The sequence below is a fragment of the Paraburkholderia sp. RL17-373-BIF-A genome (genome assembly GCF_046030175.1).
Classification (GTDB): Bacteria; Pseudomonadota; Gammaproteobacteria; order Burkholderiales; family Burkholderiaceae; genus Paraburkholderia.
The window spans coordinates 57,672-114,417 of the sequence record NZ_JARESO010000023.1; the positions used below are offsets into that span (position 1 = coordinate 57,672).

At 63.6% G+C, this 56,746-nt stretch carries 54 protein-coding genes, 1 tRNA gene and 1 riboswitch (1 of these 56 running past the window's edge); of the genes, 33 read left to right on the forward strand and 22 right to left on the reverse strand.

The window, feature by feature from the left end; all coding sequences use genetic code 11:
• The 4 genes from waaF to P0D80_RS26440 form a co-directional block, all read left to right on the forward strand.
• Positions 1-757, forward strand: partial view of a lipopolysaccharide heptosyltransferase II gene (gene waaF, locus P0D80_RS26425; protein WP_012434242.1) — the 3' portion only. Its footprint begins 269 nt before the window's first position; the window shows 757 of its 1,026 coding nt (coding positions 270-1,026); its start codon lies beyond the left edge, outside the window; the stop codon is at positions 755-757.
• Between the two features lie 169 nt (positions 758-926).
• On the forward strand, positions 927-1,373 hold the full coding sequence (locus P0D80_RS26430; RefSeq protein WP_408181847.1) for a nuclear transport factor 2 family protein: 447 nt from the start codon (positions 927-929) through the stop codon (positions 1,371-1,373).
• 39 nt (positions 1,374-1,412) lie between these two features.
• Entirely contained in the window at positions 1,413-2,537 is a 1,125-nt protein-coding gene (locus P0D80_RS26435) for a YheT family hydrolase (protein WP_408287693.1), read from the forward strand.
• On the forward strand, positions 2,530-3,111 hold the full coding sequence (locus tag P0D80_RS26440) for a DUF2946 family protein (RefSeq protein WP_408287696.1): 582 nt from the start codon (positions 2,530-2,532) through the stop codon (positions 3,109-3,111). Before P0D80_RS26435 ends, P0D80_RS26440 begins: the two co-directional genes overlap by 8 nt.
• A 20-nt stretch (positions 3,112-3,131) precedes the next feature.
• Here P0D80_RS26440 and P0D80_RS26445 read toward each other — a convergent pair whose 3' ends face one another.
• On the reverse strand, positions 3,132-4,841 hold the full coding sequence (locus P0D80_RS26445; protein ID WP_408287698.1) for a M48 family metalloprotease: 1,710 nt from the start codon (positions 4,839-4,841) through the stop codon (positions 3,132-3,134).
• A gap of 258 nt (positions 4,842-5,099) precedes the next feature.
• Here P0D80_RS26445 and moaC point away from each other — a divergent pair, with 258 nt between their 5' ends.
• Complete coding sequence (gene moaC, locus P0D80_RS26450; protein WP_132373228.1) at positions 5,100-5,576, forward strand: cyclic pyranopterin monophosphate synthase MoaC; 477 nt, start codon at positions 5,100-5,102, stop codon at positions 5,574-5,576.
• 58 nt (positions 5,577-5,634) lie between these two features.
• Here moaC and P0D80_RS26455 read toward each other — a convergent pair whose 3' ends face one another.
• From P0D80_RS26455 to recA, 8 genes are all read right to left on the reverse strand, one after another.
• Positions 5,635-7,419 (reverse strand): PglL family O-oligosaccharyltransferase, encoded by a 1,785-nt coding sequence (locus P0D80_RS26455; RefSeq protein ID WP_408181824.1) that lies wholly within the window; start codon positions 7,417-7,419, stop codon positions 5,635-5,637.
• A 159-nt stretch (positions 7,420-7,578) separates the two neighbouring features.
• The gene (locus P0D80_RS26460; protein WP_408181823.1) at positions 7,579-8,202 is read right to left on the reverse strand and encodes a pilin; all 624 of its coding nucleotides are present in this window, start codon (positions 8,200-8,202) and stop codon (positions 7,579-7,581) included.
• A 144-nt stretch (positions 8,203-8,346) separates the two neighbouring features.
• Complete coding sequence (locus P0D80_RS26465; RefSeq protein WP_408287703.1) at positions 8,347-9,051, reverse strand: TerC family protein; 705 nt, start codon at positions 9,049-9,051, stop codon at positions 8,347-8,349.
• Positions 9,052-9,196: 145 nt separating this feature from the next.
• The gene (sucD, locus tag P0D80_RS26470) at positions 9,197-10,078 is read right to left on the reverse strand and encodes a succinate--CoA ligase subunit alpha (RefSeq protein ID WP_085487621.1); all 882 of its coding nucleotides are present in this window, start codon (positions 10,076-10,078) and stop codon (positions 9,197-9,199) included.
• 126 nt (positions 10,079-10,204) lie between these two features.
• On the reverse strand, positions 10,205-11,374 hold the full coding sequence (gene sucC, locus P0D80_RS26475; RefSeq protein ID WP_020069250.1) for an ADP-forming succinate--CoA ligase subunit beta: 1,170 nt from the start codon (positions 11,372-11,374) through the stop codon (positions 10,205-10,207).
• A complete protein-coding gene (locus tag P0D80_RS26480; protein ID WP_408287706.1) occupies positions 11,371-12,111 on the reverse strand; it encodes a DUF2889 domain-containing protein in 741 nt (246 codons plus the stop codon). The genes sucC and P0D80_RS26480 overlap by 4 nt, the downstream gene beginning before the upstream one ends.
• A gap of 148 nt (positions 12,112-12,259) precedes the next feature.
• Positions 12,260-12,967, reverse strand: coding sequence for a recombination regulator RecX (recX, locus tag P0D80_RS26485; RefSeq protein WP_408287709.1), 708 nt, complete (start codon positions 12,965-12,967; stop codon positions 12,260-12,262).
• Between the two features lie 7 nt (positions 12,968-12,974).
• Positions 12,975-14,051 (reverse strand): recombinase RecA, encoded by a 1,077-nt coding sequence (gene recA / locus P0D80_RS26490; protein WP_132373216.1) that lies wholly within the window; start codon positions 14,049-14,051, stop codon positions 12,975-12,977.
• 245 nt (positions 14,052-14,296) lie between these two features.
• Between recA and P0D80_RS26495 the strand changes: the two genes are divergently transcribed.
• The 5 genes from P0D80_RS26495 (at position 14,297) to P0D80_RS26515 (ending at position 19,117) form a co-directional block, all read left to right on the forward strand.
• Positions 14,297-15,073 carry a response regulator gene (locus P0D80_RS26495; RefSeq protein ID WP_408181820.1) on the forward strand — a complete coding sequence of 259 codons (777 nt, stop codon included), beginning with the start codon at positions 14,297-14,299 and terminating at the stop codon, positions 15,071-15,073.
• Positions 15,074-15,082: 9 nt separating this feature from the next.
• A complete protein-coding gene (locus tag P0D80_RS26500; protein WP_408287713.1) occupies positions 15,083-16,630 on the forward strand; it encodes a sensor histidine kinase in 1,548 nt (515 codons plus the stop codon).
• Between the two features lie 217 nt (positions 16,631-16,847).
• Positions 16,848-18,506 carry an MFS transporter gene (locus tag P0D80_RS26505; RefSeq protein WP_132373210.1) on the forward strand — a complete coding sequence of 553 codons (1,659 nt, stop codon included), beginning with the start codon at positions 16,848-16,850 and terminating at the stop codon, positions 18,504-18,506.
• An 89-nt stretch (positions 18,507-18,595) separates the two neighbouring features.
• Positions 18,596-18,672 (forward strand) — tRNA-Met (locus tag P0D80_RS26510).
• 94 nt (positions 18,673-18,766) lie between these two features.
• Positions 18,767-19,117, forward strand: coding sequence for a hypothetical protein (locus tag P0D80_RS26515; protein WP_408287717.1), 351 nt, complete (start codon positions 18,767-18,769; stop codon positions 19,115-19,117).
• Positions 19,118-19,180: 63 nt separating this feature from the next.
• Here the strand turns inward: P0D80_RS26515 and P0D80_RS26520 are convergent, their stop codons facing one another.
• Entirely contained in the window at positions 19,181-19,624 is a 444-nt protein-coding gene (locus P0D80_RS26520; protein WP_132373206.1) for a MarR family winged helix-turn-helix transcriptional regulator, read from the reverse strand.
• Between the two features lie 136 nt (positions 19,625-19,760).
• On the opposite strand from P0D80_RS26520, the gene P0D80_RS26525 reads away from it, so the two are divergent.
• Entirely contained in the window at positions 19,761-21,299 is a 1,539-nt protein-coding gene (locus tag P0D80_RS26525) for a DHA2 family efflux MFS transporter permease subunit (protein ID WP_132373204.1), read from the forward strand.
• Positions 21,300-21,361: 62 nt separating this feature from the next.
• Here the strand turns inward: P0D80_RS26525 and P0D80_RS26530 are convergent, their stop codons facing one another.
• Positions 21,362-22,039, reverse strand: a complete 678-nt coding sequence (locus P0D80_RS26530) for a FadR/GntR family transcriptional regulator (protein ID WP_408287823.1) — start codon at positions 22,037-22,039, stop codon at positions 21,362-21,364.
• Between the two features lie 283 nt (positions 22,040-22,322).
• On the opposite strand from P0D80_RS26530, the gene dgoD reads away from it, so the two are divergent.
• From dgoD to P0D80_RS26550, 4 genes are all read left to right on the forward strand, one after another.
• The gene (dgoD, locus tag P0D80_RS26535) at positions 22,323-23,471 is read left to right on the forward strand and encodes a galactonate dehydratase (RefSeq protein WP_408287725.1); all 1,149 of its coding nucleotides are present in this window, start codon (positions 22,323-22,325) and stop codon (positions 23,469-23,471) included.
• Positions 23,472-23,642: 171 nt separating this feature from the next.
• Positions 23,643-24,875 carry an MFS transporter gene (locus P0D80_RS26540; RefSeq protein WP_408287826.1) on the forward strand — a complete coding sequence of 411 codons (1,233 nt, stop codon included), beginning with the start codon at positions 23,643-23,645 and terminating at the stop codon, positions 24,873-24,875.
• Positions 24,876-25,125: 250 nt separating this feature from the next.
• A complete protein-coding gene (locus P0D80_RS26545; RefSeq protein WP_408181813.1) occupies positions 25,126-25,428 on the forward strand; it encodes a hypothetical protein in 303 nt (100 codons plus the stop codon).
• Positions 25,429-25,461: 33 nt separating this feature from the next.
• Complete coding sequence (locus P0D80_RS26550) at positions 25,462-25,671, forward strand: YodC family protein (protein WP_408181811.1); 210 nt, start codon at positions 25,462-25,464, stop codon at positions 25,669-25,671.
• A gap of 197 nt (positions 25,672-25,868) precedes the next feature.
• Here P0D80_RS26550 and P0D80_RS26555 read toward each other — a convergent pair whose 3' ends face one another.
• Positions 25,869-26,798, reverse strand: a complete 930-nt coding sequence (locus P0D80_RS26555) for a CopD family protein (RefSeq protein ID WP_408181809.1) — start codon at positions 26,796-26,798, stop codon at positions 25,869-25,871.
• Positions 26,795-27,172, reverse strand: a complete 378-nt coding sequence (gene copC / locus P0D80_RS26560) for a copper homeostasis periplasmic binding protein CopC (protein WP_408287829.1) — start codon at positions 27,170-27,172, stop codon at positions 26,795-26,797. The genes P0D80_RS26555 and copC overlap by 4 nt, the downstream gene beginning before the upstream one ends.
• Positions 27,173-27,541: 369 nt before the next feature.
• On the opposite strand from copC, the gene P0D80_RS26565 reads away from it, so the two are divergent.
• The 4 genes from P0D80_RS26565 (at position 27,542) to P0D80_RS26580 (ending at position 32,112) form a co-directional block, all read left to right on the forward strand.
• A complete protein-coding gene (locus P0D80_RS26565; RefSeq protein ID WP_408287730.1) occupies positions 27,542-28,273 on the forward strand; it encodes a c-type cytochrome in 732 nt (243 codons plus the stop codon).
• Positions 28,274-28,294: 21 nt separating this feature from the next.
• Positions 28,295-29,593, forward strand: a complete 1,299-nt coding sequence (locus P0D80_RS26570) for a c-type cytochrome (RefSeq protein WP_132373192.1) — start codon at positions 28,295-28,297, stop codon at positions 29,591-29,593.
• 120 nt (positions 29,594-29,713) lie between these two features.
• Positions 29,714-30,334 (forward strand): PAQR family membrane homeostasis protein TrhA, encoded by a 621-nt coding sequence (gene trhA / locus P0D80_RS26575; RefSeq protein ID WP_093635539.1) that lies wholly within the window; start codon positions 29,714-29,716, stop codon positions 30,332-30,334.
• Positions 30,335-30,546: 212 nt separating this feature from the next.
• On the forward strand, positions 30,547-32,112 hold the full coding sequence (locus P0D80_RS26580; RefSeq protein WP_132373190.1) for a DEAD/DEAH box helicase: 1,566 nt from the start codon (positions 30,547-30,549) through the stop codon (positions 32,110-32,112).
• Between the two features lie 46 nt (positions 32,113-32,158).
• Here P0D80_RS26580 and P0D80_RS26585 read toward each other — a convergent pair whose 3' ends face one another.
• From P0D80_RS26585 to ggt, 4 genes are all read right to left on the reverse strand, one after another.
• Positions 32,159-32,683 carry a hypothetical protein gene (locus P0D80_RS26585; protein ID WP_408287733.1) on the reverse strand — a complete coding sequence of 175 codons (525 nt, stop codon included), beginning with the start codon at positions 32,681-32,683 and terminating at the stop codon, positions 32,159-32,161.
• Between the two features lie 102 nt (positions 32,684-32,785).
• A complete protein-coding gene (locus P0D80_RS26590) occupies positions 32,786-33,613 on the reverse strand; it encodes a ferritin-like domain-containing protein (RefSeq protein ID WP_408287735.1) in 828 nt (275 codons plus the stop codon).
• 348 nt (positions 33,614-33,961) lie between these two features.
• On the reverse strand, positions 33,962-35,326 hold the full coding sequence (locus tag P0D80_RS26595) for an MFS transporter (protein WP_408287738.1): 1,365 nt from the start codon (positions 35,324-35,326) through the stop codon (positions 33,962-33,964).
• Between the two features lie 201 nt (positions 35,327-35,527).
• Positions 35,528-37,165 (reverse strand): gamma-glutamyltransferase, encoded by a 1,638-nt coding sequence (gene ggt, locus P0D80_RS26600; protein ID WP_408287740.1) that lies wholly within the window; start codon positions 37,163-37,165, stop codon positions 35,528-35,530.
• Positions 37,166-37,519: 354 nt separating this feature from the next.
• On the opposite strand from ggt, the gene P0D80_RS26605 reads away from it, so the two are divergent.
• The 3 genes from P0D80_RS26605 to P0D80_RS26615 all read left to right on the forward strand — a co-directional run bounded on the left by P0D80_RS26605 (position 37,520) and on the right by P0D80_RS26615 (position 39,623).
• Positions 37,520-38,299, forward strand: a complete 780-nt coding sequence (locus P0D80_RS26605; protein WP_408181102.1) for a DeoR/GlpR family DNA-binding transcription regulator — start codon at positions 37,520-37,522, stop codon at positions 38,297-38,299.
• 308 nt (positions 38,300-38,607) lie between these two features.
• Positions 38,608-38,805, forward strand: a complete 198-nt coding sequence (locus tag P0D80_RS26610; protein WP_132373180.1) for a hypothetical protein — start codon at positions 38,608-38,610, stop codon at positions 38,803-38,805.
• A gap of 188 nt (positions 38,806-38,993) precedes the next feature.
• Positions 38,994-39,623, forward strand: coding sequence for a TetR/AcrR family transcriptional regulator (locus P0D80_RS26615; protein WP_408287743.1), 630 nt, complete (start codon positions 38,994-38,996; stop codon positions 39,621-39,623).
• A gap of 76 nt (positions 39,624-39,699) precedes the next feature.
• Here P0D80_RS26615 and P0D80_RS26620 read toward each other — a convergent pair whose 3' ends face one another.
• Positions 39,700-40,074 (reverse strand): hypothetical protein, encoded by a 375-nt coding sequence (locus P0D80_RS26620; protein WP_408181104.1) that lies wholly within the window; start codon positions 40,072-40,074, stop codon positions 39,700-39,702.
• Positions 40,075-40,275: 201 nt separating this feature from the next.
• On the opposite strand from P0D80_RS26620, the gene glpD reads away from it, so the two are divergent.
• The 4 genes from glpD (at position 40,276) to P0D80_RS26640 (ending at position 45,115) form a co-directional block, all read left to right on the forward strand.
• Positions 40,276-41,805, forward strand: coding sequence for a glycerol-3-phosphate dehydrogenase (gene glpD / locus P0D80_RS26625; protein ID WP_408287746.1), 1,530 nt, complete (start codon positions 40,276-40,278; stop codon positions 41,803-41,805).
• A 174-nt stretch (positions 41,806-41,979) separates the two neighbouring features.
• Positions 41,980-43,479, forward strand: a complete 1,500-nt coding sequence (gene glpK / locus P0D80_RS26630; protein ID WP_408287749.1) for a glycerol kinase GlpK — start codon at positions 41,980-41,982, stop codon at positions 43,477-43,479.
• 86 nt (positions 43,480-43,565) lie between these two features.
• Positions 43,566-44,279, forward strand: a complete 714-nt coding sequence (locus tag P0D80_RS26635) for an MIP/aquaporin family protein (protein ID WP_132373170.1) — start codon at positions 43,566-43,568, stop codon at positions 44,277-44,279.
• 149 nt (positions 44,280-44,428) lie between these two features.
• Positions 44,429-45,115 carry an HAD family hydrolase gene (locus P0D80_RS26640; protein WP_408287752.1) on the forward strand — a complete coding sequence of 229 codons (687 nt, stop codon included), beginning with the start codon at positions 44,429-44,431 and terminating at the stop codon, positions 45,113-45,115.
• Between the two features lie 116 nt (positions 45,116-45,231).
• On the opposite strand, the gene ribB is transcribed toward P0D80_RS26640, so the two are convergent.
• The 4 genes from ribB to P0D80_RS26660 form a co-directional block, all read right to left on the reverse strand.
• Positions 45,232-45,951, reverse strand: a complete 720-nt coding sequence (gene ribB, locus P0D80_RS26645) for a 3,4-dihydroxy-2-butanone-4-phosphate synthase (RefSeq protein WP_134457854.1) — start codon at positions 45,949-45,951, stop codon at positions 45,232-45,234.
• Positions 45,952-46,098: 147 nt separating this feature from the next.
• A riboswitch (FMN riboswitch) is annotated at positions 46,099-46,282 on the reverse strand.
• A gap of 119 nt (positions 46,283-46,401) precedes the next feature.
• Positions 46,402-47,091, reverse strand: a complete 690-nt coding sequence (locus P0D80_RS26650; protein ID WP_132373166.1) for a helix-turn-helix domain-containing protein — start codon at positions 47,089-47,091, stop codon at positions 46,402-46,404.
• 188 nt (positions 47,092-47,279) lie between these two features.
• A complete protein-coding gene (locus P0D80_RS26655) occupies positions 47,280-48,446 on the reverse strand; it encodes an MFS transporter (RefSeq protein WP_408287757.1) in 1,167 nt (388 codons plus the stop codon).
• 16 nt (positions 48,447-48,462) lie between these two features.
• Positions 48,463-48,861 (reverse strand): VOC family protein, encoded by a 399-nt coding sequence (locus P0D80_RS26660; protein ID WP_408287833.1) that lies wholly within the window; start codon positions 48,859-48,861, stop codon positions 48,463-48,465.
• Positions 48,862-48,972: 111 nt separating this feature from the next.
• On the opposite strand from P0D80_RS26660, the gene P0D80_RS26665 reads away from it, so the two are divergent.
• The 7 genes from P0D80_RS26665 (at position 48,973) to lnt (ending at position 56,735) form a co-directional block, all read left to right on the forward strand.
• On the forward strand, positions 48,973-49,956 hold the full coding sequence (locus tag P0D80_RS26665; RefSeq protein WP_132373162.1) for a LysR family transcriptional regulator: 984 nt from the start codon (positions 48,973-48,975) through the stop codon (positions 49,954-49,956).
• Positions 49,957-50,095: 139 nt separating this feature from the next.
• On the forward strand, positions 50,096-51,469 hold the full coding sequence (gene miaB / locus P0D80_RS26670) for a tRNA (N6-isopentenyl adenosine(37)-C2)-methylthiotransferase MiaB (RefSeq protein WP_132373160.1): 1,374 nt from the start codon (positions 50,096-50,098) through the stop codon (positions 51,467-51,469).
• Between the two features lie 47 nt (positions 51,470-51,516).
• The gene (locus tag P0D80_RS26675; protein WP_132373158.1) at positions 51,517-52,596 is read left to right on the forward strand and encodes a PhoH family protein; all 1,080 of its coding nucleotides are present in this window, start codon (positions 51,517-51,519) and stop codon (positions 52,594-52,596) included.
• Between the two features lie 39 nt (positions 52,597-52,635).
• A complete protein-coding gene (gene ybeY / locus P0D80_RS26680; RefSeq protein ID WP_408287762.1) occupies positions 52,636-53,097 on the forward strand; it encodes an rRNA maturation RNase YbeY in 462 nt (153 codons plus the stop codon).
• A gap of 49 nt (positions 53,098-53,146) precedes the next feature.
• Positions 53,147-53,848, forward strand: coding sequence for a gamma-glutamylcyclotransferase (locus P0D80_RS26685; protein ID WP_132373155.1), 702 nt, complete (start codon positions 53,147-53,149; stop codon positions 53,846-53,848).
• A gap of 201 nt (positions 53,849-54,049) precedes the next feature.
• The gene (locus tag P0D80_RS26690; RefSeq protein ID WP_091799238.1) at positions 54,050-54,943 is read left to right on the forward strand and encodes a CorC family transporter; all 894 of its coding nucleotides are present in this window, start codon (positions 54,050-54,052) and stop codon (positions 54,941-54,943) included.
• An 82-nt stretch (positions 54,944-55,025) separates the two neighbouring features.
• Complete coding sequence (lnt, locus tag P0D80_RS26695; RefSeq protein WP_408287766.1) at positions 55,026-56,735, forward strand: apolipoprotein N-acyltransferase; 1,710 nt, start codon at positions 55,026-55,028, stop codon at positions 56,733-56,735.
• Positions 56,736-56,746 lie beyond the last annotated feature (11 nt).

Here is a 56,746-nt window from a genome sequence, read left to right on the forward strand (position 1 = left end):
CTCGCTCAAGTCGGCGCTGATTCCGTGGATGGCGGGCATTCCGTTGCGCATCGGCTATACCGGCGAAAGCCGCTACGGTCTGTTGAACGTGCGTCACGCGAATCCGCGCAAGGACGAGCGCCCGCCGATGGTTGGCCAATACGCCGCCCTCGCCTACGCGCCCGGCGCCAAGTTGCCCGACGACCTGCCGATGCCGCGCCTCGACGCGGACCTGAACGAAGCGTCGCGCGTCTCCGCGCGCTTCAATCTCGACACGCGCGTGCCGCTGCTGGTGTTCTGTCCCGGCGCCGAATACGGCCCGGCCAAGCGCTGGCCGCCCGAGCACTTCGCGTCGCTCGCGCAAATGGTCGGCCAGTCGTTCCCGTACACGCAGATCGTCGCGCTCGGTTCGCCGAAAGACGCACCGCTCGCGCAGGCCATCGCCGAACGAGCGCCGAACGTGCGCAACCTGTGCGGCCAGACCGCGCTGGGCGAGGCGTGCGCGCTGATCTCGCGCGCCAACGCGGTCGTGACCAACGATTCCGGTCTGATGCACGTGGCCGCCGCGCTGCGCCGGCCGCTGGTAGCCGTGTACGGTTCGACCGATCCGCGCCACACGCCGCCCTTGTCCGAGCTTGCGAAGGTACAATGGCTTCATCTCGAATGCAGCCCCTGTTTTGAGCGCGAGTGTCCGCTCGGCCATCTGAACTGCCTGAAGCAGTTGAGCGCCGAGCAGGTATTCGGCGATTTGCGCGGCATGTTGCTCGCGCAACGCTAACAGCCGCTGACACTTGCACGCAACACCGCACGCCCCTGAGCGCGTCGCGTCATGTTCGCGCCTTGCGGCGCGGGCATTCTGGCGCTCGGGTGCGATTGTCCGGTGCCCCGGACTGTCCCGCTGACCGCTGTCCCGCAACCGCGCGCCGCGCACAAGAGACTGACGAGCCATGCCACGTTTTGCCCATATCTTCGAAGCCGCCGCCGATACCCTGAACGCCTATTACCAGGCCGTCGCCGAGGTCAATATCGACAGCTTGATGGGTCTGTGGATCGATGAAGAGTTCGTGAGCTGTATCTGCGCCGACGGCTCCCACCTGCACGGCCTCGACAGCATTCGCGCCGGCTTGCAGATCCAGCTCGAAACCGCGCCGGTTTTCATCGAACCGCTCGATATCCGCGTCTACGACAGCCTCGGCACCGTGGTCTATGCGATCGCCGAAGCGCACCGGCCGGCTGACCCGAAGGCCACGCCTGCCATGGTGTTCACGACTTATGTGATGGTCCACGAACGCGGCGAATGGCGCATCGCGCACATTCACGCGAGTCCGATGCCTAACGAGGCCGCCAGCCAGTTCGCCACGAAGATGCGGCACGGCCAGGGGTCGCTGCACTGACGCGCGCCGCGCGTTTCACTTATTTGTTTTGAAGCAGGCATGAGCACGCCCCGCAGGAAGTCCCTTTTGGGCACGACGCACGATCAATCCGCTCCTTCGGGCGCGGCACGCGCCGCGGCCGCCGTCGAGGCGACTGTCGAGGCCACTGTCGAGTTGCTCTACCGTGCGCCGCTCTGGCTGCCGAACCGGCATGCGCAGACTATCGTCCCGTCGCTGTTCGCGCGCCGCCCCGCGGTCTCGTTTCGACGCGAGCGCTGGGACACGCCCGATGGCGATTTCATCGATCTCGACTGGGTGCAGCATGACGGCCAGCCCGGATCCGCGCTCACGCCCGGCGCTTCACCTCACGTGCCCGCCGATACCGCCCCGCTCTTCGTGCTGTTTCACGGCCTCGAAGGCAGCTCGGGCTCGCACTACGCCGCCTCGTTGATGGCGGCCGCGCGCGAGTACGGCTGGCACGGCGTCGTGCCGCACTTTCGTAGTTGCAGCGGACCGTTGAACCGGCTGCCGCGCTTCTACCATCTCGCCGATAGCAACGAAGTCGACTGGGTGTTGCGGCGTTTGCGCGCCGCGCATCGCGGGTCGATCGTGGCGGCCGGCGTGTCGCTCGGCGGCAATGTGCTGCTGCGCTGGCTGGGTGAACGCCGCGAGGACGCGGCGTCGGTGATCTCGGCCGCCGCGGCGATTTCGACGCCCATCGACGTGCATGCCGGCGGCCGCGCGTTGTCGCAGGGCTTCGGCCTCATCTACACGCGCAGTTTCCTGAAGACGCTCAAGCAGAAGGCCGAACAGAAGCTGGTGCAGTTTCCCGGCCTGTTCGACCGTGACGCGATGCTGGCGAGCCGCACCATGTACGAGTTCGACAACGTGGTGACCGCGCCGCTGCACGGCTTTCGCGATACCGACGACTACTGGAGCACGGCGACCACGCGTCCACTGCTGCCGCACATTCAGGTGCCGACGCTGGTGCTGAACGCGCGCAACGATCCGTTCCTGCCGGCTGAGGCGTTGCCGTCGCGGCATGAAGTGTCGGCGGCCGTGGAACTCGACCAACCCAAGCACGGCGGCCACGCCGGCTTTATGACCGGGCCGTTTCCGGGCCGCATCGACTGGCTTTCGCGGCGCGTGTTCGGCTATCTGGAGCGACACGTCGATCATGGATGACATCGTCAAGCAGGCTTTGGCCAAGTGGCCGAATGTACCGAGTTGCACAGGGTGGCTGATGCTGGACAGGCGCGGCAACTGGCGCATGCGCGACGAGGCCGCGCAGGCGAGCGGTTCGCCCGGTGTGCCGATCCGCCACGAAGCGTTGCTCGGGTTCATCAACCGGAATTACGACGCCGACGAGCGCGGCCAGTGGTTTTTTCAGAACGGCCCGCAGCGCGTGTATGTCGAGTTGGGCTATACGCCGTGGGTGGTGAGGTTGTCGGCCAATGCCGATGCTGGCGGCGCGCTCGCCTTGCAGGATCAAGCGGGCGGCGCGTTCGAGCCCGCAGCCGTATTGATCGATGAAGAAGGCGGGATTCTGTTTACCGATAGCGCGACGCCGCCGAGAATCGCCGTTTTGCACGACCACGATCTCGATGTGTTTTCCGACCATGCAACGCTGGCGGACGACTCCATGAGCGGTGAGTTTCGCTGGAACAGCCAGGTTGTATTGCCGCTGCAGGCTGTGCGGCGAGGCGATGTTGCTGCGCGGTTTAAATTTGTGCCGAGTCCCGCAGCCGCTGGCGCTTAAGCACAAGCCTGCGCACTGGGCTAACTCTTCTCGTCCAGCCGCTCCTCCTTATAGCGGCTCTCCATCTCATGCAGCCTCGCGTCGACGGTCGCGAGGTCGTAGTAGCCGATCGTCTTCAGATCTCGCGCGTCCTTCAATTGCCGGATCGCCGAAGGCCACGCTCCCTCGAGCGCGAATTTCTCGGCCATCGCACGATGCTGTGTCAACGCATCGCCCGTGCCCGCGCTAGCCTGGGCGAGATACAGCCACCAGGCAGGCTGATCGGGCTGGGCGCGAGTCTCCTTTTGCGCAAGCGACTGAGCATTGGCAAAGCGGCGCAAGGTCAGCAAGGTGCGGATATGCATGTCGATTGCGGCGTTCGATTGCGGCCAGCGCTTCTGCGCCAACTCGGCCAGACGCGCGGCCTCGTCGTCGCGGCCGGCGCGCCGCGCGATGTCGGCGGCCAACACGTCGAGGCTCGGCGAACTGCGCGCCGTGCCGCCCTCGGCCTGCTCGCCCGTCGCGAACGCGGCGCGGGACGACGCCAGCGACGCCGCCGCGTCGTCGTAACGCTCGAGCAGCATCTGTCCGTACGCGATGCCGTACCAGTTCGCCGCGACGTTGACCGCCGTGCGGTCCTCGATCTCTGAGCGCAAGCGCGAAATCTCGTCGCCGTACTCACTGCGCGAACGGTCCTGCAGCAGGCGCGCGCGCGCTCGCACAAAACCATATTCGGCCGATTGATGCGGTTGCCGGTAAGGCGCGCGGCGCGCACGGTCCTCCATGTCGGCAATCCGTTCGCCCGTCAGCGGATGGGTGCGCGCGTACGCCGGGATGCCCGTGTCGCTCATCGCGGCACGATCGAGGCGGCCAAAGAAGGTCGTCATTGCGTAAGGATCGTAGCCGGCGCCGGCAAGCAGCAGAAAGCCGACGCGGTCCGCCTCGTGCTCGGCGGAACGTGAGAAACGCAACTGGTTGTCGACCGCGTACGCCTGGCCGCCGATCGCAATCGCGCTGCCCAGGTCGCCGCTGTGCGCGAGAACGCCGGCGAGCACGCCGAACAACAGGCCGGCGAGCGCCGCATAGGTGCTGCGTTCGCCGGTCGTGATCATGCGCGAGATGTGCCGCTGCAGGACGTGTCCCATTTCGTGACCCAGCACCGATGCCAACTCGGACTCGGTCTGCGTGGCCACGATCAGGCCGGTGTTCACGCCGATAAAACCGCCAGGCAGCGAGAAGGCGTTGATCTGCGGGTCGCGCACGGCAAATAGATCGAAGTCCGGACGATATCCGCCGATGTACAGCGCGCTCGCCGCCGCGGCAAGTTTCGCGGCAACCGAGTTCAGATAGTCGCGCACCAGCCAGTCGTCGAGATAGTCGGGGTCGCGGCGCAACTCGCGCATCACGCGTTCGCCGAGTTTGCGCTCGGCCTGCGGCGTGAGCGAGCCCGAGCCGCCGCTGCCCAGATCGGGCAATTGCTGCGTGACGATCGGTGCACGCCAATTGGTGTTCACACCGGTATTGCCGGAGAAGCGGCTCTGCGCGCCGCCGTACACGCCGAACACGCCTTGCGCGATATCGGGCGGGACAAGCGGATCGGCGTAGGCATCGGCCGGGCCGCTGACCAGCGGTGGTTCGGCGGGCAACGTGTTGAGCGCCATGCTCGATACGCCGTGCGATTGCGCGAACGCGCCCGGCGGCGCTGCCAGCGCGACAGACAACAACGCAGCAAGGAACCGTTTCGGACGCATCGCGAGGTCGATATGACGAAGTCGGAAAGCGACGCCCGCCGCTCGGACTAAGATAGCGGGCATAGGGCAATTGTAATCAGTCGTCGCGGGAATTCATGTGATTCGCGTCATTGCGATTCGGTGTCTCCGATGATTCCCGCGCCGCTTGCGCCGACGGCGGGTGATGACTGATGACGTTTTGGCCCGCGCAAACGCAGTGCCGCCGCCGTGCGGCTTTACCGCACTGCTATGATAGGCGCCCTCTGAAGGAGCCCAACCATGCCTGAACTCACTCATTTCGACGCCGCCGGCCAGGCGCATATGGTGGACGTCGGCGGCAAGCAGGAGACCAAGCGCATTGCAATTGCGCGCGGCTCGATTCGCATGCTGCCGGAGACGTTCGCGCTGATTCGCGACGGCAACGCCAAGAAAGGCGACGTGATCGGCATCGCGCGGATCGCCGCGATTCAAGGTTCGAAGCGCACCGCCGATCTGATTCCGTTGTGTCATCCGCTGGCGCTGACGCGCGTCAAGGTGGATTTCGAACTCGATGACACGCTGCCGGGCGTGCATTGCACGGTTCAGGTTGAAACGCTGGGACGAACGGGCGTGGAGATGGAAGCGCTGACCGCCGTGCAGGTCGGGTTACTGACTGTGTACGACATGTGCAAGGCGGTGGATCGCGGCATGACGATCACCGATGTGAAGGTGCTGGAGAAGCACGGCGGGAAGTCGGGGGACTGGGTGGCGGATTGATGACCGTTTGCGTCATCGCCCCGCTCCATCTTTAACGCTTTGAAGCAAACGCGGCGGCTCACTCCTCGTCGCTGTCGTCGTCCTCATTGACGTCATCCGACGGCATGCCGTAGCGCTTGACCAGTTCCGCCTTGAAACCGGTCAGTGTTTTCTGCTCGTCGCAAAGCTCGTACAGATAGCTCAGTTGCGACGGCCAGTCCTTCAGTTCCGTGGCGAAGATTTTCAGGCGTTCGACAGTATCGAGTGCCGCTGCCTGATCGCCGCTCAACGCCTGCAGCACCGCATACCGACGCAACACGGTTTCGCCCGGCAGCAGCGCCATCGCCTGTTTGTGCATGGCGAGCTTGTGTTGCAGATCCATCGAATTCATCGGCAAGAGCGTCGCGAGACCGTACTCGCCCCACGCCTGGAACAGGAACGACGGGTCCGCACGATACTGTTCGGCAGGACGCTGGCCGTAGTACAGCACCTCGGCGCGCGCGTAGTCGCGATAGACCGGATACAGCGCGGCCAGACCGCCGAACACCACCACGGCAAACGCGCCGAACGACAGGCGTGCCGGCACGAGGCGCAGCGGCCGCGTTTCCAGCAGGCCGAACACGAACATCGCCGGCAACAGGAAGAACATGTACTGCTGCGGATATTCGACGAGCGCGTGCATGACCAGCACGCCGATCAACGCAATGCCGAACACGCGCGCCGAGCTTTGCGGCGCGCGCACCACGCGTATGAGCCACGTAATCAGCCCGAACAGCACGATCGCGAGGCCGATCAAGCCGGTCTTCGCCAGCAGGTCGATAAAGATGTCGTGCGAATTGTTGGCGATCTCGACGCCGCCGAGCGTCTTCGCGAACTCGTACTGATAGCTCGGAAATTCGCCCCAACCGACGCCCAGCAACGGATGCGTCTTGAACATCGTCCAGCCGTACTTCCACAGCGCGAGGCGCGGCGCGATCTGGCCTGCATCCTGAAAGCGTTCCGCGGCGGACTGTCCGAGCTCCAGGTGATAGTGAACGTTGGCCCAGCGGATCAGCGCATTGATCACGAAAAACAGCACGGCGAGCGCGATCGGAATGATCCATTCGCGATTGCTGCGGCGTAGCTGCAACTGATTGCGGGTCTGCGCGAACGCCATCCAGAAGCCCGCCACGACGATCACGCCCATCTGCAGCCACGGACCACGCGACACGGTCAGCGCGAGGCCGACCGCGAAAATCGTCGACACGAGGAACCAGATGCTGACGGCAATCCGCCGCGTCTGCACGAGGAACAACGCCCCCGCCATCGCAAACGCGATATAGGTGGCGAGGTGATTGGCCTGCGCCATATTGCCAAACGGCCGGCGCTCGACGGTCACGTTATAGGCAACCACGAGCGGCGACACGCGCACTTCGAGGTGAAACAACTGGATGATCTGGCAGAACACCGCGAACAGCCCGCCGACGATCAACGCCCCGGCCGCCCAGCGCAACGCGGTCTCGTTGAGTTTGGCGCGCGTGAAGCCGTAACCGGCGTGCGTCGCCATGAAGGCCGCCAGCAGATAGCCGCCGCCGAGCCAGTTCATCGACGGCTGCGACACCGGCAACACCACCGACTGCGCCACCAGCAGCAGCCCGAACAGCAACGGCACCAGCGCGACCACCGGCGACGCGAACGTCACACGCGGCTTGGCGCTCGCCACCAGCAGCACGACGCCCGCGCCGGTCAGCAGATACAGCGCGAGCGCGGTGAATTCAGCGTAAAAGGTCGGAATCGGATACGTATGGTTGACAACTGCATAAGGCAGCACCAACGCGAGGGCCAACAGAATGAAAGACAGATAGCGCGCGAAAGGGGTGGGCATCGAGGAACCGGTGGGCGTCAGCAACCGGCGCACTATACAAAAAAATTCTCCCGCTGTGCGCCGGCCGGGCTGAAATATCCCGAAAATCAGCCTTTTACGTGCGGATGGCTGCGACGCCACCCCACTCTCGCGCTCATCGCGCGCTCATGTCGCAGTCGTTCATGAACGGCACTCCGGTGGGGCGAGATTCGACGGCAACGTGGGCGCATCGGCGGGTGCCGGCCCGGCGCCTGGCGCCGGCAGCGAGGACGCCGCCTTGCCGCCCGCGAAACATTCCCACGTAAGCGCGCCCGCCTGCACCCCGCCCTTGCTCAACGCGATGCGCGCAGTCGGCGCATCCACGTTGTCAGGCACCGATGGCACGAGCGTGAGCGTGTTCGAACCCGCGGGCGCGACGCGCGTCGAGAAGGCGACGGTGATCTGGCCGGTGTCGTCGTCGACTCGAATGGACTCGACGTTGCGGGTGGCGGGCGGCGACGCATAACCACCGCTGAACGCGTTGCCGCTCGCGGCGTTTTCGGACACGGCCAGCCGCGCGGACGCCGCCAGCGACAGCCCTTCGCCGACGCGGCTGCGAGCCAGATAGTCCTGATACGCGGGAATCGCATACGCGGCGATCACGCCGACGATCGCCAGCACGATCATCAGTTCAATCAGCGTGAAACCGAAGCCAAGGCGTCGGCAGGCGCGCGCGAACCGCGCGGACCAGCCCGCTCGGCACACTCTTGAGCGCGTGGACAGTGAGGATTGGGAGTAAGGGGAATAAGGCAAAGTGACGATCATCGGCAGGCTCCTGAAACGAAAAACGCCTGCCCCACGGATCGGGAACAGGCGTTTCAATCGTAGCCAGCGGCGTTCGCGTCAGACAGTCAGCCGAACGGCTAACGCTGCAGCGCGGTTCGATTCAAGCCGGCGGCGGCTCCTGTCTCAAGCCGCCGCGCGATGGGCGTTGCGGCGCTTGAGCAGGTAACCGAGTACCACCACGAACAACGCGCCCGCGATGCTCATGCCGTATTCGGCCCACGCCGAATCGAGGATCGGCCAACGGTCGCCGGCCGGGTCGTTGATGATCAGGCCGCCTGCGATCCAGCCCAGCAGCGCGGCGCCGAGCGTAATGACGATCGGAAAGCGGTCGAGCAACTTGAGAACCAACTGGCTGCCCCACACGATCAGCGGAATGCTCACCAAGAGGCCGAAAATCACCAGCGCGAGACGGTGCTCGGGATCGGCGGCCTCAGCCGCGCCCGCGATCGCGATCACGTTGTCGAGGCTCATCACCGCGTCCGCGACGATGATGGTCTTGATCGCCGACATCAGCTTGTCGGCCGGCTTGATGTTCTCATGCGGGTCGTGCGCCGGCGCCATCAGACGCACGCCGATCCACAGCAGCAGCAGGCCGCCTGCGAATTTCAGCAACGGCACATCGAGCAGCGCGACCGCGAACGCAATCAACGCCACGCGCAGCACGATGGCGCCCACCGTCCCCCACAGCACGCCCTTCGTGCGTTGGGACGGCGGCAAATTGCGGCAGGCCAGCGCGATCACGACGGCATTGTCGCCACCCAGCAGAATGTCGATGACAATAATCTGAATGACGGCGCCCCAATGGAGCGTGGCGAAGAACTCGAGCATGATTGAAAGAATAAGAAGAAATCCGACGCGCGGCCAATAAAAAAAGCGGAGGAGTCTACACTCCCCCGCTTTTAGAACCGCACGCTCACGAAAGGGCTTCGTAAGCGTATCAAAAAACGCGCCGTGACAGCGCGCGAATTTCGATTTACAGCATTGCCTTCAGAAGACGCGCCATTTCCGACGGGTTCTTCGTGACCTTGATGCCGCAAGCGTCCATGATTTCCAGCTTCGCTTCAGCGGTGTCAGCGCCGCCCGAGATCAGCGCGCCGGCGTGGCCCATGCGCTTGCCCGGAGGCGCCGTGACGCCAGCGATGAAGCCGACCACCGGCTTCTTCATGTTGCCCTTGATCCACTCAGCAGCGTTCGCTTCGTCCGGACCACCGATCTCGCCGATCATGATGACGGCGTCCGTTTCCGGATCGTCGTTGAACATCTTCATCACGTCAATGTGCTTCAGACCGTTGATCGGGTCGCCGCCGATACCGACTGCCGACGACTGGCCGAGGCCGATCGCCGTCAATTGGCCGACTGCTTCGTACGTCAGCGTGCCCGAACGCGACACGACGCCGATGCGGCCCTTGCGGTGGATGTGACCCGGCATGATGCCGATCTTCAGTTCGTCCGGCGTGATCGTGCCCGGGCAGTTCGGTCCGAGCAGCAGCGTCTTGCGGTTTTCGGCACGCATACGAGCCTTGAGCTCGATCATGTCACGGACAGGAATGCCTTCCGTGATACAGATCGCCAGGTCCAGATCGGCTTCGACCGCTTCCCAGATCGCAGCAGCAGCGCCTGCCGGCGGAACGTAAATCACCGACACGGTCGCGCCCGTTTCAGCCTTGGCTTCTGCGACGCTAGCGTAGATGGGAATGCCTTCGAAATCTTCGCCGGCCCGCTTCGGATTCACGCCTGCAACGTACGCTTCACGGCCGTTTGCATATTCACGGCAAGCACGCGTGTGGAACTGACCGGTCTTGCCGGTGATGCCCTGCGTGATGACCTTGGTGTCTTTGTTAATCAGAATCGACATGTATTGACCTCTGTTCGTTTGGCGTCGCGCTGTTGCGCCGCGCGGCGGGATGTTCTCCGCCCGCGTCGCTCACGCGCCGCCATTCGTAATCCTGGTTAATTCTGGCAAAAGCCCCGCGGACTCGGCTTACGCCTTGCCCGAAGCAGCCGCGACGACCTTCTGAGCCGCTTCTTCCATGCTGTCCGCCGCGATGATCGGCAGGCCGGATTCAGCGAGCATCTTCTTGCCGAGGTCTTCGTTCGTGCCCTTCATGCGGACCACGAGCGGCACCTTCAGCGAGACGGCCTTCGACGCCGCGATCACGCCTTCCGCGATCACGTCGCAGCGCATGATGCCACCGAAAATGTTGACCAGAATCGCGGTCAAGTTCGGGTTCTTCAGCATGATCTTGAACGCTTCCGTGACCTTCTCGGTCGTGGCGCCACCGCCCACGTCCAGGAAGTTCGCCGGTTCGCCGCCGAACAGCTTGATGGTGTCCATCGTTGCCATTGCGAGGCCAGCGCCGTTCACGAGGCAGCCGATGTTGCCGTCGAGCGAGATGTACGCAAGGTCGAACTTCGAGGCTTCGACTTCAGCCGGATCTTCTTCGTCCAGATCGCGATACGCGACGATTTCCGGGTGACGGAACAGTGCGTTCGAATCGAAGTTGAACTTGGCGTCGAGTGCGATGACCTTGCCGTCGCCGGTCAGGATCAGCGGGTTGATTTCGGCCAGCGATGCGTCGGTTTCCCAGAATGCCTTGTACAGGCCTTGCAGGATCGCGCGCGCTTGCGGGATCGATGCGTCGGGCACGCCGATTTTCTTCGCGAGGTCGTCAGCTTCGGCGTCCTTCAGGCCGGTCGACGGGTCGACTGCAACCTTGTGGATCAGCTCGGGCGTCTTTTCCGCGACTTCTTCGACGTCCATGCCGCCTTCGCTCGATGCCATCACGACGATCTTCTGCGACACGCGATCGATCACGAGGCCGACATACAGTTCCTTCTTGATGTCAGCGCCTTCTTCGATCAGCAGACGATTCACCTTCTGGCCTTCCGGGCCGGTCTGGTGCGTGACGAGCTGCATGCCGAGGATCTGGTTCGAGTACTCACGAACCTGTTCCAGCGACTTGGCAACCTTCACGCCGCCGCCCTTGCCACGGCCACCCGCGTGGATCTGAGCCTTCACGACCCATACCGGGCCGCCGAGCTCTTCCGCGGCCTTGACCGCATCATCCACCGAGAAGACCGGCTTGCCGCGCGGTACCGCGACGCCGAATTTCCGCAGGATTTCCTTACCCTGGTACTCGTGAATCTTCATGCGTGATTCCCTTCAGTCTGAGAGTTGGATTGAACTTCGTTTCCGCTGCCGTCGTTCATGCCGGACGCGTTGCCGCCCTCGCCTGTCTGGCGGACTGCCCCGTCGCCTGACGATGCCGCGCGATCCGCTGTATACGGAGCGCGGCCATACCAGCGCGGATAAAACTGCTGCACCGCCTCGCCGTCGAAACGCAGCGCGTGGCAGCGTCCCAGCTGGAATGGCGGTTTATCGTTGGAATGCTCACCTGTGCTGTTAGACGATCCGTCTCCTGGACCTGCGTTCGCGCCCGACGCGCCGTCACCGGTGTTCCACACTTCGCCGGCGAATGCCTGAATCGCGGCGGTCGGCAGGATCGCGCACAGCTCGGTGAGATGCGTGCAACCCGCCGTGCCGCCCAGCAAACGGGCAGACTCGCGACGGAAGTTTTGGCGGAGATTGAGCCCGATGAGGGCACGGTAGGCGGGATTGCTGACTTGGCACAAACCAGGATAGGGCACCCAGTCGGACGACGCCTCGGCGTCGACGACATTGAGCTTGCGATCGATGGTGATGCGAAGCCAGAGTTCATGGATCGGCTGACCATTGGGCCGGACGCCCGACGCAAGCACCACATCGCGCGGTTTTTCGTCGGTCAAGCACGCTTCCACATCCCACAGGCCATCGGCTCGCTCATAGGCTTCCGCTCTGATTGCGCGACGATGGCGCAACTGACGGGACACTGGCGGGGAGAGCGGCATGCGGGAAGGAAAGGCCGGATTGGAAAACCCACGAATTTTAGCATACTGGGTATTTGGGACAGGTCCGATTGCGCACGGCCGCGCCGCAGGCGGCTGAGCGCGGAAGTCGCTGTCTTAAAGGGCTTGCGCGCCAATAAAGCCGCCGCGCTTACTCGCCGGCCCAGTCTTCGTCGATTCCCTTAAGGATTTTGCCGATCGTGGCCCCCGAAAATCCGCGCGAGGCCAGAAAGCGCGTCTGCTTCGCCCGTTCGGCGGGCGTTTCGGGAAGCCGGCCGAATTTCTTTTGCCAGACGGCGAGCGCACGAGCCAGTTCCGTTTCGCGCAATTGCGCGCTGGCTTCTTCGACGAGCGTCTGGTCGACCGAATGCTGCTTCAATTCGCCGACGATCCGGCTCGCGCCCAATCGCGACGAGCGCCGATGAATCAGACTTTCGGCGAAACGCGAATCGGACAGCCAGTTTTCGGCTTCGAGTGCGTCGAGCAAGGTGTCGAGCGAGTCGGTTTCCTCGACGAACGGCTTCAGCTTGCGCGCCAGTTCGGTGCGGCTGTATTCACGGCGGGACAGATAGCCGAGCGCGCGGCCTTTTAGCGACCGTGCCGGACGTTGGGATTTTTTGGCTTCGTCTTGCCCGGGTTTCGCTTCGCCTGGGACGCGACGCGAGCGAGTGTAGGTGGTTTCGGAGGGATCCGAGCCTACGGGCGGGGAGGATTCAAACTGCGCGCGCTGCGGATTGCGGCCCGCAGCGCGGTCATGTGCGTCGAACGATTCGAATGGATCGAACGACTCGTCGTCTTCATCACGCGGGCCGTCCGCGTGGTGTCCGGAATCGGACAACGGCCGGCCCTTGCGTATCACGTGATGGTTACTCTTCTTCGTCCGCGACTTCAGCGCCTGCGCCGGTCACGGCTTCAGCCATGGCATTCACGCCCAGCGATTCACGGATACGGTTTTCGATCTCGCGAGCGATATCCGGATTTTCGCGCAGGAATTCACGCGCGTTGTCCTTGCCCTGACCGATACGTTCGCCGCTGTAGCTGTACCATGCGCCGGCCTTGTCGACGATCTTGGCCTGCACGCCCAGGTCAATGACTTCGCCCTGACGCGAAATACCTTCGCCGTACAGGATGTCGAAAATCGCTTCGCGGAATGGCGGAGCAACCTTGTTCTTCACCACCTTCACGCGCGTTTCGTTACCGATCACTTCGTCGTTCTTCTTGATCGAACCGATACGGCGAATGTCCAGACGCACCGACGCGTAGAACTTCAGCGCGTTACCGCCCGTGGTGGTTTCCGGGTTGCCGAACATCACGCCGATCTTCATACGGATCTGGTTGATGAAGATCACGAGGCAGTTCGTGCGCTTGATCGTGCCAGTGAGCTTGCGCAGCGCCTGCGACATGAGACGCGCTTGCAGACCCGGCAGCGAGTCGCCCATTTCGCCTTCGATTTCAGCCTTCGGCACGAGTGCCGCGACCGAGTCGATCACGATCATGTCGATCGAGCCCGAACGCACCAGCGCGTCGGCGATTTCGAGCGCCTGTTCGCCGGTGTCCGGCTGCGAAACCAGCAGGTCGTTCACGTTCACGCCGAGCTTGCCCGCGTACTGGATGTCCAGCGCGTGTTCCGCGTCGATAAACGCCGCCGTGCCACCGAGCTTCTGCATTTCGGCGACGACCTGCAACGTCAGCGTGGTTTTACCGGACGACTCCGGGCCATAAATTTCGACCACCCGGCCACGCGGCAAACCGCCGACGCCCAACGCGATGTCGAGGCCGAGCGATCCGGTTGAGACCACCTGGATATCTTCGACCGCCTCACCTGCGCCGAGCCGCATGACCGACCCTTTGCCGAACTGCTTTTCGATCTGCGCGAGGGCGGCAGCGAGTGCCTTGCTCTTTTCAGCAGTCAGTCCAGCCGAGCCTTTCTTGCTTTCTTCCATGAATCGTCCTTTGCTATGATGAACGGCGTCTGAGGCGGATGTGCAGCCCCGAGTTTCAACCTACTCGTGAAGGACAGCACACGAAACCCAGACACTGTATAAAAAAACAGTAGTTTTGGCAAGCACGATTCTCATGCGAACGCGCATTTTTACTGTCGCGCTGCCCAACTACCCACAATAATTTTCGGAGACCGCTGTGCGCCGGGGGACACCCCGCGGTGCCGGCAAGGCCAGGCTTGCGCACCATGCGAATTCTGATTGCCGAAGACGACAGCATACTCGCGGACGGTCTGGTTCGATCACTCCGCCAATCGGCCTATGCCGTCGATCACGTGAAGACCGGCGTCGAGGCCGACACCGCGCTGTCGATGCAAACTTTCGACCTGCTGATTCTCGATCTGGGCCTGCCGCGCATGTCCGGCCTCGAGGTGCTGCGCCGCCTGCGCGCGCGCAATTCCAACCTGCCGGTGCTGATCCTGACCGCCGCGGACAGCGTCGACGAACGTGTCAAGGGTCTCGATCTCGGCGCCGACGATTACATGGCCAAGCCCTTCGCGCTGAACGAACTCGAAGCACGCGTGCGCGCCCTGACGCGGCGCGGCGCGGGCGGCGGCCCGACGGTCGTACGGCATGGTTCGCTGTCGTTCGACCAGGTCGGCCGGATCGCCTATGTCAACGAGCAGGTGATCGATCTGTCGGCGCGCGAACTGGGTTTGCTCGAAGTGCTGCTGCAACGGATCGGCCGCCTTGTCTCCAAGGAACAACTCGTCGACCACCTGTGCGAATGGGGTGAAGAAGTCAGCAACAACGCAATCGAGGTCTACGTGCACCGCCTGCGCAAGAAAATCGAACCGAGCGGCGTGCGCATCATCACCGTGCGCGGTCTTGGCTACTGCCTCGAGAAAGCGGCGTCGCCGGCGAGCACGAGCGCGAACGCCATGACGACGCCCCCGCCCGCCGAGCCCGAGCCGCCCTCCTCGCCGCCGTCCGGCGCGATGCCGGCGAGCCATCACTACAAATAGAGGACGCCCATGTCCGCGCGCGCAGACCGCGCTACGGCGCACGCGGCGGACCTCGACGAGGCGCGCGACGAGCGCTACGCCAATCCGTTCGCCCCGCCCGACGAAACCGAAGCTGCCGCCGAGGCGCGCCCGCGCTCGCTATTCGGCGAGATCCTCGACTGGATGCTGGCGCCGCTGCTGCTGCTTTGGCCGATGAGCCTCGCTGTCACGTATCTGGTCGCCAAGTCGATTGCAAACGGCCCGTTCGACCGCGCGCTGGAAACCGACGCGTACGTGCTCGCGCGCCAGATTCATCCGGTCAATGGCGTGGCGGAACTGACGCTGCCCGACTCCACGCGCGACTTTCTGCGCGCGGACAATGTGGACAGCGTGTTCTATCAGGTGCTCGGCACGCGCGGCGAACTGGTGGGCGGCGAGCGCGACATGCCGCTGCCGCATGAGGAAGACCGGCCGCAGCCGGGGCTCGTCGAATTTCGTGACGACGTGCTGCGCGGCAACGATATCCGCGTCGCCTATACGACCGTCGAGTTTCCGCAGACGCCCGGCGCGCAGCCTGTGCTGGTGCAGGTCGCCGAAACGCTCGACAAGCGCAGCCAGCTCGCCAACGACATCATCAAAGGCGTGATCCTGCCGCAGTTCGTGATCCTGCCGCTCGCGATCCTGCTGGTGTGGTTCGGGCTCTCGCGCGGCCTCGCGCCACTGCACGCGCTGCAGGCGCATATCCGCGCGCGCCGCCCGGACGACCTGTCGCCGCTCGAGGCACGCCGCGCGCCGCCGGAAATCGAGCCGCTCGTCACCTCGTTCAACGATCTGCTGACGCGCCTCGAACAGAACATGGAGCTGCAAAAGCGTTTTATCGCCGATGCCGCGCATCAGATGAAAACGCCGCTGGCCGGCCTGCGCACCCAGGCCGAACTGGCGCTGCGCCAGGACGCCTCCGCGGAAGTGCATCGCTCGCTGGAGCAGATCGCCACCAGCTCGGAGCAGGCCGCGCGGCTCGTCACGCAACTGCTGGCGCTGGCGCGCGCTGAGAATCGCATGTCGGGGCAGATTTTCACGCCGGTCGAGGTGACCGAAGTCGCGCGCCACGCCGTGCGCGATTGGGTTCAGGCCGCGCTCGCCAAGCAGATGGATCTGGGCTACGAAGCGCCCGAGGAGCCCGTCGAAGTGGACGGCAATCCGGTCATGTTGCGCGAAATGCTGTCGAATCTGATCGACAACGCCATCCGCTATACGCCGCCGGGCGGGCGCATCACCGTCAGGGTCAGGCATGACGCGCCGGCGCGGCTCGTGTATCTGGAAGTCGAGGATACCGGCCTCGGCATTCCGGTCGCCGAGCGTTCGCGGGTGATTGAGCGCTTCTACCGGATTCTCGGCCGTGAAGGCGACGGCAGCGGCCTCGGACTCGCGATCGTCCGCGAGATCGCGACCATGCACGGCGGCGAGCTGACGATCGACGACAACGTCTACCAAACCTCGCCGCGGCTTGCCGGCACGCTCGTACGCGTAAGCTTGCACGTGCACGAACGGGCCGGGACTTACCCTAACGTGACTTGAACGCGCAAATCTGCCATCTCGATATTGAGATTACTTGAGAGCAAATTAGCCGGTCTTGAGGCCAGATCGCCGCGTGTTGGCCAAAAACCTGCAACACACGCCAGGCTGCAATTTCACCCCGCCACGTCAGTACGCCGTAAGTTTCCACTCCAATAATCGGTTCCACGGGAACGCCGTTACCGGCGAACCGCGTGCATATCAATATTGGAGACGACATATGGCTACCGTTGGCGGGCAAATCTCGCACGTGCCGATGACGCGCGAAGAGAAGCGGGTGATCTTCGCATCGTCGCTGGGTACGGTTTTCGAGTGGTACGACTTCTATCTGGCCGGCTCGCTGGCGGCCTTCATCAGTAAGAGCTTCTTCTCCGGCGTCAATCCGACTGCCGCGTTCATCTTCACGCTGCTCAGCTTCGCGGCCGGCTTCGCGGTCCGGCCGTTCGGCGCGATCGTGTTCGGGCGCCTCGGCGATATGGTCGGGCGCAAGTACACGTTCCTCGTGACGATCGTGATCATGGGCCTGTCGACGTTCCTCGTCGGTTTTCTGCCGGGCTACGCGGCGATCGGCTTTGCTTCGCCGGTGATCTTCATCGCGATGCGCATGCTGCAAGGCCTCGCGCTCGGCGGCGAGTACGGCGGCGCCGCCACCTACGTGGCCGAACATGCGCCGCCGGGACGCCGCGGCTTCTACACGGCCTGGATCCAGACAACCGCCACGCTCGGCCTGTTCCTGTCGCTGCTGGTGATTCTCGGCGTGCGTACGGCAATGGGTGAAGACGCGTTCGGCGCCTGGGGCTGGCGCATTCCGTTCATCGCCTCGATCATCCTGCTGGGCGTGTCGGTGTGGATTCGTCTGCAACTGCATGAATCGCCGGTGTTCGAGCGCATCAAGGCCGAAGGCAAGACCTCCAAGGCGCCGCTGACCGAAGCCTTCGGCCAGTGGAAGAACCTGAAGATCGTGATTCTCGCGCTGATCGGCCTCACCGCCGGCCAGGCCGTGGTCTGGTACACGGGCCAGTTCTACACGCTGTTCTTCCTGACGCAGACGCTGAAGGTGGACGGCAGCAGCGCCAATATCATGATCGCGATCGCGCTCCTGATCGGCACGCCGTTCTTCCTGTTCTTCGGCTCGCTGTCGGATCGTATCGGCCGCAAGCCGATCATCATGGCCGGCCTGCTGATCGCCGCGTGCACGTACTTCCCGCTGTTCAAGGCGCTGGCGCACTACACCAACCCGGCGCTGGAAACCGCGACCGCGAAGGCACCGATCGTCGTGATCGCGAACCCGGACGAGTGCTCGTTCCAGTTCAACCCGGTCGGCACCTCGAAGTTCACGAGTTCCTGCGACATCGCCAAGAGCGCGCTCTCGAAGGCCGGCTTGAACTACGAGAACGTCGCCGCGCCGGCGGGCACGCTGGCGGAGATCAAGGTCGGCGATACGGTGATCAACACGTATGACGGCAAGGCCGCCGACGCCAAGGATCAAGGCAAAGCGTTCGACAAGACCCTCGCGACGACGCTGAAGACCGCGGGCTATTCGCCGAAGGCCGATCCCTCGCAGATCAACTGGCCAATGACCGTGGTGATCCTGACGATCATGATGATCTACGTGACGATGGTCTACGGACCGATCGCGGCGATGCTGGTGGAGATGTTCCCGACGCGCATCCGCTACACCTCGATGTCGCTGCCGTATCACATCGGCAATGGCTGGTTCGGCGGGTTCCTGCCGGCCACCGCCTTCGCGATCGTGGCGGCGAAGGGCAATATCTTTTCGGGACTGTGGTATCCGATCGTGATCGCGCTCATTACCTTCGTGATCGGCATGCTGTTCGTCCGGGAAACCAAAGACTCGGACATCTACGCGAAGGACTGAAACGTCTGATGACCGGAACAGCTTCTTGAAAAAGTTGTACGCCGGGGGTTGACAGCCTCCGGCGCCATCCGCATAATCTCGCTTCTTTCGGCGAATTAGCTCAGTTGGTTAGAGCGACGGAATCATAATCCGCAGGTCCGGGGTTCGAGTCCCTGATTCGCCACCAGTTGCAAGAAAAAGCCGCTGATCCGCAAGGTTCAGCGGCTTTTTTGTTTTGGCTTTCCGAACTGCAACTACAGCAACTTCAAGGAGGTTTCTTGATGACGTTCCGCACCGCCACGCTTGCCGTGGCCACCGCTTCCATCGCGTTTCTCAGCGGCACCGCCGCACTCGCCGCTCAGGCTCAGACACCGCCCGACAGCCAGTGGCGCGCGAGCGCGACCACGCTGTCCACGCTCTTGCAGGACGGCTACAAAATCGTCGCCGTCGTGAATAGCGCCCATGGCAGCGCGGGCCCGGCCGACACGATTTTCGTCCAGCGCGATCAGAGCGCCTTCAAATGTATCGACCCGCAGCAGCCCGACGCGAAAACGAGAACATCTGTCGCGCCGCCTGCATGTTTCGAGTTGGTGCCGCCGTCGGGAGCGTCGGGGACGCCCGAGTCGAAGTAGTCGCCACGCGGCGTGCGGAAGCGCGCCGTCAACGCCCCACTTAACCCAATCGCGCGCCGGCTATCACCGATCCACCAGCCGGCTCAGATTGCCCCGTACGCGTTGCAACAACGCGATCAACTGCTTCGCTTCCTCTTCGGTGAAGCCGTTCAGCGCTTCGAGCGCGACTTCGTCGCCGACTTTGCGCGCCTTGCCGAGCGTGCGCTCGGCCTTCGGCGTCATGTGCACCTGGCGCTCGCGGCGGTCCTGCGGATTGGCAGTCCGCTCTATCCAGCCGCCCTCTTCCATCCGGTCGAGCAGACGGCCCGCCGAAATCGGCGCGACTTCGAGCAGGTCCGCGAGCCGCGCCTGATTGGTGTCGCCGTAATGCGCGAGGTAGGCCAGCACGCGGCACTGCGCGCGCGTCAGATCGACTGAAGACTTCGCGAGGTCGTCGAAACGCTTGCCCGTCAGGCGACCGACGTCGGAAATCAGAAAGCCGAAGCGCTCATCGAGTTGGGTTTTCATGCGCGGATTATACGAAAGGCTTTCGTTTTTCAGGGTTGAAACGGGCGCAATTCACGCTCCGCATAATTCCCGATGGCAGACACGCGCGCAACCGATATACTAAGCATGCTTACTATATCGACGACCCCGCTCATTCATGTCTTCCGACAACCCGGCGGCCAGCGCCGCCGCGCCGCTCAACCGCCCGATGATCACCATCTCGATCATGCTGGCGACGTTGATCCAGACGCTCGACAGCACGATCGCCAACGTGGCCCTGCCGCATATGCAGGGCACGCTGTCCGCGTCGCAGGATGAGATCACGTGGGTGCTGACCTCGTACATCGTCGCCGCCGCGATCGCCACGCCGCTCACCGGCTGGCTGTCCGACCGGCTGAGCGTCAAGCGCCTGCTGATCTTCGCGATCGGTGGCTTCACGGTGTCGTCGGCGCTGTGCGGTTTGTCGGAGACGCTCACGCAAATCGTCGCGTCGCGTTTGCTGCAAGGGATTTTCGGCGCGTCGCTGGTGCCGCTGTCGCAATCCATCCTGCTCGACATCAACCCGCGCGAGAAGCAGGGCCAGGCCATGGCGGTATGGGGCATGGGCGTGATGGTCGGGCCGATTCTCGGGCCGACGCTCGGCGGCTGGCTCACCGACAGCTACAACTGGCGCTGGGTGTTTTTCATCAACGTGCCGATCGGCGCGTTCGCGCTGTTCGGCGTGGCGACCTTCCTGCCTTCGCGCGAGCCGAAACATGACGCGAAGTTCGACGCGTTCGGCTTCGCCACGCTTGGGCTGGCCATCGGCGCATTGCAGGCCATGCTCGATCGCGGCGAGCAACTCGACTGGTTCGGCTCGAACGAAATCGTCATCGAGGCGCTGCTTGCGGCCATCAGCTTCGCGTTTTTCCTCGTGCACACGGCCACCGTCGGCAAGAAATCGTTCTTCAAATACGAGTTGCTGAAGGACCCGAACTTCGCCACGGGGACGTTTTTCATCTTCGTGATCGGCGCGGTGATGTATGCGACGCGCGCGTTGCTTCCGCCTATGCTGCAGAACCTGATGAATTATCCGGTCGCGACCACCGGCCTCGTCACCGCGCCGAGCGGCGCGGGCACGATGGTCGCGATGCTGATCGCCGGGCGCCTGCTGAGGCGGATCGACGCGCGGCTCCTGCTGCTCGCGGGCTTCCTGATCTCGGCGTTCGCGCTGTGGCAGATGATGCATTACACGATCGTGCTGTCGGCATCGGACATCGTCTGGCCTGGGGTGATTCAGGGCTTCGGACTCGGTCTCGTGTTCGTGCCGCTGAGCGCGCTGACCTTCTCGACGCTCACGCCGGAACTGCGCGCGGACGGCACCGCGACATACAGCCTGATGCGCAATATCGGCAGCAGTATCGGGATTTCGATCGTGCAGACGCTGATGACGCGCAACACGCAAGTCTCGCATGCGGACCTCGCGGCGAATATCACGCCCTTCAATCCCGCTATCCAGCCGATGCTCAATAGCGGATCGAACTACGACATGGCCGCATTGAACGTGTCGATCACTCAGCAGGCGTCGATGATCGCCTATCTGAACGACTTCAAGCTGATGTTCATGGCGACGCTGCTGGTTATTCCGCTACTGCTGTTGATCCGCCCTGCACACAAGGCGGCGGATGCGTCCGTGGCGCACGCCGCGATGGATTGAAGCGCGACGGCTGACGCGGCGCTGAACCGGATCGTCGCCGGGCGCCGCCGCGACGCCCACGCCTAAGCCTCGATCCGCCCGCGCGTCACACCCAACAGCCCCGCCATCGCCGCACGCGCCGCAGCCGCGTCGCGATCGCGAATCGCTTCGAACACCGCCGTATGCTCGGCCAGCGACGCATTGAACACGTCCGCGCGTTTCGCGTTCAGACGCAGTTGCGCTTCGAGCGTGCGCTCGATCAGCGTGCCGAGCGGAATCAGCAATTCATTGCTGCACGCGGTCAGCACGCTCAAATGAAACTGCAGATCGGCACGCACCCATTCGTCGACATTGCGCGCCGCCACCATCGCCGCATGGGCCGCGGCGAGCGCGTAGAACGTGTCGTCCGTGTGCGAGGCGGCCGCCAGACCCGCGGCGTACGGCTCGATCATCTCGCGCATTTCCTGCAGCTTGAGCGCGAACGCCATCGGCTCGGCGACCCGCGAGTACCAGTCGAGCACGTCGACATCGAGCAGATTCCACGCGCGTTTCGGACGCACGCGCGTGCCCACGCGCGGACGCGATTCGATCAAGCCTTTCGAAGTCAGCGTACGCAACGCCTCGCGCAACACCGTGCGGCTCACGCCGAACGTCTCCATCAACTCCGCTTCGCGCGGCAAGATGGAATCGGGCGCATAGTCGCCGCGCAGAATCGCGGTCGCCAGCAAATGGGCGACACGCCCATGCAGATCGTGCTGAATAGCTTTCTCCTAGCGGCCTTGCGGCGCTATCGATATTGGAACCGAGGCCGGAACGAGCGCGATTATCCGGTATCTCAACCTGAGATCACTGCTTCGACAACGCCATGCCGAGACGCCGGTCTTGCCACTATATGGCCAATAGTACTATTAATAGTACTTAAACGCGCTTTGTTGTAGCATGTGAATCCCCGGAATATTTCGCAGAGGCCCAAGGCCGATGCTTTGCATGGGGCCGGAGTAAGCGCTAAAGCGCTAACTCCGGCCGACAAAGGAGACGTACGCCATGAAAATCACCAAGCTCGAAACCTTCATCGTTCCGCCGCGCTGGTGCTTCCTGAAAATCGAAACCGACGAAGGCATCGTCGGCTGGGGCGAGCCGGTGGTCGAAGGCCGTGCGCACACGGTGGCGGCCGCGGTGGAGGAGCTGTCCGACTATCTGATTGGCAAAGACCCGCTTCTGATCGAAGACCATTGGCAAGTGATGTATCGGTCGGGCTTCTATCGCGGCGGCCCGATCACGATGAGCGCGATCGCCGGTGTCGACCAGGCGCTGTGGGACATCAAGGGCAAGCATCATGGCGTGCCGGTTCATGCGCTGCTCGGCGGCCAGGTGCGCGACAAGATCAAGGTGTATTCGTGGATCGGCGGCGACCGTCCGAGCGACGTCGCCAACAACGCGTGCGCCGTGGTCGAGCGCGGCTTTAAGGCCGTGAAGATGAACGGCTCGGAAGAACTGCAGATCATCGACACCTTCGACAAAGTGCAAGGCGTTATCAACAACGTCGCGGCCGTGCGCGAGGCGGTCGGACCGAACATCGGCATTGGCGTGGACTTCCACGGCCGCGTGCACAAGCCGATGGCCAAGGTGCTGGCGAAAGAACTCGACCCGTACAAGCTGCTCTTCATCGAAGAGCCGGTGCTGTCGGAGAACGCCGAGGCGCTGCGCGACATCGTCAACCAGACCAACACGCCGATCGCGCTGGGCGAGCGCCTGTATTCGCGCTGGGACTTCAAGCACATTCTGTCGGGTGGTTACGTCGACATCATTCAGCCGGATGCGTCGCACGCGGGCGGCATTACCGAGTGCCGCAAGATCGCGTCGATGGCGGAAGCCTACGACGTCGCGCTCGCGCTGCATTGCCCGCTCGGCCCGATCGCGCTGGCCACCTGCCTGCAGATCGACGCGGTGAGCTACAACGCGTTCATCCAGGAACAGAGTCTCGGCATCCACTACAACCAGGGCAACGATCTGCTCGACTACATCAGGAATCCGGAAGTCTTCAAATACGAAGACGGCTTCGTGTCGATTCCGCAAGGTCCGGGCCTCGGCATCGAGGTCAACGAAGAGAAGGTGCGGGAGATGGCGAAGGTCGGCCATCGCTGGCGCAATCCGGTGTGGCGCCACGAGGACGGCAGCGTCGCCGAATGGTAATTGCGTGAAGGAACGCCGCCCATGGGCGGCGTTTTTGTTTTTGCGTCGACGTTCATGTTTGCGTGTTCCGCGGCCCGTGGCGCCGGCAGAAAAACCAACAAGAGGACAACCTGAGTGGAGACAACCCACATCCAGACGCAAGCGACGGCCAAGCGCCACCGCCTCCTTGCGATGCTGTTCATCACCGTCGTCATCACGTATCTGGACCGCAGCAATCTGTCGATCGCCGCCACCGCGATCGCGCAGGATCTGCAACTCGATTCGACCCAAATGGGACTGGTGTTTTCCGCGTTCGGCTGGTCATACGCACTGCTGCAAATTCCCGGCGGCATGCTGGTCGATCGCACGCGGCCGCGGCTTCTGCTGGCGCTGATCATCGGACTGTGGTCGCTGGCGACCATTCTGCAAGGATTCGCCAGCGCGTTCGCGATGCTGCTTTCGCTGCGCGTGCTGCTCGGGGCGCTGGAGGCGCCCGCCTATCCCACGCTGAACCGTATCGTCACGACCTGGTTTCCGGATAGCGAACGGGCTCGCGCGATTGCCAGCTATACGTCCGGCCAGTATGTCGGGCTCGCGTTTCTGACGCCGGCGCTGGTTCTCACGCAACAGCATTTCGGTTGGCAAGGCGTGTTCTTTCTGACCGGAGCGATCGGCGTGGCGTGGGCGCTGGTTTGGTACGCGCTGTACCGTGAACCGTCCGAGGCTAAGGACGTCAACGAAGCCGAACTCGAAACGATCCGTGCAGGCGGCGGACTCGTCGAACTCGGCGACACACGTCGTCCCCGCGCGCGCTACAGCGCCGCCGACTGGCGCGCGGTGCTCGGCAATCGCAAGCTGTGGGGCGTCTATATCGGGCAGATCGCGGTGACCTCGACGCTGTGGTTCTTCCTCACCTGGTTTCCCACCTACCTTGTCAAGTACCGGCACATGGACTTTCTGAAAGCCGGCTTCATGGCGGCCGTGCCGTTTCTCGCTGCCTTCGTGGGCATTCTGGGTTCGGGCCTGTTGTCGGACTGGATGATCCGGCGCGGCGTGTCGGCCACGCTCGCGCGCAAGGTGCCGATCGTGACGGGCCTGCTGCTGTCCACGGCGATCGTCGGCGCAAACTATGTCGAGTCGCCCGCGATGGTGATCCTCTTCATGGCGATCGCGTTCTTCGGCAGCGGTTTTTCGTCGATCACATGGGTGCTGGTGTCGTCGATGGCGAAGAAGGAACTGCTCGGCCTCACCGGCGGCATGTTCAACCTGATGGGCAACCTGTCGTCGATCTGCGTACCGGTGGTGATCGGCTTGATCGTCAGGAACAACGATTTCCGGCCCGCGCTGGTGTTCATGAGCTGCGTCGGCGTGGTCGGCGCACTGTCGTATCTGTTCCTCGTGGGCAAGATCGAACGGATTCGTTAAAGCGGCGTTATCCCGCGCTTCGCGGTGCGGCCCGCGCGTCACGGTGACGTGGCGCGCGGGCCGTCGCAGTAACGCAACATCCCGGACCAAATGGACCGAAACAGGCGTTTTCCAGGCTCTTCCCTGCTGCGTAGCATTCCTCGCAAAGCCTCATCCAGAAAGGCTTTCAAGCCGTTTGTTCGGCATCAGACAGACTCATGGCCCGCTCCTTGCTGAAATGCATTCAAACGACAAATGCATCGGGGAAAATATGGGCGAGTTCCTTCCAGACTATCTGCTCCGCGAACAAGCCGCCGTTGGTGCGTTGGTGGTGTTCGGCGTGCTGCGCATCCTCGGCGCGGCGCTCGCATTCGAACGCGGCTGGCGCATCTCGGTCGTCGAGAAATGCCTCATCGGCGCCGCGGTGGTGTACTGCCTGCCGCAACTGTTCGATCTCCTCACGCATATGTACGGCGCGCGCGCCGCGGGCGCCGAACTCGAAGGCAAAGCTGCGGGCTGCGCCATCGCGCTCTTTTGCGCGCCGATCCTCGGACACCGGCTCGGCCTCGAATAAGCGGAGGCTCACATGCGGCTGGCCGAGCGGCTCATGAGGCGGGCGCAACCCGCGTTTCGCGCGGGCGACGTCCTGAAACTCAAGTCAGGCGGCCGCCCGATGACCGTCATCTGGAGCGGGCCGGTGCTATTCGCGCCGGGCAACTGGCTGATCTGCCAGTGGTTCAGCGAAGCCGGCGAGTTGCAGCAGGAGATGTTTCCGGAGGAGACACTAGAGCGGGCGAGCCACGCACTCGCCGCCTGAAAAGAGTAGTAACGGATTGCTGGCCACCGCCAGGCGACCGTGTGTATTGCGCCGCACGCTTTTGCTGTGCGGCGCTTTTTTATGTGGTTGACGTGGCGGTTGCGGCACGTTGCAGAGCTGAACTCATGCCGACGCGGTTGCGGTTCAGTCGCCGTCGATCACGCAGCTCGCCTTGCGCATGACCTCGCGCCACGGCATCAACCGAGCGCCGCGAACGCCGGTACGCTATGCGACAACGCGGCCGCTGCGACGAACACGCCGATCATCGCCAGCGCTTCGAGATACAGCACGTTGACGAAGGTGTGAGCATCCATCGTCGAGGCCGTGCGGCGCAGGCGCGGCAGCGCCAAAAAGCGGTTGAGTCCGCCGAGCACGAGCGCGAGCGCGACCAGCGCAAGCTTCAGCGTCAGCACATGACCCCACGTGCTGAGTTCGATCGCCTCGAACGAGCCGCCCGAACCCCGTATCGCGTTGAAGATGCCGGAGAGCAGCACGAGCGCAACCGCCACCACCGACACGTTCGACACCTGAGTCGCCGTGCGGATCAACATGCCGCGCGCGGTCGAGGTGCCGAGCGCCGGCAGGACCGCGAGCCCCGCCGCCATCGCCAGACCGCCCCACACGCTGGTGACGAGCACATGCAGCGTTTGCATGGCGATCGCGGCCGAGGCCGGCCCGGCATCGGCGGCGTGACCCAGCGACGCCTTGCCCGCGGCGATCGCGATCACCGCGAGCCAAAGCAGCGCGTTGCGCAGCATGCCCGTATGACTGGCCATCGCTGTGCCGAGCAGCACGAGCGCGCCGGCAAACGCAAGGCTCCAACCGTAACCGACATGGGTTTGCGTCAGCACGGTCGGCACTACGCCAATGGCGGCCGGCAACGCGACACCGCTCATCGACGCCGCCTGATACAGCAGCCAGCCGAGATCCGCGAGTACCAGCACGACGGTGGCCGTCAGCATCGAGCGTTGCGCGCGCAACCACGCGGGACGCGCGGGCGAGATCTTCTGCTGGGCGTCCTTCGCGAGCCACGCGCCGAGCAACGCCGAACCGACGGCAAACGCAAACGCGACGTTCATGAGCGCGGCCATGGCGACCTGCCCGATCCAGAGTCCGTCGATGCTCATTTGACGATAAACGCAAAGTCGCCTTGGGTACGGTGGCCGTCCGTGGCTACCGCGATCCAGTGCACCGCATAGCGGCCGGCATTCAACGACGGCAGCGGCAGATGCATGACCTTCGCGTCATCCTTATCGACCTGCGACTCGGCCGGTGCGGCCGCCTTGCCGCTCGTGTCGGCAAGCGCGATCCTGCTGAAAGCCGGCTCGAGCGGCTCGGTGAAATGGATCGTCACTTCGGTGGGCGCGCTGACTTCGGCGTTGGCCGCCGGCTCGCTCGAGGTCAGATGCGCATGGGCGAAAACCGTGGACGTCGCAAGCAGCGCCGCGGCGCCGAGCATCGAGGCTCGCAACGCCGGACGGGAAAAATTAAGTAGCTTCATGTAGGGCCGATAGCGGATGATCAGGAAAACGGTGGGCGTCGGACCGGGCACAACGAGACCGGACAAAGCCCGGCGCGCCCGGAAGTGTACGCTTCGATGGTTCGCGCGGGCGTCGGTTCAACCTGGTTTATGGATAGATCGGCCGGGCCCGAGGCTTGCGCCGTTGATCGCGCAGACAAATTCGGGATAACAGGCGAGTCGCTCGAAGCTGTCGTCCGCGTCAAACTGTCGCATGGCTGTGACAGCCGGAACCTTCTCTAATGTGCCAAATAGTCACCATCACCCTTCGATGATAGAATGCTGCGTCGCCGCAGCGCCGGCTGCCCTTCACACCGAGCCGCTCGAAGTTCGGTCAGGTCCCCGATTTTGATGGAGTTACGCGTGTCTTCAAGACGCATTTTCCGCCCGTTGCTCGCCCTTCTGCTGATCGGCTCCGCGGGCGTTTATAGCGCTGCGAAAGCGCAGACTCAACCGAAGGCCCCCGATACGATGGAAGCGCGCGTGCAAGGCTGCACGGCCTGCCACGGCTCGCATGGCCAAGGTACCGACAACGACTACTTCCCGCGCCTGGCGGGCAAGCCGGCCGACTATCTCTACAACCAGCTGCAGAATTTCCGCGAAGGGCGCCGCAAATATCCGCCCATGAACTACCTCGTCACGTACCTCTCCGACGACTACCTTCATCAGATCGCCACGTACTTCTCGCAACAGCGTCCTCCGTATCCGCCGCCGGCCAAGCCGACGGTGTCGTCGAGCACGCTCGCGCGCGGCCAGCAGATCGTGCTGAACGGCGACGCCTCGAAGCAGATTCCGGCTTGCGCGGCTTGCCACGGCAAGAGTTTGACCGGTATGGAACCCGCTATCCCGGGTCTGGTCGGTCTGCACTCCGACTACATCAGCGCCCAGCTCGGCGCATGGCGCTCGGGCTCGCGTCATGCCATCGCGCCTGATTGCATGCACACCATCGCCACGCGCCTGACCGACGATGACGTGAACGCCGTCGCTTCATGGCTTTCCACGCAACAGGCTCCGCAAAACCCCGTGCCGGCTCCGGCCCGCTCGATGAAGACTCCGCTTGCCTGCGGCAGCGAACCGCAATAAGGCACCGGGAGAGACACTCAAATGAAACGCAAGTCTTTGTTCGCCCTCTCGGCAGTCGTCGTCGTTGCGGCCGCCGCACTCGTTCCCGTCCTGTGGTCGGGCGGCGACCATCTGCATAACGGCACGGCCATGGCGGCAACGCCCGCCGACCAGGCCGCGCTGATCAAGAAGGGCGAGTATCTCGCCCGCGCCGGCGACTGTATCGCCTGCCACACGGTGCGCGGCGGCAAGCAGTTCGCCGGCGGTCTGCCCATGGCCACGCCGTTCGGCACGATGTTCACGCCGAACATCACGCCTGACGACCAGTACGGTATCGGCAAGTGGACGCAGGACGACTTCTACCGCGCCATGCACACCGGCCGTTCGAAAGACGGCAGCCTGCTGTATCCGGGCTTCCCGTTCACCAGCTACACGAAGGTCACGCGCGCCGACTCGGACGCGATCTACGCGTACCTGCGTTCGGTCACGCCGGTCAACGTGGCGAGCCGTCCGCATGAACTGAAATTCCCGTTCAATCAGCGCAACATGCTGATCGGCTGGCGCACGCTGTTCTTCCGTGAAGGCGAGTACAAGCCGGATCCGACCAAGTCGGTCGAATGGAACCGCGGCGCGTACCTGATCGAAGGCCTCGGCCACTGCGGCATGTGCCACACGTCGATCAACGCCATGGGCGGCCCGGTGAGCTCGGCGGCGTTTGCCGGCGGCCTGATCCCGCTGCAGAACTGGTACGCACCGTCGCTCACGTCGAACAAGGAAGCCGGCCTCGGCGACTGGGAAACCAAAGACATCGCCGATCTGCTGAAGACCGGCGTGTCGAACCGCGGCGCGGTGTTCGGTCCGATGGCCGAAGTGGTTCACAACAGCCTGCAGTACATGTCGGACGCGGACATCAACGCGATGGCCACGTACCTGAAGACGATTCCGCAGAAGAGCGAAGCGCCTGAACCGCTGCAGCTCGAAACGTCGGAAAAGTTCGGCGGCGAACTGTTGAAGCAAGGTCAGAAGATCTACGCTGACAACTGTGCGAAGTGTCACGCGGAAAATGGCCTCGGCATGCCGCCGTCCTTCCCGCCGCTCGCGAACAACCAGTCGATTCAGATGCCGTCGGCGGTCAACCCGATCCGTATGGTGCTGAACGGCGGCTACCCGCCGAGCACGGATGGCAACCCGCATCCGTATGGCATGCCGCCGTTCGCGCAAGCGCTGTCGAATCAGGAAGTCGCGGCGGTTGTGACGTACATCCGTATGTCGTGGGGCAACCACGGTACGGCCGTGTCACCGCAGCAAGTGTCCGATCTGCGTTCGGCGCCGCTCGACTAAGCAGCGTTCGTAGCATCCGGGGCGCGGCCTGCGAAATTCGCGGCCGCGCCCTTCGCTTTTTCAGGACCGGTATCATGGGGCATGATTAAGCCTTATGAAATCGCGCAGGAGAGAAGAATCGTGCATGTCGGGGAGCGTTTCAACAGCATTACCCACCTCGTCGGCGCCGTGCTGTCGGTGGCGGGTCTTGCAACGCTCGTGACGATGGGCGCGCTCGACGGTGACGCGTACAAGGTGGTCAGCTTCAGCGTGTACGGTGCGATGCTGTTCGTGCTGTATGCTATCTCGACGCTTTACCACAGCGTGCGCAATCCGCGCGTGAAAGCGGTTCTGCAGAAATGCGACCATTCGGCGATTTACCTGCTGATCGCCGGCAGCTACACCCCGTTCACGCTCGTCACATTGCGCGGACCGTGGGGCTGGTCGCTATTCGGCGTAAGCTGGGGGCTTGCCGCTCTCGGCATCGTGCAGGAATTGACGCTGGGGCGACGCACCCGCAGCGTTTCGATGGTGCTGTATGTCTTGATGGGATGGCTCGCGCTCGTTGCCGTCCGCCCGCTGGTACAAGCCTTACCGGCAGCGGGTACCGCCTGGCTCGTGGCCGGCGGAGTCATCTACAGCGCCGGCATCTACTTCTTCATCAACGACGAGCGCATCCGGCACGGACATGGTATCTGGCACCTGTTCGTACTGGCGGGCAGTCTGTGTCAATTCGTCAGTGTCGCGCGCTACGTCGCGTGACACCCCACGGCGGCGAAATGCAACTTAAGGCCAGTCAACGTGTCTGCATAGCGCGTTGAAGCATTCGGCACGCGTTTCCCGCGTGCCGCCGATTTCTCTGCGAACGGAACTGGGCTTCGGCCTCGAACACGCCAAGCGGGTGTGTTCATGCGGCATTTATGCCTGCCGGGCCCATGTGTGCCGTTCGCAAAACTGCATTGCAAAGATCTTTTATGTCTTTTGATTCCCTCGGCTTGTCCGAACCGTTGGTCCGCGCTGTACACGAACTCGGCTACACCACTCCGACTCCGATCCAGACGCAAGCGATTCCCGCCGTGCTCAACGGCGGCGACCTGCTGGCCGGCGCGCAAACCGGCACCGGCAAGACCGCCGGCTTCACGTTGCCGATCCTGCAACGTCTGAACTCCATGCCCGCCGTTGCAACCGGCTCGGGCAAGCGCGCGGTGCGCGCGCTGATCCTCACGCCCACGCGTGAACTGGCCGCGCAGGTCGAAGAAAGCGTGCGAGCCTACGGCAAGTATCTGAAGCTGAAGTCGACCGTGATGTTCGGCGGCGTCGGCATCAATCCGCAGATCGGCGCACTGCGCAGCGGCGTGGATATCGTCGTCGCGACGCCGGGCCGTTTGCTCGATCACATGCAGCAGAAGACCATCGACCTGTCGCATCTCGAGATTCTCGTGCTCGACGAAGCCGATCGCATGCTCGACATGGGCTTCATCCACGACATCAAGCGCGTGCTGGCGAAGCTGCCGCCGAAGCGCCAGAACCTGCTGTTCTCGGCCACCTTCTCCGACGAGATCAAGACGCTCGCCGACAATCTGCTCGACTCGCCGGCGCTGATCGAAGTCGCGCGCCGCAATACGACAGCGGAAACGGTCGCGCAGAAGATTCACCCGGTGGATCGCGACAAGAAGCGCGAACTGCTCACGCATCTGATCAAGCAACACAACTGGTTCCAGGTGCTGGTGTTCACGCGCACCAAGCACGGCGCCAACCGTCTTGCCGAACAACTGACCAAGGACGGCATCAACTCCCTGGCGATTCACGGCAACAAGAGCCAGTCGGCCCGTACGCGCGCGCTCGCCGAATTCAAGGACGGCACGCTGCAGGTACTGGTCGCGACCGACATCGCCGCGCGTGGCATCGATATCGATCAACTGCCGCACGTGGTCAACTACGATCTGCCGAACGTGCCTGAAGACTACGTACACCGCATCGGCCGCACGGGCCGCGCGGGCGCGACGGGCGAAGCGATCTCGCTGGTGTGCGTCGACGAACTGCAATTGCTGAAGGACATCGAGAAGCTGATCAAGCGTCCGGTGCCGCAGGAAGTGATCGCCGGTTTCGAACCGGACCCGACCGCAAAGCCGGAACCGATTCTGCGTCGCGGCCAGGGTGGCGGCGGCGGTGGTGGTGGTCGTTCGCCGCGTCAGGGTCAAGGCGCACCGAAGCGTGACGACGGTCGGCGTGACGGCGCGGGTTCCGCGAAACCGGCGCAGCGCTCAGGTCAACGCCCCACAAACGGTCAACAGCAGCCGAAGCCGCAAGGCGCGAAGCCGGCCGGCAACGGCGGCCAGCCGCGTCGTGACGGTCAGCGTCACGACGACCGGCCGCGCGCCGTCGCGCACGAAGGCAGCGCCGCGCAGCACGCACCGCGCAAGCCGCAGGGCGCGAAACCGCAAGGCGGCAATCCGGGTGCGTTGTTGGGCGGCGCGAAGCCGCGCAACGACGCGCCGCGCGGTGGCCATCCCACGCGCAGCGGCCAGCGCGGCCGCTAAGCGTCGAAACCGCACGCTTGTTCGCCGTAGTCCTTGCGTTTGAGGACTACCGGCCGGCACCGGCTGCGGCTTGCTTCAGGTGCTCGATCTGCTGTTCCCATCGGTCGAGCACCGCCTCTCCCTCCTCTTCCAGCTCGAACGTAATGCCGCTCGTCAGGCGCGCATAACGGACGCTTTGCGCGTCCGCCGTGTCGATCGAACCATGCAGATAGACGAGCCCACTGGCGTCGCCAGCGACGCTCGCTAGCGGCGTCATGAGCAACTGCACCTGATAGAACGCCTCGTCGCAAACAAAGGTGAGCGCTGCGCGGCCGCTCTGCGCGATGGCGCGCGTCGCCCTGGCTTGCGGCCACAACGCGATGCACAGCGTGCGCGAATCGGGCGCATACAACTCGCCGACGCCGAGCAGCGACGTGCGCACATGGCCATTCGAATCGACGCTCAGCAGCGACGCGGTGAAACCCGTCTTGCTGGCGAGCGACGAACCGTCGAACAACGCGCGCACGGCATCGGGCCATTCATCGAACACGTTCTGTTCGAGCGGACGTTCGGGTGCGGGGGAATCGCTCATGATGTCGATCCGGTGAGAAGTGAGCCAGCCTGCATCATGCCTTGAAAAGCAAATGGCCCGCATGAGCGGGCCATTTGCAACACCAGGCATTTCGCCAGGCGATCAGCGAAAGAACACGTGCTGCGTGATCTTGGCAAGCGGGTAATGCACGCCTGGCTGAATCCGCGCGGGCAGATCGAGCGGCTTGAGCAGCATCTTCACACACATGTCGGCCGACAGATTGCGCCGCACCAGCGCATTGATCCGCGCCGCGCGCTCGCGGTTATAAGTTGAGTCGTGCACACGCTCCGGATAACGAGTCGCGAAGACGTGGCGCAAGGCAATCTCCGAGTCTTCGTTCTTGATCTCCATGACGCGGCGCATCAGCGCACCCAGCACCGCAAGCCGGCCGTTGCCTTCGATCTTGTTGTACTTCTTGAAGTACTTGAAAAAGTGTTTGTAGTGACGCACTTCGTCGGTGCGGATGTTGTCGGTGATCTGCTTGAGGACCGGCTCGTCCGAGCATTCACCGATCGCGCGATACAAGGTCGCCGTGCCGGTTTCCACCACGCAGCGCGCGACCATCTCGAGCGCGCGGGTCTTTTCGAAGTCCTCCACTGAACAGGTCAGCGAATACTCTTCCATGAAATTACGAAAGGCCGTGGCCCAGTCGAATTCGGGCCACACGTAAGCGATATACGTCTTGAGCGCGCGGCCATGCTGCAATTCTTCCGGCTCCCACTCTTGGTTGAGCCAGGCCGAGACTTCAGGATCGCCGTTGAAAAACGTGCTGAGATTGCTGGTGTACAGATCGGAGCCACTTTCGATAAACGAGGACGCGCACAGCAGCAGCAGCAAATCTTCGTTGGCGACGGCCTTTTGCCGATCAATGCGGGTGAGGTCGATGTCCTCGATCCGCCAGGGCATGACATGGTTCAGCTCTGTGTGCATCGTGTCTTGCTCCGAAAGCTGTATCGACTCGCGGAGCATGCTCGAAACCGCCCGCTCTCGGCCGGGCCGGTCCGCCGTGTCTGATACAGCGCCTTGAATTAGAGTTAACCCCTTGTATCTTGCATCTTAGTCGGTGTTTCGCAACTCTGCAGATAACCCAGCACAGACCATGCCGAGCCGCCGCAGTTCCAATTGCGGGATAGTCCAAACATTCGGTCGGACAAAGGCGCGGTGCGCGAGGCACAAAAAAAGCCAGCTCGAAGAGCTGGCTCGATTCTGTGACGATGCCCCGTCAAGCAGGTTTGGCGGGCACGGCGGCGCTTCGATCAAGCGGCGCGAGGCTCGCGATCAGGCGATCTGAACGCCTTGCATCAGTGGTACGCGACGCATGCGCCAGGCAACGACTACGAGCGAGAGGCCCGACAGCACCGCGGCGATTAACACGTAGTAACTTGGCGCAAGTTTGTCGCCGGTCAAATGAATGAACGTCTCGACGATCGTGGGCGCGAAGCCGCCGAAAATCGTCACGCCGATGCTGTAACCGATTGAAAGGCCCGTCGAGCGCACCTGCGTCGGAAAGATCTCGGACATCAATGCAGGCATCGGGCCGGAATACGCCGCCTTGAAAATGCCCGCCGTGCCCTGCAACAACAGCAACCAGCCGATAGTCGGATGAGACTGCAGCAACGCGAACATCGGATAGATCAGCGTCCCCATCAGAATCGACGTGGTTAGCATGATGCGAATCCGGCCGATGCGATCGGACAACGCGCCCATCACCGGCGAGAGCAGGAATTGCAGGCCGCCGTTGAGCACCACCACGCCGAACGATGCCGCTGCCGGCATGTGCAACTGCTTGACGGCGTACATCGGCATGTAGAGCTGCAGCACATACACGCCCACCGTGGATTGCGCGACGATGCCCACCGCGAGCAGCAAATTGACCCACTGGCTGGCGAACGACGCGTCCTTGTTTTCGCTCACCGTCGAGCGAGCCCCGGCCGCTTCGCGCGCCTCGCGCAGCGCGAGGAACTCCGGCGTCTCGTCGAGATGCGAGCGGATGTAATAGCCCACCGGACCGACCAGCAAACCGAACACGAACGGAAGGCGCCAGCCCCAGTCATTCAGTTGCGCGGGCGGCAGCCACGCCGTCAGCAGCGAGCCAAACGCGGCTGCGGTGATCGCGGCGAGCCCCTGGCTCGCGAACTGCCAACTGGCGTAGTAGCCGCGGCGCGACGCGCTATGCTCGACCATGAAGGCGGTCGCGCTGCCGAACTCGCCGCCCACCGCGAAGCCTTGCACGAGCCGCGCGAGCAGAATCAGGATCGGTGCGGCGATACCAATCGACGCATACGGCGGCATCACCGCCATCGTGAAGGTGCCGACCATCATCAGCGCGATGGCGAACGTCAGCGCCGCCTTGCGGCCTTTGCGGTCGCCGTAAATGCCCAGCACAACCGCACCCAGCGGCCGCATCAGGAACGAAATGCCGAAAGTGGCGATGGCGAGCAGCGTGGAGAGCCACTCGTCCTGCATCGGGAAAAACTGTTTGGCGATGATGGTCGCGAAGTAGCCGTAGACCAGGAAGTCGAACCACTCGAGCGCATTGCCGACCGACGACGAAAACACGATCCGCCGCACCATCGCTTTGGAAAGCGGCGCGGGCGCGGAATGAGGGGAAGCTGTCGCCGAGGGCGACGCGTGGGTCTGCATGATGTCTCCTGCTCTGTCTGATGCTCGATGCCTGCTGCCTGGCGTGCGGGAAGCGCCGCCGGCAACCGGTGTATTTGATTCGCGCGATGCCTTTGCGAGGGCAGTCGAGAAAGCGCGCCGAGTGCGATGGCCGCTGTATCGCCTCCGCACGCGGCGAAGCGCCGCCTCAGGCGGCACGGCGCGTCGCGCGTGGATGCTTTCCTAGAACCCCGCAGCCAACCCGTCACGGCGGCTGTCGCTGGCCGCCACATAGCCGCGCTCCGGATCGTTGCGATCGAGCTTCCAGATGTACTGGCCGGAGCCGAAGTCCATGTACGGATCGTCGACCGATTTGATCGTATGGCCGAGCTTCTGCAAGGCCTCGGCGGTCTTCGGATCGAGCGTCGATTCGATGTCGATCGTGAAGTCGCGATTGACCTTCCAGCGCGGTGCGTCGCACGCGGCCTGCGGTTGCTGACCGTAGTCGAGCATCCGCACGATGGATTGCAGATGGCCTTGTGGCTGCATGTCGCCGCCCATCACGCCGAAGCTCATCACCGCTTCCTGCTGGCCGTTCACCTGCTGCGTGAGGAACGACGGGATGATCGTGTGGAACGGTCGCTTGCCGCCTTCCACCGCGTTCGGCGATTTCGGGTCCATCGAGAAACCGCAGCCGCGGTTCTGCATGGCGATGCCGCTATCCGGCACCACGATGCCCGAGCCGAAGCCCATGTAGTTCGACTGGATGAAGCTGACCATCATGCCGCGCTCGTCCGCCACCGACATGTAGATGGTGCCGCCGGCCTTCGGCATGCCGAAATCGAACTGCGTGGCGCGCTTGTGATCGATCAGTTTGGCGCGCGAGGTGAGGTACGCGTCGTCGAGCATCTGCTCGGGCGTGACGTCCATGGAACGCGGATCGGCGACGTAGCGGTAGACGTCGGCGAAGGCCAGCTTCATGGCCTCGATCTGCAAGTGCTGCGATTCGACGTTGTCGACCGCCAGTTCCTTCACATCGAATTTTTCGAGGATGCCCAGTGCGATCAGCGCCGCGATGCCCTGCCCGTTCGGCGGAATCTCGTGTACGGTGTAGCCGCGATAGTCCTTGCCGATCGGCTCGACCCAATCCGCGCGGTAGTTACGCAGATCGTCGGCGGTCAGCGCGCCGCCACCTTCGCGGGCGAACGCGGCGATCTGCTCGGCGATCTCGCCTTCGTAATACGCGCGCGGGCCCTGCTCGGCGAGCTTGCGCAGCGTCTTCGCGTGGCCGGGGAAGCGCACCAGTTCGCTCACTTCCGGCGCGCGGCCGCGCGGCATGAAGGTTTGCGCGAAGCCCGGCAGGTCCTTCAGTTCAGGCACGGCGGCCGCCCACTTATAGGCGACGATGCTCGCCACCGCATGGCCGCGCTCGGCGATTTCGATGGCCGGCTCCATCAGGTCGGCGAACGGCAGCGTGCCGAACTTCTGATGCAGCGCTTCCCAGCCGGCGATCACGCCGGGCACAGTCACCGCGTCCCAGCCGCGCTTGGGCTGCTTCGCGAGTCCGTTTTCCTCGCCATATTTGCGCTTGAAGTAGTCGACGTTCCACGCCGCCGGCGACACGCCCGAAGCGTTCAGGCCATGCAGCTTCTTACCGTCCCACACCAGCGCGAACGCGTCGCCGCCCAGCCCGCACGATACCGGCTCGACCACCGTGATGGCGGCTGCTGCCGCGATCGCCGCATCGACGGCATTGCCGCCTTTCCACAGCATGCGCAGTCCAGCTTGCGCGGCGAGCGGATGCGAAGTCGAAACGATGTTGCGCGCGAATACAGGCAGACGCGGCGTCGGGTAAGGGTTTTGCCAGTTGAAGCCAGTCATGTCGAACACTCTCGAAAGCGCGGCCCGGCTTGTGGAAAACGCCGGAAACCATTGGAAAACAGATCGAACGCGGGGATGAGACGGGGTGAAGCGCGAATCAACCGCGGAACCTTGGATTGCATCGTGATCCGGCTCAAAAAACAAATTCATTTATCAAATGAATAAATGCGTAATCTGCCTGAATAGATCGACGCGCGGTCGTCTCGTATCCTATGCATGTCGCACGAGTTGGCAGACAAGGCGCGCGATGGTCTTACAATACGCTCACCCCCGTTCACGCTTCACTCGCTTACCGGCTCAGCTTGGCGGGCCGGCGGCGGGCAACGCAGACAAGAAACCCACGAACCGAGACACATGACCCGAGACCCCCGCCTGACTCTCAATGCCCGGCAACAGGAACTGCTGGAGTGGGTGCAACGCGACGGCTTCGTGACCGTGGACGACCTCGCGGCCCACTTCGACGTGACGCCGCAGACGATCCGCCGCGACGTCAACTGGCTCGCCGACATGAACCTGCTGCGCCGCTATCACGGCGGCGCGAGTCTGCCGACCAGCTCCGAAAACGTCTCCTATACGGCGCGTCAGCGCATGTTCCATGACGAGAAGCGGCGTATCGCGGCGCTAGTGGCCACTCACATTCCCGATCAGGCCTCGCTCTTCATCAACCTCGGCACCACCACCGAAGAAGTGGCTCGCGCGCTCAATCGGCACCGCGGCTTGCGCGTGATCACCAACAATCTGAACGTCGCGAGCATGATGAGCGGCTATCCGGATTGCGAGGTGCTGGTGACGGGCGGCATCGTGCGGCCGTGGGACAAAGGGATCGTCGGCGAACTGGCGATCGATTTCATCCGGCAGTTCAAGGTCGACTTCGCGATCATCGGCACGTCGAGCATCGAAACGGACGGCACGCTGCGCGATTTCGACACGCGCGAAGTGCGTGTGGCCGAGGCGATCATCCAGCATGCGCGCACCGTTTTTCTCGCCGCCGACAACTCGAAATTCGGCCGCCCGGCGCTGGTTCGCCAAGGCCATCTCGATCAGATCGACGCCTTGTTCACCGACGTCGCGCCGCCCGCCGAAATGATTGAGACGCTCGCAGCCGCCAACTGCCAGGTGTATATCGCCGACTGACGCCAGGCGTTCTCCGCCATGCTGCAGCGCACGCAAAACTTCGAGTGAAATCAAGGATCTGGCCGCGACTCCCAACCGCCGGTGAGGCGCCGAATTGTCAAAGGGAGAATTTACTGGGGCGGATTTGGTGTTTAACGTGCGGTTGACTACACTCCAGGTTCCCCGGCGTACGTTCCGCATTCTGCGTAACGCCGGTACGTGAAGCTGTCGTGTGAATCCGTACCTCCCGCCTGATCCTTTGCGGACCTCACTGGCATGAGCCAGTCGCCGGCAAGGCCGTCCGCGTTTGCTTGACATGGAGAGAAACGATGCTGAGTCCGCATGAATTCGCCACGTTATTACTCGTCAAGGACGCTCCCAATCAAGTCGACATGGAGCGAGAAGAACTCGACGCCCTTCTTGAACGCCAGTTGGTTCAACTCGAACGGCTCGCGTCGGGCAACGAACAATGGCGCGTGACTGAAAGCGGCGATAACGCATTGCGGGCCATCAAGCGTCTTTCCTAGTTGTGCTGGTTTCATCGCGTCTTGCGGCCGGACGGCGCAGTTGGCGTCCGGCGCTGTGACGGCGCGTGCTCTTGCTGCTTTGAAATCTTTCTCTTCGTGAAAAAAGCAGGACGCCACCCGGCGTCCGCTTTATTGTGCCCAAATCATTTACACAGTAAATTGACGCGACGGACTTTTTGCCCTCGCGCATGCCCAAAACCCTCTCTCCCGACGATATCCAGCAATTCCGCGAGGCCATGCGGCGCGTGGCCGAGAACGCGTTCGCCACACGCGGCGGCGAGGGCGTGACGATGCGTGAACTGGCGAGAGAACTGGGTTGCAGCGCCATGACGCCCTATCGCTACTTCCGCGATAAGGACGAGATTCTCGCGATGGTGCGCGCCGCGGCGTTCAATCGCTTCGCGGCGCGCCTTGAAGCGGCCGCGAAGACCGCCACCGAAACGGATCACTCCGTGGTGAGCGAAGCGTACGTAGCGTTCGCGCTCGACGAACCGCACGCCTATCGGTTGATGTTCGATCTGGCTCAACAGGCAAGCGACTACCCGGAACTCGCCACCGCCTCGCAGCGCGCGTGGCGCATGCTCGGCACGCACTTCGAACGGCTGGTCGAAGCGGGCATTCTGGAAGGCGATCCGCAACTCATCGGCTACGCGTATTGGGCGAGTCTTCATGGCTTCACCATGCTGGCGCTGGCCAATCAGTTGCCATTGCCACAGGCGCAGCAACCTGCCGGCGCCGACAATACGCCGACGCGCGAAGCCGTGTTCGCGCAGATTCGCCGCATGTTGTGGCGCGGTGCGCAGCCGCAGCGCGGCTAGCGCTTACTGCGCGCGAAGCGGACCGGTTCAACGAAAAGCGACAAGCGAATTGAACGACGGCGCTCGCGCTTAGGCCTCAACCATTGCGCAAAGTCGGATCGACGGCCGCGCGCCAACTCAATGCCTTGGCGCGCTGGTCGGTAAAGAACGTCACCCACTGGTTACGCAGTTGCGGATCGGTGCTCGCGCCCTGGCTCGCGTAACGCTGCGCGATCGACGTCTGGAACGCGCAGAAATCGTCCTTCGACAGCTTGCCGCCCCGGTTCGCCACGTACGCGTCGAACATCGCCGCGTAGACGCCTTGCGCGTCGTTGCCGTAGTCGACCGGCTGGGCACTGCACATCTGCTGCAACGACACGAACGACGGCGCGCCCCTCGTTCCGCTCAGGCTCGGCGAACTGACACACCCCGCGAGAAGCGTAGCCGCGCCGATCATCAAAAGTCCACGCATGAATTCACCTCGAAATGGCTGCTCCCAAGAGTATCGTCCGTGGCCGCGCGTTGCGCCACTACCCGGACAGCCGTTAGAGGAGCGCCCAAACAAACCGAACTTTACTTTTTCGAATATGTTCATTAAAGTTCGAAAACGAACACGATCAGTTCGATAGTTTTTCCAAATGATTTTCTGGATACGACGCAGGGGACACAGCAGGTGACGCAAGGCTCGAGATACGATTTGCTCGTCGTGGGCGGCGGGATCAACGGCGCAGGCATCGCTCGCGATGCGGCGGGCCGCGGCCTGTCCGTGCTGCTCTGCGAACAGGACGATCTGGCGGCGCATACGTCGTCGGCCAGTACAAAGCTGATCCACGGCGGCCTGCGCTACCTCGAATACCGCGAGTTCGGGCTGGTGCGCAAAGCGCTGCAGGAGCGCGAAACGTTGCTGCGCGCCGCGCCGCACATCATGTGGCCGCTGCGCTTCGTGATGCCGCACATGCCCGATCTGCGCCCGGCCTGGCTGATCCGCGCCGGTCTCTTTCTGTACGACCATCTCGCCAAACGCGAGCTGCTGCCTGGCTCGCGCGGCATCGTGATGCGCAACCATCCGGCGGGCGCACCGCTGGTCGATTCGATCAAGCGCGGTTTCGTGTACTCGGACGGCTGGGTCAACGACGCGCGCCTCGTCGTGCTGAACGCGCTGGACGCCCAGGAACACGGCGCGAAAATTCTCACGCGCACGAAACTGCTGAGCGCTGTGCGCGCGGGCGGCGAATGGCGCGCGCAACTCAAGCGCCCGGACGGCACGATTCTGGACGTGCGTGCCGGATCGATTGCGAACGCCGCGGGCCCGTGGGTCGGCGAACTGCTGCAAGGCGCGCTCGGCCGCGCCGCGACGCACAGCGTGCGGCTCGTGAAAGGCAGCCATATCGTCACGCGGCGCCTGTTCGAACACGACCACGCGTATATCTTCCAGAATCCGGACAAGCGCATCATCTTCGCGATTCCGTACGAACACGACTACACGCTCATCGGCACGACGGATCTCGAATATCGTGGCGACCCGTCGCAAGTGGCGATCAACGCTGAAGAAACGCAGTACCTGTGCGAGTCGATCAACCGCTACTTCAAGCAGAAGATTTCGCCGGCCGACGTGCGCTGGACCTATTCGGGCGTGCGTCCGCTGCTCGAGGAAGAAGGCGCGGACAACCCGTCGGCGGTCACGCGCGACTACTCGCTCGAACTCGACGCGCCGGCCGGCGAAGCGCCGCTGCTGTCGGTGTTCGGCGGCAAGATCACCACCTTCCGCAAACTGGCGGAAGAAGCCGTCGACAAACTCGCGGACGCGCTGCAGCACGGTGCGTCTTCGTGGACGGCCGGCGCGCCGTTGCCCGGCGGCGACATTCCGAACGCCAACTTCGAGCGCTTTCTCAGCGAATTCAAGCAGCAGCATGCCTGGTTGCCGGCCGATCTGGCGCATCGCCTCGCCCGCGCCTACGGCACGCGCGTCAAGCATGTGGTCGGCAATGCGCGTTCCGTGGGCGATCTCGGCCGGGCCTTCGCGCCGGGCCTCTATGAAGCGGAACTGACTTACCTGCGCGATACCGAATGGGCGCGCAGCGCGCAGGACGTGCTGTGGCGCCGTTCGAAACTCGGCTTGCACGTCGAACCCGGCACGCTCGATTCGATCACACGCGATATCGACGCGTGGTTCGCTCGCGAACCCGAGCGACAGAGCGCATAGTCAGACATCGCCCACGCGACGCGCTCGCTGCTTCTAAACAAACCGGATCGATTCACCCCTCGGCTGGACCAGGCGGGGCCGCACCATCACGTGTTGCAGCCCGCTTAAAACAACAAGCCGTTCCCGTCGCCGGCTATCCGTCCGGTGATTCATAAAACGCATGGAGAAGAGACAATGCAGGACCAGTACATCCTCGCGCTTGACCAAGGCACCACCAGCTCGCGCGCGATGCTGTTCGACCGGCTCGGCAATATCGTGTCGACCGCTCAAAAGGAATTCCAGCAAATCTATCCGCGTCCGGGCTGGGTCGAACACGATCCGCAGGAAATCTGGTCGACCCAGGCCGGCGTCGCCGCCGAAGCCGTGACGCGTGCCGGCATGAACGGCACATCGATCGCCGCGATCGGCATCACCAATCAGCGCGAAACCACCATCGTGTGGGATCGCGAAACCGGCCATCCGATCTATAACGCGATCGTCTGGCAGGACCGCCGCACCGCCGACTTTTGCGACCAGCTGAAGGAACAGGGCCTCGAAGAGAAAGTCCGCGCCAAAACCGGCCTGCCGATCGACTCGTACTTCTCGGCGACCAAGATCCGCTGGATTCTCGATAACGTCGAAGGCGCGCGCGAAAAAGCCAAACAGGGCCGCCTCGCGTTCGGCACGGTCGACAGTTGGCTGGTCTGGAATTTCACCAAGGGCGGCCTGCACGTCACCGACGTCACCAACGCGTCGCGCACGATGCTCTTCAACATCCACTCGCTGAAGTGGGACGACGAACTGCTCGAGGCGCTCGACATTCCGCGCAGCATGCTGCCGGAAGTGCGGGCTTCGTCGGAAGTGTACGGGCCGACCAAGACCACCGTGTTCGCTTCGAAGATTCCGCTCGCGGGCATCGCCGGCGACCAGCACGCCGCCCTCTTCGGCCAGATGTGCACGGAGTCGGGCATGGTGAAGAACACCTACGGCACGGGCTGCTTCCTCGTGATGAACACCGGCGACAAGCCGATCGAATCGAAGAACAATCTCGTCACCACGATTGCCTGGCAGATCGGCGACCAGATCAATTACGCGCTCGAAGGCAGCATCTTCATCGGCGGCGCCGTGGTGCAATGGCTGCGCGACGGCCTCGGCATCATCAAGAACGCCGCTGAGATCGAAACGCTGGCGCGCAGCGTGCCGCATTGCGACGGCGTGTATCTGGTGCCCGCCTTCGCCGGACTCGGCGCGCCGCATTGGAATGCGCGTGCTCGCGGCACGCTGTTCGGCGTGACGCGCGGCACGAACTCGGCGCATATCGCGCGCGCCGCGCTCGACTCGATCGCCTATCAGTCGCTCGACGTGTTGAAGGCGATGGAAGCCGACTCCGGCATTCGCATCGGCGAGTTGCGGGTGGACGGTGGCGCGTGCGCGAACAATCTGCTGATGCAGTTCCAGGCCGACATTCTCGGCGTCGATGCGGTGCGCCCGCAGGTAGCGGAAACGACCGCGTTAGGCGCGGCTTATCTGGCCGGTCTCGCGGTCGGTTACTGGAAAGACGTCGACGAACTGCAAAACCAATGGAAGCTCGACCGCCGCTTCACACCGGCCCTGCCGCACGCCGACGTCAAGGAATGCCTCGACGGCTGGAAGCGCGCGATCCGCGCCGCGAAGGCCTGGGCCGATACGCCCTGAGCGCGTCTTTTACCCCTTCTCTTTCGACAATAAAGAAGCCGCTTATCCGGCGGCTTCCCTAACAACTATATTTCGGATAACCAACGATGTCTCCTTACATTGCTGAATTCATCGGCACGGCACTCGTGGTGCTGCTCGGCGACGGCGCCGTCGCCAACGTGCTGCTCGCGCGCACCAAAGGCAAAGGCGCCGACCTGATCGTGATCGTCATGGGCTGGGCGATGGCCGTGTTCATCGCCGTCTACGTCACCGCGTCCTTCAGCGGCGCTCACCTGAATCCCGTCGTGACCATCAGCCTCGCACTGGCCGGCAAGTTCGCGTGGGCCAAGGTGCCCGGCTATATCGCGGCGCAGATGCTCGGCGGCATGGCCGGCGCGCTGCTCGTGTGGATGGCGTATCGCCAGCACTTCGCGAAAGAAGGCGACGCCGACGTGAAGCTCGGCGTGTTCTGCACCTCGCCCGCGATTCGCAGCGTGCCGCACAACCTGCTCACCGAAATGATCGCCACCTTCGTGCTGATTCTGGGTGTGCTGTATCTGGCTTCGCCGCAAGTCGGTCTCGGCGCGCTCGACGCGCTGCCGGTCGGCCTGCTGGTTCTCGGCATCGGCATCTCGCTCGGCGGCCCGACCGGTTACGCGATGAGCCCCGCTCGTGACCTGTCGCCGCGTTTGATGCACGCGCTGCTGCCGATTCCGGGCAAGCGCGACAGCGACTGGCACTATGCGTGGATTCCGGTTTGCGGTCCGTTGCTGGGCGGTGCGGCGGCAGCGTGTCTGTATCTGTACCTGCATGTGCATTGAGCTGGGCGCGCAGATAAAACGCGCCTGAGCATCGACGGAAAGCGGCGGCGCCGCTCACGCGGCGCCAAAGCACGTATCATGACGGCTTCACTCTCCGCGCATGAACTTGCAATTGCCTTGCCCGTGCGCTTCGCTTTCCGTTTCCAGGCATGATCGACCACCTCATCTGTGACTGCGACGGCGTGCTCGTCGACAGCGAAATCATCGCTGACCGAGTGATGCTCGAAACGCTGACCGCCACCTTCCCGGGCCTCGACTTCCAACCCATCGTCAAGATGGCCTTTGGCCAGCAAACGTCGCGCTTTCTCGAAAGCATCGAGAAGTCGTTCGATATCACGCTGCCCGCGAATTTTTTCGACACTATCGAGCACAACGTCGAGCTCGAACTCGCGGCTTCGCTCAGCCCGATCAACGGCGTGCGCGATGCGCTGCAACGCGTCACGTTGCCGGCCGCCGTCGTATCGAACAGCCGCATGGCGCGCGTGAATGCGTCGGTGCGGCGCGCCGGTCTGCAGCAGATTTTCGGCGAACGCATTTTCAGCGCGGAACAGGTGGCGCGGCCGAAGCCCTATCCCGATGTCTATCTGTTCGCCGCGAAGACGCTGGACGTGGAACCGTCACGATGCGTCGTGGTGGAAGACAGCGTGGCCGGTTTGAATGCCGCGCGCGCGGCGGGGATGAAGACGATCGCTTTCGTCGGCGCGAGCCATATTCCCGATGGCTACGCGGACGCGCTGCGCAAGATGGGCATGACGCGCATCATGCAGCATATGGATGAATTGCCCGCGCTGGTCGAAGCGGGCGTACGCGGCGAGTTCGGCGACGTGCAGTCGTAACCGTTCGCACCAACGGCTTGCGGCAACAGAAAAGCCGGCTGAAAACAGCCGGCTTTTTCGCATCAGCGCTGCAAGCGAGTGCGCGCCTCATTTCACACGCGCGCACGCCTCGCCCATCAAGCCTCGTCAGCCACGCATTCGCGCGCCTGCGCCAGCGCCTGACGAAACTCCACCAGTTCGGCGATGGTCAGCATCGGCAGATTGTGTTGCGCGGCGAAGCGCTCCACATCGGCGCCGCGCGTCATCGTGCCGTCCGGGTTCATCAGTTCGCACAGCACGCCAGCCGGTTTCAAACCCGCGAGAATCGCAAGATCGACCGTGCCTTCGGTATGGCCGCGACGCGCCAGCACGCCGCCGGGTTGCGCACGCAACGGGAACACATGGCCAGGGCGCACGATGTCGGCGGGCTTCGCCGTGTCGGCGATCGCGGCGCGAATCGTCGTCACGCGATCGAGCGCGGACACGCCGGTGGTCACGCCGTCGCGTGCTTCGATCGAAACCGTGAACGCGGTGCCGTGACGGCTTTCGTTGTTGACGGCCATCGGCGGCAGTTCGAGCGCGCGGATTTTCTCGTCGGGCAAACACAGGCACACGATGCCGCTGCATTCGCGGATCAACAACGCCATGGTTTCGACGGACAGACGCTCGGCGGAAACGATCAGATCGGCTTCGTTCTCACGGTCGTGGTCGTCTTGTAGAACGACGGCGCGGCCATCGCGCATGGCTTGCAACGCGGCGGCGATACGCGGCGGAACGGCTTCGGTGTCGAGCAACGGGAGATCGAGGAATGCGCTATCCGCAATCGTCGACGGAGCAGGAAAAGTAGCAAAGGTCATGATTGAAACGCTCATCGCAAAAGTTGGGCGAGAAACGTTTCAGGGCATTGCAAACAGACAAAGACGCGCCGTTGAACGCCGCGCAAAGCGACGCTCGCACACCGCCTCAACCTGCAAGCGGCGCCACGGAAACGAACATGACTATCTGCACATCTTCTTCCATCCGGACTCTAACCGTCGGCTCTGGCTTCTCACCAGATCTGCTGACCCCACTTCAGTCTTTCCTGTTCGGAAGACCGCACTACGTGGGCGCTCGCGGGCTCACCGGCTCACGCTTTCGCGTTGCCGGCCTACCGCCGGTGGGGAATTTCACCCCGCCCTGAAGACGCACTGATTGCCGGATCGACCGGCTGGCAAAGCATACAACAGTCGCGCCGCACGTGCAGCGCAACCCTACTGATCAGACGGAAATCTCTGACTCCGACCACATCGGTCCGCAAACGATGCCGGTCAAACCGGCGCGGCCTCGCGCTGCGGCTCGTGGTGCGCGGGCACGTCCCAGCGCGGCGGCGTTTCCGCCTTCAGCGTGACGCGAAACGCGCGCGCTTCCGTGTCGCCGGGATTGCGCAGGCTATGCGGCTGGTCGGCGTCGAACACGATCGCGTCGCCGGTGGCCAGCAACTGGCGTTGATCGTGCACGCTGACTTCCAGCGTGCCCTCGCTCACCACCAGATTCACCGTCGTGCCCGGCGCGCGGCGCGTCCCGGCTTCGGTGTGCAACGGCGCGATCCGCAACTCGTGAAACTCGGCGGCGGTCGGCTCGGCGTCAGGATAAAGCGGCCGGGCGGAATAGCGTCCATTCGAACTGACGACGCGCGACGAGCGCTCCGCCGGCAAATGCTCGAAGCCGTTGGTGGCATGGCGCCGCAAAAAGGCCGCCACCGACACCTTCAACGCGGCCGCCACTTTGCATAGCACCTTGATGGACGGCACGCTGCGCGCCGACTCGATCTGCGCGAGCATCGCGCGCGACACGCCTGACGCGCGGGCCAAAGCGTCGAGCGACAGTTGCCGCTCGGCGCGCAAACGGGCGAGATTCACGCCGACGAGATGTTCGAGTGCATCGAAGGGTTCAGCGGCACGCGGCGACGCATCGGTGTCAGCCGTGGGATCGCGAACCAGCGCAAGCGGGGAATGCATGATTGCCTCCAGGAGCGCCGCCGGACGGCGGGCAAACGGTTAGTGGAAGCAAGATAGCATCGCGCCCCGCCGCGCCCAACGAAGTTATCTTCACACTGTTATCAGCATTGCGGAGGACGTTTTCCGCAATGCTTGTGCGAATTTTTCATAAGGGCACGGGCGCGGGCGATTCACGGCCTCATTTGCCCTCACGCCCGCTGCGCCACCGTCGCTGCCGGCGCATCCATACGCGCAGCGAACCACGTCAATAGCAACGCCGCCACGCTGACTCCGGCCGCCACCCACGGCAAGGTATCGAGCGAATGACCGTGATTGATCACCAGACCGCCGAGCCACGCGCCGCCCGCATTGCCAACGTTGAACGCACCGATGTTCAACGTCGAAGCCAGATTCGGCGCCGCAGCCGCTTTTTCGACCACACGCATCTGCAAGGGCGGCACGGTGGCGAACGCAGCAATGCCCCACACGAAGATAGTGACCGCCGCTGCAATCTGCGAATGGCTGGTGCGCGCAAAGATCGCCATCACCACCGCGAGCGCGACCAGAATGCCCATCAGCGAAGGCATCAGCGCGCGGTCCGCCAGCTTGCCGCCCACCGTATTACCGATCGTCAGGCCCACGCCGAACAACACCAGAATCAGCGTGACGCCGCGCGGCGAGAAGCCGCTCACCTGCTCCAGAATCGGCGCGATATAGGTGAACACGACGAACACGCCGCCGAAGCCGAGCACCGTCATCGCGAGCGCGGTCCAGACTTGCGGGTCCTTCAACACACGCACTTCGTGACCGAGGCCGACCGGAGCGGCGTCATGACGATTCGGCACCAGCGCCGTAACCCCCATGAGCGACAGCACGCCGAACGCGCTGACGATCCAGAACGCCGCGCGCCAGCCGAACTCCTGGCCGACGAACGTGCCGAACGGCACGCCGAGCACGTTCGCCAGCGTCAGGCCGGTGAACATGAGCGCAATCGCGCTGGCGCGCTTTTCGGCCGGCACGAGCGAAGCCGCCACCACCGCGCCGATGCCGAAGAACGACCCGTGCGCGAACGACGTCACCACGCGCGCGATCATCAGCACGGAATAGCTGGACGCGATCGCGCACAGCGTATTACCGACGATGAACACGCCCATCAGCAACTGCAACGCCAGCTTGCGCGGCATCTTGCTGGTCAGCACCGCGAGCAGCGGTGCGCCGACCGCGACGCCGAGCGCGTAGCCGCTCACCAGCAAGCCCGCCGACGGAATCGACACCGCCAGATCGTGCGCGACCTCGGGCAGCAGGCCCATGATGACGAATTCCGTCGTGCCGATCGCGAAGGCGCTGATCGCCAACGCCAGTAATGGAATGGGCATTTTTCTACTCCAGGATTTAAGGTTGAGCGTGATGCAGCGCCGTCACGAATTCGACGACGACGCCCGGCGCGAGCGCCACGAACAGTTGCGCCTGAGCCTCCTGCGGCCTCATCTGCGGCACATAGGCGGTTTGGTAATCGACGCCGTGCGCATGCAGGCGACCGAGCAGCGCCCGCCATTCGGCGGCGCTCTCCAGCCGGAAGGCGATGTGGTCGATACGCGGCGCCGTCCGACCGGTCACGGCGGGCACCGTCGCGTCGATCAGGTGAATCAGCGGGCGGCCGTTCGCGTATAGCCAGTAGCCGTCGATCGAAAACGGCGGACGCGCGCCTAGGGTCAGCCCGGCGACATCGACGAAAAAGCGTCGGGCGGAGTCGAGCTCGGCGGTGACGATCGTCGCGTGATCGAGTTGCATGGCTTGGGCGGAATCAGGGTTTTCCATGACCGCAATTGTCGAGGCTGAGTGTCGATTTGATAATTGGCGTAGCATTTGAAGCATTTTCAAATATCTTTTGAAAGATTCGCCATGGACAACCTCGGTGACATCCGTCTGTTTGTTGAGGCCGCGCAGCAGGGCAGCCTGTCTGCGGCCGGCCGCAAGATGGGTCTGACGCCGGCCGCCGCCAGCGCCCGCCTGGCCAAACTCGAAGCCGGCCTCAAAGCGCGCCTGTTCGAGCGCACCACCCGCCAACTCAGGCTCACCGACGAAGGCCGCCTCTACCTGAATTGCTGCCGTCAGGCGCTGCAATCGCTCGACGACGCCGAAGCCGCCCTACAAGCCGGCCAGGGCGTGGTGCGTGGCAAGGTGCGGGTCTCGGCGACCTCGGATTTCGGCCGCAATCTGCTGATGCACTGGCTCGACGAATTCAACGCGCTGTATCCGGAAGTGACCTTCGCGCTGACGTTGTCGGACTCGCTGTCGAATCTGGTGCAGGAGGACATCGATCTGGCGATCCGCTTCGGTGTGCCGCAGGACAGCTCGCTGGTCGCCCGCAAGCTGGCGCCGAACCGGCGCGTGCTGTGCGCGTCGCCGGACTACATCGCTCGCAAGGGCGAACCAAAGGATCCGCACGATCTCGCCAATTTCGACTGCATCGTGCTGGGCACCGCCTCCGGGCTGGCGAACGAGTGGCGCTTCACGCGCGGCGACGAGGTGCAGCACTACACCGTGCCGTTCGAAGCCGCCCGCGAGACCAATGACGGTGCCGTCGCCCGCGAATGGGCGCTGCGCGGCTACGGCATCGCGATCAAGTCGATGTGGGACGTGGAGGCGGATCTGCGCGCCGACGGCCTGAAGATCCTGCTGCCGGAATGGCGTTATCCGGACGCGCCGCTGCACGCGCTCTACCATCGCAACCGCTTCATGGCGCCGCGCGTGCGCGTGCTGCTGGATTTCCTGAGCGAGCGTTTTGCGCAGGTGTCGGACGAACTGGAAGGTCTGTTGGGCTTGCCGCCGGACGGGCCACACGGCCAGGCAACCGGGGAAACCGCGTCGCGCGAAGGGCTATAATAACGAGCTACGCTGCAAACGTGCCCCGACGCTGCCCGATAGTGGCCTGAAGCGCCGCCCCGCGGCCCGCTCGCACGTTTCGCCCTGTTCACCTTTTAAACGACGCCCCCAGGTTAACCACTGCGACCGGCGAAATTCGATGACCAAGAAAGTTTATGTAAAGACCTTTGGCTGCCAGATGAACGAGTACGACTCCGACAAGATGGTCGACGTACTCGGCGCGGCTGAAGGGCTCGTGAAGACCGACACGCCGGAAGACGCGGACGTCATTCTGTTCAACACGTGCTCGGTGCGCGAAAAAGCGCAGGAAAAAGTGTTCTCCGACCTCGGCCGCGTGCGCGAGCTGAAGGAAGCGAATCCGAATCTGATCATCGGCGTGGGCGGTTGCGTGGCGAGCCAGGAGGGCGCGGCGATCGTCGCGCGCGCACCGTACGTCGATCTGGTGTTCGGTCCGCAAACGCTGCACCGTCTGCCGCAAATGATCGACAAGCGCCGCGAAAGCGGCCGCGCGCAAGTCGACATCTCGTTCCCGGAAATCGAAAAGTTCGATCACCTGCCGCCGGCTCGCGTCGACGGCCCGAGCGCGTTCGTGTCGATCATGGAAGGCTGCAGCAAGTACTGCAGCTATTGCGTTGTTCCGTACACACGCGGTGAAGAAGTGTCGCGGCCGCTCGACGACGTGCTGACCGAAATCGCCGGCCTCGCCGACCAGGGCGTGCGCGAAGTCACGCTGCTCGGCCAGAACGTGAACGCCTACCGCGCCGGTCTCACGCTGGGTTCGTCGGACATCGCCGATTTCGCCACGCTGATCGAATATGTCGCGGACATTCCGGGCATCGAACGGATTCGCTACACCACGTCGCATCCGAAGGAATTCACGCAGCGCCTGATCGACACCTACGCGAAGGTGCCCAAGCTCGTCAGCCACCTGCATCTGCCGGTGCAGCACGGCTCGGACCGCATCCTGATGGCCATGAAGCGCGGCTACACGGTGCTCGAATACAAATCCGTGATCCGCAAGCTGCGCGCGATCCGCCCTGACCTGTCGCTCTCCACCGACATGATCGTCGGCTTCCCCGGCGAGACGGAAGAAGACTTCGACAAGATGATGGCGCTCGTGCACGAGATGAAGTACGACACCAGCTTCTCGTTCATCTACAGCCCGCGCCCCGGCACGCCGGCCGCGAATCTGCACGACGACACGCCGCGTGAAGTGAAGCTCAAGCGTCTGCAACATTTGCAGGCCACCATCGAGGAAAACGTGCAGCGCATCAGCGATTCGATGGTCGGCAAGATCGAGCGCATACTGGTCGAGCGCCCGGCGCGCAAGGATCCGAACGAACTCGCCGGCCGCACCGAGAACAACCGGGTGGTGAATTTCCCGGCACCGGTGGCGTCGCACGCAAGGCTGATCGGCCAGATGGTCGACGTGAAAATCGTCCATGCGTACCCACATTCGCTACGTGGCGAGCTCGTGCTGGTTCATGACGACGCTCCGGCCACGACCCATTAAAGCGACGCCAACGCGCGTAGCGAAACCGACAGGATCGACCCACCGCCTTGAAGACCACTCAGCAGCATCTGGAATTCACCGCACCGCGCGAAGACAACGCGCGGCTCGCCAACCTCTGCGGCCCGCTCGACGAAAATTTGCGCCAGATCGAGCAGGCGCTCGACGTGACGCTGCAACGCCGTGGCCACCGCATCACGATTCGCGGGCGCGGCGCGAAACTCGCGCTCACCGCGCTCGAGAACTTCTACAACAATGCCCGCGAGCCGCTGTCGGTCGACGACATCCAGCTCGCGCTCGTCGAAGTGCGCCACCCGGCGCGCCATCGCACGAACGGCAATGGCAATGGTCATAGCGACGCAGCGGGCGACGCGCGTTTCCCCGGCAATCCGGATCATCCGTTCGACCAGCCCGCCGACGCCGGCGACGACGACCTCGAAGAACTCGGCCCGAAGCTGTACACGCGGCGCGCCGACCTGCGCGGCCGCACGCCGGCGCAGCGCGAGTATCTGAAGCAGATCATCTCGCACGACGTGACCTTCGGCATCGGCCCGGCCGGCACCGGCAAGACCTATCTCGCGGTGGCTTGCGCGGTGGACGCGCTCGAGCGCGACCAGGTCAAGCGCATCGTGCTGACCCGTCCGGCTGTCGAAGCGGGCGAGCGTCTCGGCTTTCTGCCGGGCGATCTGGCGCAAAAAGTCGATCCGTATCTGCGTCCTTTGTACGACGCGCTGTACGACCTGCTCGGCTTCGACAAGACCGCCAAGATGTTCGAGCGGCAGATGATCGAAATCGCGCCGCTCGCGTACATGCGCGGCCGCACGCTGAACCACGCGTTCATCATCCTCGACGAGGCGCAGAACACCACGCCCGAACAGATGAAGATGTTCCTCACGCGGATCGGCTTCGGCTCGAAGGCGGTGGTCACCGGCGACACGACTCAGGTCGACTTGCCGCGCGGCCACAAGAGCGGGCTGATCGAAGCGCAACAGGTGCTGGCCGACGTGCGCGGCATTGCGCTCACGCGCTTTACCAGCGCGGACGTGGTGCGGCATCCGCTGGTCGCGCGAATTGTGGAGGCGTACGATGCGCATTCGCAGAAAACCGCCAGTCCGGCGGATTCGCGCTAAGCGCCCGCAGCCGCAACGAACGCACTACAACGAAACCGCATGAGCCGCGCCCCGAAACTGACGTTGAATCTGCAATTTCCCGCCGCCAAAACCTGGCCGGAACACAAGGCGCTGCTGCCGCGCGCCACGGTGGCCGGCTGGATCAAGGCGGCCCTCTTCGCGGACGGCGAACTGACGGTGCGTTTCGTCGATGCCGAAGAAGGCCGCACGCTGAACCGCACCTATCGCGGCAAGGATTATTCGACCAACGTGCTGACCTTCGCGTACGCCGAATCGGAAGACGATCCGGTGACGGGCGACCTGATCCTGTGCTGTCCGGTGGTCGAGAAAGAAGCCGCCGACCAAGGCAAGCCGCTCATCGCGCACTACGCGCATCTGCTCGTGCACGGCACGCTCCACGCCCAGGGCTACGACCACGAAGCCGAGGAAGAAGCCGAGGAAATGGAAGCGATCGAAACGGAAATCCTCGCCAAGCTCGGCTTTCCCGATCCCTACCAGTAGGCGTCGATCACCCGCACGTCGCAAACGTCCAACTTGTTCAAAACCCATCGTGAGCACCTCTTCCCCCGAAGCCGACACCCGAACGCCCTGCCCGGACTATCCGCCGGCACTCGGCGAATCGCGGCTCCTGACGGACGAGGAACTGCGCGCGTCGCTCGAATGCACGTTGCGAGACTGGGACCGCAAGAGCGACCTGTGGCTGTTCGGCTATGGTTCGCTGATCTGGAATCCCGGCCTGCCCACCGTCGAAGCCACCCGATCGAGGGTCCACGGTTATCACCGCGGGCTCTACCTGTGGTCGCGCGTGAATCGCGGTACGCCCGAGCAGCCGGGTCTCGTGCTGGCGCTCGATCGCGGCGGTTCGTGCACCGGCATCGCATTCCGGCTCGCGGCCGAAGGCTCGATGCCGCATCTCGAAGCACTCTGGCGTCGCGAAATGGCGATGGGTTCATACCGCCCGGCGTGGCTGCCGTGCGTGCTCGCCGACGGCCGGCGCGTCGATGCGCTCGCCTTCGTGATGCGCCGCGACGTGCCGAGCTACACCGGCAAGCTGCGCGACGACGTCGTCAAAACCGTGTTCGGCTGTGCGAGCGGTCGCTACGGCACCACGCTCGACTACGTCAGCCGCACGGTCCATGCGCTGCGTGAGAGCGGCATGCCCGACCGCGCGCTCGAAGCGCTGCTCGAACGGTGTCGCGAGGAGAGGCGCGAAGCAGACTTAAAAGCAGCCCAGAAAGCAGACCGGAAATAACCGTCACGAACGGCGCTTTTTTTCCTGAAAACGCTTTTCCGCGCGTAATCAGTTAGGATTGACCTACGCCCGCCCTCACGGCGGAGCCGCTTCACCCCAGCTTCACTCATCGCCCAGCCGGGCGGGACACGGTCCTGCCATGTGCCTGGTGTATCCTTAATGCTCTGCAACAGCGCGCCCAGTCTTGCCGGGCGCACTACCATGAACGACACGTATCCCAGTCGACGCCAAACCGACAAACCGCAGGAAAAACGCTCACTCCTCGAGCGTCTGACCGATTTCATCTCGCCTGAGCCCGACTCGCGCGCCGAACTTCTGGAAATACTGCAGGACGCGCACGAGCGCAACCTGATCGACGCCGACTCGCTGTCGATGATCGAAGGCGTATTCCAGGTGTCCGAATTGAGCGCGCGCGACATCATGGTGCCGCGTGCGCAAATGGACGCGATCAACATCGCCGACAATCCTGCCGAATTCATCCCCTACGTGCTGGAAAAAGCGCACTCGCGCTATCCGGTCTACGAGGGCAACCGCGACAACATCATCGGCGTGCTGCTGGCCAAAGATCTGCTGCGCTACTACGCCGAAGAAGAGTTCGACGTGCGCGGCATGCTGCGCCCCGCCGTGTTCATCCCCGAATCGAAGCGCCTGAACGTGTTGCTGCACGACTTCCGTGTGAATCGCAATCACCTCGCGGTGGTGGTCGACGAATACGGCGGCGTGGCCGGCCTGATCACGATCGAAGACGTGCTGGAACAGATCGTCGGCGACATTGAAGACGAATACGATTTCGACGAGGAAAGCGGCAACATCATCGCCTCGCCCGACGGACGCTTCCGCGTGCGCGCGCTGACCGAAATCGAACAGTTCAACGAGGCCTTCGGCACCCACTACTCGGACGATGAAGTCGACACGATCGGCGGACTCGTCACGCATCACTTCGGACGGGTGCCGCATCGTGGCGAAAAAGTCCGCCTCGACGATCTGATCTTCGAGATTCTGCGCGGCGACGCCCGCCAGATTCACATGCTGCTGGTGCGCCGCGATCCGCTCGCCGGCCAGCGCGAGCGCGAAGCGCAGCACGTGCAGACCTGAGCCGGTCCCGGCCGGTTCTTTCTTCGCTTCTTCAACTCGCTTTTCAACCCGCTTTTCAACCTCTCACGCCGACCGCGCAACAATGGCCGACCCGATGACTTCCCGTTCGCGCCGCGGCGTGAACGCTTCTACCGCCGAGCAAACCCGCAGCCGCACGCTGCCTCGCTGGCACTATCTCGTCGCGCTGGCCGCGGGCGCGGCCAATACGCTCTCGTTCGCGCCGACGCCGCACGGCGGCTGGCTCGAACTCGCGATCTTCGCGTTCTTCTTCGCTTGGCTCACGCGCACCACCGGCTGGAAAAGCGCGGCGCTGACAGGCGGCGCGTTCGGCTTTGGCAACTTTGTGACCGGCGTATGGTGGCTCTACGTCAGCATGCATTTCTACGGCGGCATGGCCGCGCCGCTCGCCGCCGCGGCCGTCGTGCTGTTCTCGCTGTATCTGGCGGTTTATCCGGCGCTGGCGGCGGGCGTCTGGTCGTTCTGCGCGGGTCACGCGCGCAACGGCGCCGCCGCCGACGACACGCCGTTTTCGCCGACCTGGCATGGCGCGCTGGCGTTCGCGAGCGCGTGGGCGATCGGCGAATGGTTGCGCGGCACGGTGTTCACGGGCTTCCCGTGGCTCGCGAGCGGTTACGCTCAAGTGGACGGCCCGTTCGCCGGTTTTGCGCCGGTGGCAGGCGTGTACGGCGTCGGCTGGATGTTGGCGCTGGTGGCCGCGCTAATTGTGCAAGCGGTGCTAGCGTTGCTGTCCTCGCGCAAACCGGACCAGAGCGCCGATGCCAGCCGCAACGGCAACGGCGCGAAACCCGGCGTGGCGCGCGTCGTCGTGCCGGGCGCAATCGCGCTGGCGCTGGTCGCAGCCGGCCTGCTGCTGCCGCTCGTGCAATGGACCGTGCCGGCCAACGCGCCGCTGACCGTGCGCCTGCTGCAAGGGAACGTCAAACAGGAAATGAAGTTCGAGGAATCCGGCATGCGCGCCGCGATCGATCAGTATCAGCAAATGATCACCTCGAAGCCGGCCGATCTGATCGTCACGCCGGAAACCGCCATACCGGTGCTTGCGCAGCAATTGCCGGCGCCCTTCGCCTCGGCGGTGCGCAACTTCTCGGACTCGACGGGCACCGCGATCCTGTTCGGCGCGATCGGGGGCACCATCACGCCGGAAGGCCAGGTGATCGACTATACGAACAGCCTGTTCGGCGTCACGCCCGGCACGCGCGATGTGTACCGCTACGACAAACACCATCTCGTGCCGTTCGGCGAATTCGTGCCGTGGGGCTTCCGCTGGTTCGTCAACCTGATGAGCATTCCGCTCGGCGATTTCTTCCGTGGCGCGCCGGTGCAGAAGCCGTTCATCGTGCATAACCAGCCGGTCGCCGTGGACATCTGCTACGAGGACATTTTCGGCGAAGAGATTGCGCGGACCATCCGCGAAAGCGATACGCCGGCCGGCGTGCTGATCAATTCGACCAATCTGGCCTGGTTCGGCGACACGATTGCGCTCGACCAGCATCTGCAGATCGCGCGCATGCGTTCGCTGGAAACCGGCCGTCCGATGCTGCGCGCGACCAACACCGGCATGACGGCCGCGATCGATGCGAACGGCAAGGTGCTCGGACGCCTCACTCCGTACACGATCGGCTCGCTCGACGTCACCGTGCAAGGCACCGCGGGCAGGACGCCTTACATCACGAGCGGCAATAACACCGTGCTGGCGGTTTCCTTGCTGCTGCTGGCGTTCGGCTTTGCGTTCGGCCCCGGCATTACGCGGCGCCGCAACGGCAAGCGATAAGCCGCGATTAA

Bases quoted from the DNA above. Each gene is read 5' to 3' on its own strand.
- P0D80_RS26430 (WP_408181847.1), top strand. From the start codon at position 927: ATGCCACGTTTTGCCCATATCTTCGAAGCCGCCGCCGATACCCTGAAC.
- P0D80_RS26435 (WP_408287693.1), top strand. From the start codon at position 1,413: ATGAGCACGCCCCGCAGGAAGTCCCTTTTGGGCACGACGCACGATCAA.
- P0D80_RS26440 (WP_408287696.1), top strand. From the start codon at position 2,530: ATGGATGACATCGTCAAGCAGGCTTTGGCCAAGTGGCCGAATGTACCG.
- P0D80_RS26445 (WP_408287698.1), bottom strand. From the start codon at position 4,841: ATGCGTCCGAAACGGTTCCTTGCTGCGTTGTTGTCTGTCGCGCTGGCA.
- moaC (WP_132373228.1), top strand. From the start codon at position 5,100: ATGCCTGAACTCACTCATTTCGACGCCGCCGGCCAGGCGCATATGGTG.
- P0D80_RS26455 (WP_408181824.1), bottom strand. From the start codon at position 7,419: ATGCCCACCCCTTTCGCGCGCTATCTGTCTTTCATTCTGTTGGCCCTC.
- P0D80_RS26460 (WP_408181823.1), bottom strand. From the start codon at position 8,202: ATGATCGTCACTTTGCCTTATTCCCCTTACTCCCAATCCTCACTGTCC.
- P0D80_RS26465 (WP_408287703.1), bottom strand. From the start codon at position 9,051: ATGCTCGAGTTCTTCGCCACGCTCCATTGGGGCGCCGTCATTCAGATT.
- sucD (WP_085487621.1), bottom strand. From the start codon at position 10,078: ATGTCGATTCTGATTAACAAAGACACCAAGGTCATCACGCAGGGCATC.
- sucC (WP_020069250.1), bottom strand. From the start codon at position 11,374: ATGAAGATTCACGAGTACCAGGGTAAGGAAATCCTGCGGAAATTCGGC.
- P0D80_RS26480 (WP_408287706.1), bottom strand. From the start codon at position 12,111: ATGCCGCTCTCCCCGCCAGTGTCCCGTCAGTTGCGCCATCGTCGCGCA.
- recA (WP_132373216.1), bottom strand. From the start codon at position 14,051: ATGGAAGAAAGCAAGAAAGGCTCGGCTGGACTGACTGCTGAAAAGAGC.
- P0D80_RS26495 (WP_408181820.1), top strand. From the start codon at position 14,297: ATGCGAATTCTGATTGCCGAAGACGACAGCATACTCGCGGACGGTCTG.
- P0D80_RS26500 (WP_408287713.1), top strand. From the start codon at position 15,083: ATGTCCGCGCGCGCAGACCGCGCTACGGCGCACGCGGCGGACCTCGAC.
- P0D80_RS26505 (WP_132373210.1), top strand. From the start codon at position 16,848: ATGGCTACCGTTGGCGGGCAAATCTCGCACGTGCCGATGACGCGCGAA.
- P0D80_RS26515 (WP_408287717.1), top strand. From the start codon at position 18,767: ATGACGTTCCGCACCGCCACGCTTGCCGTGGCCACCGCTTCCATCGCG.
- P0D80_RS26520 (WP_132373206.1), bottom strand. From the start codon at position 19,624: ATGAAAACCCAACTCGATGAGCGCTTCGGCTTTCTGATTTCCGACGTC.
- P0D80_RS26525 (WP_132373204.1), top strand. From the start codon at position 19,761: ATGTCTTCCGACAACCCGGCGGCCAGCGCCGCCGCGCCGCTCAACCGC.
- dgoD (WP_408287725.1), top strand. From the start codon at position 22,323: ATGAAAATCACCAAGCTCGAAACCTTCATCGTTCCGCCGCGCTGGTGC.
- P0D80_RS26540 (WP_408287826.1), top strand. From the start codon at position 23,643: ATGCTGTTCATCACCGTCGTCATCACGTATCTGGACCGCAGCAATCTG.
- P0D80_RS26545 (WP_408181813.1), top strand. From the start codon at position 25,126: ATGGGCGAGTTCCTTCCAGACTATCTGCTCCGCGAACAAGCCGCCGTT.
- P0D80_RS26550 (WP_408181811.1), top strand. From the start codon at position 25,462: ATGAGGCGGGCGCAACCCGCGTTTCGCGCGGGCGACGTCCTGAAACTC.
- P0D80_RS26555 (WP_408181809.1), bottom strand. From the start codon at position 26,798: ATGAGCATCGACGGACTCTGGATCGGGCAGGTCGCCATGGCCGCGCTC.
- copC (WP_408287829.1), bottom strand. From the start codon at position 27,172: ATGAAGCTACTTAATTTTTCCCGTCCGGCGTTGCGAGCCTCGATGCTC.
- P0D80_RS26565 (WP_408287730.1), top strand. From the start codon at position 27,542: ATGGAGTTACGCGTGTCTTCAAGACGCATTTTCCGCCCGTTGCTCGCC.
- P0D80_RS26570 (WP_132373192.1), top strand. From the start codon at position 28,295: ATGAAACGCAAGTCTTTGTTCGCCCTCTCGGCAGTCGTCGTCGTTGCG.
- P0D80_RS26580 (WP_132373190.1), top strand. From the start codon at position 30,547: ATGTCTTTTGATTCCCTCGGCTTGTCCGAACCGTTGGTCCGCGCTGTA.
- P0D80_RS26585 (WP_408287733.1), bottom strand. From the start codon at position 32,683: ATGAGCGATTCCCCCGCACCCGAACGTCCGCTCGAACAGAACGTGTTC.
- P0D80_RS26590 (WP_408287735.1), bottom strand. From the start codon at position 33,613: ATGCACACAGAGCTGAACCATGTCATGCCCTGGCGGATCGAGGACATC.
- P0D80_RS26595 (WP_408287738.1), bottom strand. From the start codon at position 35,326: ATGCAGACCCACGCGTCGCCCTCGGCGACAGCTTCCCCTCATTCCGCG.
- ggt (WP_408287740.1), bottom strand. From the start codon at position 37,165: ATGACTGGCTTCAACTGGCAAAACCCTTACCCGACGCCGCGTCTGCCT.
- P0D80_RS26605 (WP_408181102.1), top strand. From the start codon at position 37,520: ATGACCCGAGACCCCCGCCTGACTCTCAATGCCCGGCAACAGGAACTG.
- P0D80_RS26610 (WP_132373180.1), top strand. From the start codon at position 38,608: ATGCTGAGTCCGCATGAATTCGCCACGTTATTACTCGTCAAGGACGCT.
- P0D80_RS26615 (WP_408287743.1), top strand. From the start codon at position 38,994: ATGCCCAAAACCCTCTCTCCCGACGATATCCAGCAATTCCGCGAGGCC.
- P0D80_RS26620 (WP_408181104.1), bottom strand. From the start codon at position 40,074: ATGCGTGGACTTTTGATGATCGGCGCGGCTACGCTTCTCGCGGGGTGT.
- glpK (WP_408287749.1), top strand. From the start codon at position 41,980: ATGCAGGACCAGTACATCCTCGCGCTTGACCAAGGCACCACCAGCTCG.
- P0D80_RS26635 (WP_132373170.1), top strand. From the start codon at position 43,566: ATGTCTCCTTACATTGCTGAATTCATCGGCACGGCACTCGTGGTGCTG.
- P0D80_RS26640 (WP_408287752.1), top strand. From the start codon at position 44,429: ATGATCGACCACCTCATCTGTGACTGCGACGGCGTGCTCGTCGACAGC.
- ribB (WP_134457854.1), bottom strand. From the start codon at position 45,951: ATGACCTTTGCTACTTTTCCTGCTCCGTCGACGATTGCGGATAGCGCA.
- P0D80_RS26650 (WP_132373166.1), bottom strand. From the start codon at position 47,091: ATGCATTCCCCGCTTGCGCTGGTTCGCGATCCCACGGCTGACACCGAT.
- P0D80_RS26655 (WP_408287757.1), bottom strand. From the start codon at position 48,446: ATGCCCATTCCATTACTGGCGTTGGCGATCAGCGCCTTCGCGATCGGC.
- P0D80_RS26660 (WP_408287833.1), bottom strand. From the start codon at position 48,861: ATGCAACTCGATCACGCGACGATCGTCACCGCCGAGCTCGACTCCGCC.
- P0D80_RS26665 (WP_132373162.1), top strand. From the start codon at position 48,973: ATGGACAACCTCGGTGACATCCGTCTGTTTGTTGAGGCCGCGCAGCAG.
- miaB (WP_132373160.1), top strand. From the start codon at position 50,096: ATGACCAAGAAAGTTTATGTAAAGACCTTTGGCTGCCAGATGAACGAG.
- ybeY (WP_408287762.1), top strand. From the start codon at position 52,636: ATGAGCCGCGCCCCGAAACTGACGTTGAATCTGCAATTTCCCGCCGCC.
- P0D80_RS26690 (WP_091799238.1), top strand. From the start codon at position 54,050: ATGAACGACACGTATCCCAGTCGACGCCAAACCGACAAACCGCAGGAA.
- lnt (WP_408287766.1), top strand. From the start codon at position 55,026: ATGGCCGACCCGATGACTTCCCGTTCGCGCCGCGGCGTGAACGCTTCT.